The following is a 57671-nucleotide window of genomic DNA, read 5'->3' on the forward strand; positions in this document are numbered from 1 at the left end:
TTTAATTCTTGTTCTAGTTGAAGTTCACTTTTACGAATTGCAATTTTTGCTTTGTTTACGTTCGTTTTAGTATTTCTTCTGTTATATATAGGGATACTCACTTGGAAAACAGCAGTTTGACTGAAGAAGTTTTCGAATTGTCTTCTTAAACTGTTGTCACTAGGATCTTCAATGTTTACATAATTGGAAGCATAACCTGTACTTGCATTACCATTTATATTAAATATAGGGTAATAATCAGCTTTAGCGATTTTCTTTTGAAATTCAGAGACATGAATATTCATTTCTGCCGCTTTTATCTCAGGCATGATCATTCTTGATTCTTCAAAAACTCTATTTGATGCTAAAAATTGAATAGTAGTATCAGGTTCAGGAAAGTCGGGAATGATAATAGTAAAGGGAGTATTGAAATCAAGTTGCATTGATTGCTTTAAAGTTAACAATGCAATGTTATAAGCGTTTTCAGATTCCGTGAGCTGTCTTTCGGAATCGGCGGCTTGAGATAACAAATCCAATAATTCCGAAAGTGGAGCAGAACCTGCATCTACCAATCTTTTTGTTCTATTAACTTGTTCATTTAGTGTTGTTACTCTTTTTTCTGAGATTCCCACGTTTTCAAACTTGAAAATAGCATCTAAATAATTTTCTGTTACTTGAAGAATAATGTCATTCTCCATTTTCTCTTTGCTGTATTCTGTACTTTTTATAGTTGCTTTGGATTGCTTGATACTATTGTTGATTTTCATACCATTGAATACAGGAACCCCAATTTGAGCACCAAAACTACCATTATTAGTAATCTGATTCACCAATACGTTTGTGTTGGGATCGGGGTTTAAACCTCTGTTGAAGCTATGGTTATAAAATCCATTTACATTAGGAAGGCGTTGAGATTTCGCTTGTTTGAGTTCTTCGGTACGCTCAACTACGTCATAATTTTGCAATTGAACGGACAAGTTATTTTCAATAGCGTACTCAACACATTTTTGGTACGACCATTCGTTTTCTTGAGAATAGGCTATGACACTATTTAAGAGAAAAAATAAAGATAGAAGTTTACGTTTGTACATTGTAAAAAATTTGTCTTTTGAACAAATGAAGTAAGATGATTGTATATTTATCCAAAATATAAAAAGAAAAACTAACCTTTAATAGGTTAGTCGTCTACATTTGGTAAAAAAGTAACTTTATGTACCCATTTTATACTTTCAAGGTATTTTAGGGTGATATCTCTTGGCCTTTCATCCATCTCAATAAATTGTGTTGCTTTTTGGTGTTTACCACTTCTAGAAACTGTCATTTCTGCAATGTTGACTTCTTCTTGAGAGAGTAACATCGATATAAATGAAATAGCTCCTTTTCTATCATCAGCAGTTACAATTAGTGTAGGAGAGTTTGCACTGAAGTTAGATGAAAAACCATTAACTTCTCTGATAGAAATAATTCCACCGCCCTTGCTTACCCCAACTAATTCTAATTTATTTTCTCCTTTTTCAAGAATCAAACGGATGGTATTAGGATGATGTGCGGAGGCATTTCCAACAGGTTTGAAGGTAAACTCTAAGTTTTTTTCTTCTGCTAAATCAAAAGCCTGTTTGATCTCGGGGTCGTCCGTGCTCAACCCCATCAATCCTGCAATGATTGCTTTATCGGAACCGTGACCTTCATAGGTACGTGCAAAGGAGTTGTAAAAAACGATTTCTGCTCTGTCAGGTGTCCCTCCAATCATCTTATGTCCAACTCTTCCAATTCTTACTACACCTGCTGTGTGTGAGCTTGACGGACCAATCATAATCGGTCCAATCATGTCAAAAATGCTTGATTTATCTGCCATGTTTTGGCTGTAATTTAGTTATATGGTTAGGTAATAAGGGTATCAATTTATACCCATACGTTATATGTGATTCGTAAATATCATTATTTAAGAGCAAAAGTAAATACTTTTACCGTCGAAAATTTATAATTGCAAATCCATGCTTCAATATAATCTTCAGTTTCTAATAGGGTTATACCCACGGGGCCACCATTTGAATTTAAGTCATAAATACGTTTTTTTGTCTTTAAGTCAAACACTTCTAATTTATGATCGCCATAGGATGTGCAAAAAAGAAACTGTCCATTTTTTGATATTGCAATAGACCGAGGGTCATCAAATGTATGGAGTTGAAATTTCTTCTGAAATGATTTCTTATCATAAGCTGAAATAATTTCTTTACTGCTTTGTGAAATAAAAAGGAGGGAATCATTCATAACAAAATGCCTTGGAGAGATGACTCCTTGAATTGTTCTCTTGAGTTCAAGTGATTTTAAATCGAAAATTTGAAGACAATGTGATGCCATATTTCCAACCCAAAGGTTTTGATTATCTTGATCAATCAATAATCCTCTTGGAGTTACTTTGGTAGTAAGGTGTTTTGACGTCTTCCATTTTGATGGATCTTCTTCGTTGTAGTTAATCACAGTCAATGAATTGTCATGCCAATTGGTCACCATTACCTTCTGCTGAATGGAATCATTGACCAGGAACTTGGGAGTAGTTTCTGTTTCAAAAAAAGGGAGATTGACTTTTTCTTTTTTATCTATCGTGCTGATATAAGCTTGTTTGATCTCATTTGTATTAACACTATCCTTTTCTAGATCCCAAACAACAACTCCATCTGCATTATGCAGACTTATCCATAAATATCTATCGTTGTGTGTCAATAATCCCTCCACAGGCTTTTCTTGAATTGATTTGACCCATTTCCTTGTTTTATAATCAAAACCCATTCCTGCTGAAGGTTTGAATTTTAATGTGCGAATCCTCTCTCTCGTTTTTGTATCAATTTCAATAACTGATAAAGCTTCAAGGCATAATACATAAACTTTAGAGTTGTCTTTTGTGCTAACAATAGATTTTGGAGCAAGGTCTACAGGAAATCTTTTGGATGAAACAAGTACTAACGAATCATATTCTTTTTGATGGACGAGTGGGGATGGAGTACCTTCAGTATCAGTATTTAAAAAAATAAAATATCCACTCACAAGAATAATGAGAGTGGATACAATAATGATATATTTAAAATTCAATTTCATCAACTTACACAAAACACTGCACAGGGTTAGTGTTAATTTCAGTTTTAATAAATGAAATAGAAGGGAAAATTTCACTTAAATGATCAACTAGCAAATCAGAGGTAAACTGCTCGCTTTCATAATGTCCAATATCTGCAATAACGATTTTACCTTCGGCATCAAAAAACTCATGGTATTTGAAATCTCCAGACACAAAGAAGTCTGCATTTACGCCAATGGCATTTCTTAATAAGAAACTTCCAGCACCACCGCACAATGCAACTTTTGAAACCATCTTATTTCTTAGTGGTGTATGCTTGATCACTCCCGCTTTGAAAACTGTTTTCAGTTTTTGTAATAACTCAGTTTCTGAAACTGGTGAAGGAAGTGTTCCGTACATTCCTGATCCAATTTCTTTGGAAGTAGACTCTAATGTTTGTAATTGATAAACTACCTCTTCGTATGGATGAGAAGTTTGAAGGGCAGACAATACACGTCCTTTTAAATGAGAAGGGAATTGAACTTCAATCTTAATTTCTTTTACGGATTCAGTTTTCCCTTTGAAGCCAATCGTTGGGTTTGCCTCCTCATTAGGCGTAAAAGAACCTATGCCTTCTATTTGGAAATTACAGCCATCATAATTGCCAATTTTCCCTGCACCTGCTGTTGCTAATGCACTTTGTACTTTATCAATATCATCTACCGGTACATAAGTGCTTAAGAAGAGTTGATTATTTCTAATCGGGCTTAAAATCTTCACATTTTCTAAGCCAATTAAATCAGCAATTTTCTTGTTTACACCATGAATCATATTGTCAAGGTTGGTGTGAATGGCAAAAATACAGATGTCGTTTTTGATTGCATTAATGACTGTTCTCTCTACATAATCTTTCCCATTTAATCTTTTTAGACCTTTGAAAACGATAGGATGATGAGCAACAATCAAATTACAGCCTTTTTGAATGGCTTCTTCAACTATTTCCTCAGTGCAATCCAAAGTAACCAAAACATTTTTTACTTCTTCCTGACCACTTCCTGTAATTAATCCTGCATTATCATAGCTTTCTTGATATTGAGCAGGAGCTAATTCTTCTAATATTTTTATTACTTCTTTGACTTTCATATGCTTTTAGAAAAATGAAGCTCGAATCGGAATGAAACGAGCTTATATATTTTTATTTTAAAACAAATGTACTAAAAATCTATTTTGTCTTTAACTTTTTATTGAAAGTTAAAACAGGTCTTATGGCATGATTTGCTACTTCTTCGGCAATACTACCGTATAAAATATGCTGTAAACCTGTTCTACCATGTGTGATTAGAGAAATCATATCCGCTTCAATAAACTGTGCGAATCCTCTGATCCCTTCTTCTTCAGAAAAGTCATTGAATGTATGTACATGGTAGTTGGTGAACTGATGTTCTTGTGCAAACTCATCCAAGTGAGTTATAGAAAACGGAGTTGCTTCGAAATTACTAGGAGTAATTACTTTCACCAAATGAATTTCTGAATCAAACAAAGCTTGGAAATGCTTTAAAGAGGCAATTATATTATCATTCACTTTATGGAAATCAGATGCAAATACTATTTTCTTTGGTCCAAAGTTCTTTTCCTCTCGTTTTACCGTTAATACAGGCACCTTGGCATGTCTGATAATTTTCTCTGTATTTGACCCTATAAGTACTTCATCAATACCACTTACGCCTTGAGAACCAATGATGATAAGATCTGTTTCATCTTTCACAACAAAATCAGCAAGGTGTCTTTGCAATGAATCAAATTCAATATGTTTTTGAATGGTTACCCCAGGGTTTTCAGCTACTATTTTATCCACTTTCGTATTTACAATTTCAGAAAGCTTTCTGGTATAATGTGTGTAGACTTCAGGATCTTCCATTCCAATATCTCCTGCACCAAAAACGGATAAACTATCATAATGGTTAATAGTTGGAACATCAATAACGTGTAGTAATGAAATAGATGCATCACATTTTTTTGCAATCTGAATCGCTACATTCAAAGCGTTTGTTGCTTCTGGAGAAAAGTCTGTAGGGACTAATATATTTTTGATTTCCATGATCTTTGTGTTTATATCTTAATTCGTACATGAATATACAAACATTGTATAAGCTAAACGTTGATGAAAATCAGTATAAATGTAAATAGTACAATAATTATTATTCACTTAATACTGTAGAAATATCACTAAACGCTTCTATTAGCATTGAAACTGCTGCATCTGAATGACTTACTCCACCAATGAGTGTATAAGAAGCAGTGTTGTTATTTTGTTTTAATTGGTTAAATGTTTCCTCACTGGTAATAATTGGAATGATTTCATCATTTGGAGAATGGTAGAGGTAAAACGGAGCGTCTGAGGAAACATCATGTACAGAATTTTCCATTAAGTGCATATACATAGGGTGATCTGTATCTTTACTTCTCATGCTAGCAAGGAAATCTGCATGGAATAACTCACTAAGTGTTTTGGGTAATTGATTATTTAAATCTGATGTCGAAAATCGTCCATCGAGAAGTGTCTCAATGTTTTCTATATTTTCATTAAAAATAGGATAAGTAGCCAAATCCCAGCCATAATAAGTATAATAAGTTTGTGCAATCAATGCCAAAAACGAAGGAGAATCATAAACATCTTGCTTCAGAACTTCTTCCATTACTCTAAGTAAATTATAACCTCCAGCTCCTGATAAAATGGCCAATACATCTAAATTTTGATCGTTTTTTTGAATATAATCAGCAACTGCCATCGAAGAGTAACCGCCTTGAGAATACCCTGTAATAAATGCTCTTTGAGTAGTGGCGATAGTCAGTTCATTTGCTAATTCTTGTGCCGCTTTTAATAAATCATGTGTTTGCTCACCTGTCTTATCTTTAATAAAATAATATTGAGGATACTCCGACGTTGAACCAAAACCTACCAAGTCTGGTACAACTATCGCGAAGCCTAAAGCAGCGCCTATTTCATAGGATGGAAGTGTGGAAACTGATGGAGCCTCGCTGTCAGCTAAAATTGTCCCTCTACTTAAAATGACCCAATCTATCTGTTGCTGATTGCTCGGGAATGCAACTATACCAGAGGCAACAATCGTTTTTCCATCTTTATCAGTAGTATTGTACTCAACGTTGTAACTTGTAAAACCACTTTGAACCAAAGGAACAACTTCTCCTAGACCTCCTAACTGTGCTAAGATGCTAATTTCTTGTTCGCTGAAGCTGTTTTTCTGGTCATAGGCTACTAAAGTTTGATTGACTTGTTTTATTTCTTCATTATCACTTGTTGAACAAGAAAAAGAGAGAAGAAGTAGAAAAAAATAAAGAGCGTTCTTTTTTGAAAAATAAAAAAATGAGGTCATACTTTTAATTAATTGTTTTTTTTAATTTAAAAGTAAGACCTCTAAAACACAAGAAATGTTTTCATTAATTCTTAATTACTTCCTCATGTAATTTTTTCCTATTGGAAGACCTTCTATTATAATTTTGTTTTAAGAAAGGATAGGAGAGTACTGAAAGTAAAATAATGCCGGCGCCTGCATAAAACCCTGGCGTCATAGTTTCTTCTTCTCCAAAGAAAATCAAGGCTAGAATTATACCATATATAGGCTCCAAGTTAATGGTTAGGTTGACTTGGAATGCACTTAAACTTTTTTGAATTTCAACGCAAATGGCGTAGGCAATAGTGGTACAGATTACTGCCAAAATAAATAAATATATAATATCTAACGTGGATGGAACAGCTAATAACGTTTCACTTTCAGATAGAAAAGGCAAGCAGATAAAAGCTGTGATGCATCCCCCAATCATCTCATAAAGCGTAATTTTAGGAGAAGAAATTGTTTTTACATAATTCCCATTCAATACACTAAACAATGAGCCAACAAATGCGGCACATAGTGACAAGGTTAATCCCAAAGCGTGGTCAAACTCAAATTGGAAAATGATGTAAAGTCCAATAATAACAAAAAGACCCAGAACAACTTCATAAGGTTTGATACTTGATTTTGTTAAAAGCGGTTCTAACAACGAGGTGAATAAGGCCGTTGTGGCAATACCTGCCAAGCAAACACTCACTTTTGATATTTTGGCTGAAGCAAAAAACAATATCCAATGAGAAGCGACCAGTCCTCCAGTCAGTAAAAGCTTTGTGGCTTCTTTCCAGTTGACTTTGAGTTCCCAGCCTTTGAATTTCATGAAAATTCCCATAGAAATGGCGGCGATTAGTGTCCTATAAAACACCAATTGAAAGGAATCTAATTCGATTAATACTCCAAGGATTGCCGTAAATCCCCAGACAAAAACAATGATATGAAGTTTAACTTGCTCGTTGAACATTATTTATGGAAGTATAGGTGGCGTGTTTAAATAATTGTGCGGCAAAGGTATAAAAATGAACTAGAATTAACTAATTCATTTTTACAGGAAAGAATAATAAATCTTATTAGGTGATATTCGATTTATTGGATTTAAACAATAAATGTGTTGACGCTTATAAATCAGTAACTTCTGTTTTTTTATAACCTCCATTAAATGAACATTGCATTCCATGAGCATTACAATCTGTCTCCTCAATTTTTAAGGTAGTATTGGAAGGTAGGAACTCAATTTTTTCACACTTTTTCCCATTAGAATATGTGCCTTTTCCGGAGTCATTAAATGTTGCAATTCCTTTTAAATGACCTGTGCAACCCGAAGAAGTGCCCGTTGAAAGAGTGAAATAATAAAATTGATCGGCAATAAATTTTAGTTTTAAATTTCCAACATAAGTTTCAGAATTATATTCACTTTCATAATTACCTTCAATACTTTTAATTTTTTCGGACAATGTAATTTCATCTTTAGACGTGACATCTAGATGACTAGATAAAGTTTTATTCTTTTTGATGTCTATCCAATTCCCATTGAATTCATCCTCATCTAATCTCCCTTTGAAACCCATTGTAAATTCAGATCCCAAATCAGGTGATTCATTCAAGGTAATTTGCCCATCTTTGAGTTGGCCTTCGAGTAGAATTTTGGTTTTGTACTTTTCGTAGTAATAGTACCCCGCCACATTTTCATTATCTATCGATAAGGTCATTGAAATTGGATACCTTTCTGCTATGAAACCAGTAAGTTGAATTTCAGTTCTGCTACTTGTTTGTGCAGAAGTATTCATGAGAATTAAAAAATTGCTTAAAATAAAAAAAATGAATTTCATCATAAGTTTTTGATTTGAAATTATAGTCTACAGCGTTTTTGATTTTACTTCAGCTTTGAATTTGTTTTTAGGCAACTCCAAGCTTTCTTTATTAATAGTTTTTTCTAATTCTAGATTGAAAACTAAAGACTCAATTAGATCTTTTACAACTCTTTTATTTTTGAACTCGTAAAAGGGAGCAATTCTGTTTACATTTTCATCCTTATCAAGGATGAAAATTGGATAATGAACTATTCTATACTTGTTAGAATTATCATCCCTTTTAATAGGACTCCAATGGTAAACTTCTTTTTCATGATATATTTTTTTGATCTTATCTTTCGGAAATATTTCTTTATTCCTTCCATCAGAGATAATTAGAGTTTGATCTCTTACTTGGAAAATCGCCTTTTTAGAATTAAGCTTTGGTTGGAATATAAAATTACAGATGGAAATTATGATAAAAGCCCCTATAGAGAATGAAAATAGTCCTGAAATTAAAAAAAATAAGAAGGAAGCAACGGCAAAAATTCCTGATCCAATTATGATTCTATTGAAAATGCTTTCTTCGAATTCTTTGTAAAAGTAGGGGTTCCTATTTATAGGATTATTAGCGTAAATATTGGAATCAGTATGTTGCTGTAAGGGTGTTTTAACTTTATGATTTTCAATGTCATAAGCTTTTTTCTGAAATAAAGGTTGGTCTGACATGATTTTATACAATAGTTTATTTTGATGAGCTTTGTTTTGAGTGTGATTCAATGTGATTTATTGAATTAGTTTATGTTTTTGATTTGGATACTTATCTATACAAGAATAATCTTATAAAATTTAAATTTTGCATTCCATTCGTATTTTTAAAATTCATCTTTTCTTGTACGTATTTCATCCATTCTGGCGTTTTTGAAGGATAAATCCTGTCGGCTTTATAATACTTGCCAATGATCGGGTATACGGCAGCCTCTTCCAATAAGAATTTTATACTTTGCGTTTTTATAAAGTCAGTAGATTGAGATTCTCTAATTTTTCGCTTTAGATATACATCAACTTCATAATCTATAGTGGATCTAAATAGATCATTTTTTTCATATTCTTGATCAATTGTTTCAAGATTAGAAATAAAATCTTCATCTTCTAACCATTTATCCCATCGATTAATTTGATTGATAGCATATCTGTTCAATGTAGTTTTGTGAGTGTCAATCCAACTATTACCTTTTTCGTAAGCTATTTTTCTTGCTCTTTGATAATCAAGATCTTCTTTTAAATAATTATGTCTATATAAGCTATCTGCCAGATTCATTACTATTTCGGAGTAGTTTTGAGAGGCCCAATTAATAATTAACTCAAACTTTTCGTTATAATGGTTTGGGTTTGATAGACTTATTGGAATGATACATGTTTTGTTTTTAATAATTCCATTCTTTTTAATTTTAAATTCTATTCGGTCCATAAGATTCAGTTTAGCTATTTAGGTTTTGCTTTAGTTGCGACAATAGTTAAAAAGGCTTTTCAATAGAATGAAAAGCCTCAATATAATATCTTTTATATCAAAAATAAGATTGATATAGCTATTATTTTACTTCACTCTCAATCTTCTCAATTTTTATAGAGTGATACTGTTCTTTTTCTTCAACACTGAAGCCTAAGTTAATTTTATTATTGAAGTAAGGAGCGTCAAGTACATTAGTATGATATTCTCCATTTTCACCACAAGGATCAATACCTGTTTTATCTTGAAGTACTTTTAGTTCTTCTACTAATTCCGCATTCAATTTTCTTCCTGTAATGTGATGTTCGAAATCTTTTTTATAAGATAATGAAATCAGGATCTCGAAATTATGCTCAATGAACTTATCCAATAAAGCCCTTCTGTCATATTCCCACAGTGGCATGTCAATTTCTAATAAACCTTTACAACATTCTTCAATGAAGTTAGGTTGGTCATTGATAGTTGAAATATCTCCAGTGATCACAACTTCAATTCCTTCTTTTTGCAATTGAGCCATAGCGTCAATATAACCTTCCTTGAAAGGTTCTCCAATCTTAACAAACTCATGATGGATACCAATACTAGATGATTGGGCCTTCATCAATTCTACTGGGTGGGCTACAAAATCCTTGTCAATTTTAGGAACGAATGTGACGAATTTTTCGATGTTATATTTATCTTTTAGCTCGAAATAAGCTAAAGCGGAGTCTTTGCCACCAGTCCAAAGTACAACTGCTTTTTTCATAATACCATTAAGTTTAAAATACTGAATTTGATACGTTCAATTAAAAAAATCGATGAAATTGAATGATTCTTATAGGATGTAATTAGGGATTCATTTGTTACAATTCAAATGAAATAACTCACTATAATTTCAATCAAAAATCATTAAGAAGAGTTTGTGATAAATTCCAATAAAAAAAGAGTCTAACATTTAATATGCTAGACTCTCTCTTGATCTAATCTGTTCTTCTTATTTCTGAACTCTAAAGTAAAGTCCAATAGTAACGAACATAAAGACGATGTTTGGCAACCATGCCGCTAAGAAAGGACTTAAAGTATCAGCCTCTGCAATTGCTCTACTCATAATTACCATTAGGAGATAGATAAATGCTAACACAAATCCCATAGCGATCAAGTAGCCTGATCCATGTCTTGATTTCACAGATGAAACGCAAACACCCATTAGTGTAAGAAGTAAAATAGCAAATGGATAGGCATATCTTTCATAAAGTGCGTTTTCATATACACCAAGATTAGCTACACCTCTACTTCTTTCTTGTTCAATGTAATCTGACAATTCTGTATTAGTAAGTGTTTCATGAAGATTGTACTTACTTTCAAAATACTTCGGATCTAAGTTTAATTTCTTTGTAAGAGAGTTTCCTTTCGAATACTTCTGAGAACCATCAGCATTGAAAGTATACTGCTCATATTTGTCAAACTTCCACTCTTGTTTTGCGGAATCCCACTGAATTCTATTGGCAGAAATTTTCTCTAATAATTTATTGCCATCAAAAGTCTCTAGAGTAGGTCTGTAACCTCTTTTGATTCTGTTGTTATAGCTTTCTACATATAAGTAAGTAGAGTCACTTACTTTATAGTGGATATCTCTTTCGTTAAAGTAGTAAGGGCTTTTTAAGTATTTAATTTCAAAAGCAACTCTTGTCTTGGCGTTGTAAGGAACAACATAACCCACCAAAGCAAAAATAAGTAAGCCTACAGCAGATGCTCCAATAACATAAGGTAATAAGAATCTTGGATAACTTACTCCATTACTCAATACAGCAATAACTTCTGAATGTGCTGCAAGTCTTGCAGTCATAAATACAACAGCAATAAATATAGATAATGGACTCAACGTATTTACCCAGTGAATAAATAGGTTTACATAGTATTCAGTGAATACATATCCAAAATCTAAACCGTGTTTTAAAAAGTCATCCTGCTTTTCCGTGTAATCAATTACACAAACAATGATGTTTAGTAACAGTACTACAAAAATAAATGTTTTAAAAAACTTTTTAAGAATATACTTATCCAGAAGTTTCATATTGTCTGTCGTAAGTGTTTTAATTCGTCATAAAGGCAAATGCCTAACCGAATACAAAAAAAGAATTCCTTCACTAATTTTCCAACGCAAAAGGCAATAGAATACATATAAATTGTGTCTTTTAACGTTGTTTCACATCAATGAGGAAAGAATTAAAATGAATTGTATTTAAAAACAAAGGCCTTTTGAGTAAAACCACTCAAAAGGCCTTTAGTATCTATCTACAGTGAATAAAGAATTACTCTACTGTACCAATTTTTAAGCTGTTTGTTTTACCTGTTTCAGTAAGAGGTAAAGCAGCGATGTTTACAAATTTATCACCTTTTGCAAGGAAACCTTTTTGTACTAAGATTTCTTCTAACTCTTTGAAAGTTTCTTCAGAAGAACCTTTTGGTACATAATGGAAAGCTTTCACACCCCAAACAATGTTAAGCGTAGCCGCTAATTGCTTGTCAGATGAGAAAATAAAGATGTTTGTCTTAGGACGGTGTCTTGAGATTCTTGACGCTGTGAAACCAGAAGTAGTTAAACCAATGATTGCTTTAGCACCAAGGTCAGCAGAAATGCTAGACGCCGCTTGAGCGATTAAGTTACCACTAAATGCAGAGCTTTCAGGGTTGAAGTCATACGTTTTGTTGTAAATTTTCTCGTTTTGGCGCTCAATAGCAGTGATGATACGAACCATTGCTTGAACAGTTTCGATAGGGTAATCACCTGCTGCTGATTCAGCTGATAACATTACTGCGTCAGTACCGTCAGCTACTGCGTTAGCAACGTCATTTACCTCTGCACGAGTTGGACGAGGGTTGTTGATCATTGATTCCATCATTTGAGTTGCAACAACTACAGGCTTAGCTGCTCTGTTACACTTCTGGATCATTTCTTTTTGAAGCATTGGTACGTCTTCAAAGTTGATCTCAACACCTAGGTCACCACGAGCAACCATAACAGCGTCAGTTACTTTTAAGATTTCATCAAAGTTAGCAATTGCTTCAGGACGCTCGATTTTAGCGATGATCTTAGCATTTGAACCTTTAGATTTGATGATTTCTTTTACTGAAGTGATATCTTCAGGGTTTCTTACGAATGATAAAGCTACCCAGTTTACACCACACTCTAAACCGAACTCTAAGTCTCTTCTATCTTTTGCAGTTAAAGAAGCTTCAGAGATATCAGTATCAGGTAAGTTCATACCTTTACGTGATTTTAATTTACCTCCGTAAACTACTTCACAAATGATTTCGTTTGCTTTAACTTCAACAACACGTACACACAAGTTACCGTCGTCGATAAGAATGTTGTCACCAGCTTTAACGTCTTTCACAATGTTTGTGTAAGAAGTTGATACTTTATCTTTAGTACCTACAACTGGATTGTTTGTAATAGTAATTTTTTCGCCTTCAACGATCTCAACAGCACCACCTTCGATTTCACCAATACGGATTTTTGGTCCTTGTAAATCTTGAAGGATAGCAATGTTATGACCGAATTTTGAGTTGTACTCTGATACCCAATCGATAACTTGTTTGTGTGCAGAGTGTACGTCGTGTGAGAAGTTTAAACGGAATACATCTGCTCCAGCGTGAATAAGCTCAAGAATTTTTTGCTTATCTCTTGTTGCTGGTCCAATCGTAGCGACGATTTTGGTCTTGTTGATTGCGATACTCATAGTTCTTAATTAACGAATATATAATTTTAAATTGTTCGAGTTAAAATAACAAAATCAGTTTTACTGAAATTTTTATTTTTGTCCTCTATATTTGAAACACATGCGAATTTATCAAATTCATACAATAGAACAAATCCTGTTTAATCATCTTATATTAACAAATGCAATTAAAAACAGAAAAGGTCCTGTTAGACCGACAAAAATCACAGAAAAAAACATTAGCTGTTTTAATCGATCCCGATCGGTGGACAAAAGAACTATTTTTTTTCTTAAAAAATGGCAATAAAAATCATCTGCCTGATATATTTTTGGTCGGAGGGAGCCTTTTATCTTCAAATATTTTGAACAAAACTGTTAATGAATTAAAACAATTGAAAAAGCCGGTGATTTTGTTTCCAGGAAATGCAATGCAAGTCACTCCTGATGCTGATGCCATATTATTTATGTCTTTAATTTCCGGAAGAAATCCAGATTTTTTAATTGGACAGCAGGTTCACGCCGCTCATAAGGTGAAAGAGTCCAATCTAGAGGCCATACCTTTAGGTTATATTTTAGTGGAAAGCGGTGCGACAACTTCGGTGCAGTATATGAGCAATACTCAGCCGATACCTTATAATAAAGATGATATTGCTAGAAGCACAGCCATGGCTGGAGAATTAATGGGAATGAGGAGTTTTTACCTTGAAGGAGGGAGTGGTGCAAAAACACCAGTTTCTAATACCATGATTCAAGGTGTGAGGAAAGCAGTAGAAGGATTATTGTTTGTTGGAGGGGGTATCAGAGATGTGGATACCGTAATGGAAAAGTTTGATGCTGGGGCTGATGTCGTTGTAGTAGGCACTGCCTTTGAAAACAACCCCAACTTTTTGAAAGAAATACGAAATAGGATTTAATTACTATTATTTCTATTTGGACCTTTTTTAAAAGGTTTTTTATAATATTTTTTCTTTGAATTACTATTATTATTACCTCCAGAGGTATTGTTGTTGAAGTTTTTCTTTTTTCCGTGGAATTTTTTTCGATTGTTATTCCTTTTTACAACTGGATTATACGATGGTCCCGGTCCTAGGAATGGAGGATTTCTAGGTTTTTCAACTTCTAATTGAATAAGGTTCTCAATTTTGGCGAAAGATTGTTGCTCTTTTGGATTTTCGTTGATAAAAGTGATGGCTTCACCTTTACGTGATGCTCTTGCAGTTCTACCTACTCGGTGAACATAATCTTCAGGGTCTTTCGGAACGTCAAAATTGATAACTAATTCAACAGTGTCAACATCAATACCTCTAGAAATAATATCTGTTCCAACCAGAATCTTTGTTTGTTGCCCTTTGAATCTTAACAGTACATCTTCTCTTTCTTTTTGATCCAAATCAGAGCTAATGCCTTCAACACTGAGACCTCTTTTAGTTAAGGCATCAGTAATTTCTTTTACTTTTGATTTTGTCGAAGTAAAAATGATAACACTTTCATAGTTTTCCTGTTGTACTAGGAAATCGACCATCAAGTTTTTTTGATTCTCATATACTAGAAATGCCTTCTGAGTAACATTTTTTGATGTTTTAGAAATCGCAATTGTTATTTCAACAGGGTTTTGCAATAACTTTTTGGCAAGAGTTCTGATTTTTGGAGGCATTGTCGCAGAAAAGAAAACATTTTGTCTCTTTTTAGGCAAATGTGAAGCAATTTGAAGAATGTCTTCATAGAATCCCATATCTAGCATTCTATCAGCTTCATCTAAAATTAAATTCTTTACCTTACTTACGTTAGCTCCAATATTAAGATGTGATAATAATTTACCTGGGGTTGCCACAATAATATCTACACCTGTTTTCAAAGCATTTCTTTGATTTGAAAACGTACTTGAATCACCACCGTAAACCGCAATTGAGGTTACAGGAGTATAATAAGATAATCCTTGAATTTGATAATCTATTTGTAAGGCCAATTCTCTTGTAGGAACGATAATAATGGTATGTGTTTCCGTACCATCATAATCTGACATGTGAATCTGATCCATTATTGGCAGTAAGAAAGCAGCAGTTTTTCCTGTTCCTGTTTGAGCACATGCAATTAAATCTTTACCGTCTAAAATAGCAGGAATAGCTTGTGCTTGTATGGGAGTAGGCTCCCTGAAGTTCATGGAGTAAATACCATCTAAAAGATCGTCATTTAACTCAAAATCGTCGAATGTCACTATAATTATTTTTCTTGTTTAAAAAATGTCAAGTACTAATACTTATATCAAACTAGACTTAAATATAATTTCAAATTTTTGAAATGGTATTTGAGGTATTCAATCAAAAATTTTTTGGATTATTACTTCTAATTAAACCTTTGTCTATTTTTTTAAGTGCTGTCTCACCAAAAATATACAAATGATATTTTAATTTAAATAGAAGTCTTATCATTTATTTTTGTAAGCTTCAGTAGCTTGTCGCACTGAAGGATATTTACTCAATAATTCTTGAGCAACTTCTCTTTCTACATTTATTTCATCCATAACCATTCTAACGGCTCTTTCTTCAAGCTTATGATTGGTCAATTGCATGTCAACCATTTTGTTGCCAACAACCTTACCAAGTTGGATCATGACGGAAGTAGAAATCATATTTAGAATGAGTTTTTGAGCAGTACCGGCTTTCATACGCGTACTTCCGGTTACAAACTCAGGACCTACAATTGCCTCAACTGGAAACTGAGCAACTTCAGCCATTTTACTGTCAGGATTACAAACAATACATCCAGTTAAAATGTTGTGTTCATTCGCTTTTTCTAGACCACCAATAACATAAGGCGTTCTACCTGAAGCAGCAATCCCAATAAGTGAATCATTTTCTGATATATTTACATTCTCAAGATCAATCCAAGCTTGTTGGGCATCATCCTCTGCATGTTCAACTGCTTTTCTGATAGCACCGTCACCGCCAGCAATCAAACCTACAACCAAATCAAAAGATACACCAAAAGTAGGAGGGCACTCAGAGGCATCTACTACACCTAAACGTCCACTCGTTCCAGCCCCGATATAGAATAAACGTCCACCTTTTTTCATTCTAGGAACAATTTCATTCACTAGAGCTTCAATTTGTGGAATTGCTTTTTCAACTGCTAAAGGAACCGTTTTATCTTCATTGTTGATGTTATGTAAAAGCGTGTTTACATCCATCTTCTCAAGGTCATTATAATTTGAGGATGATTCTGTAATCATTATTGTAATGGTAATGTGCTCTATTTAAAATAGAATGTTTGTAGTTATAGTACGCTACAAATATACACGAAATAGTTTTGCATCATAATGCACATAACCTATTTACTGATTTAAAGACTCATCAATGACTTGGTGGATATGAGTGGATACATCTTCAAGGTCTTCAAAAGCAAAATCTAATAAAGTTTTTGTTTTATGTTCATTTGCGTTGATGACTCCAAATATATAATTGCCTGTTGTTTTGTTTGAAATCTTGATGTTCTGAATGATTTTCTGTCCCACTTTCTTGAGTCCAACAATATGTTTGGATTCTTGATATCTTGCCTCTAACTTATAAATATCATCTTGACCACCAATCAAAAGGTTATTCATTACATGAAGTAATTCTTCTAATGGAATACCTTCTTGAAACGGAATGAGAAAGAAGTTTAATTCATCGTTGATTCTTTCAATCAATAGAGAGTTATTGGCTTTTTTCAGTATCTTCTTGATGTTTTTATCAATAGATAATGCTGTGGGATTTACTTTTTTGGCGAAGTGGTAGTTGCTAGGATATTTTTCGTTAAAAATCAAACGGTCTGCAAAAGCCACATCTTGCCATTGTAACTTATCTTCTAGGTTGGCCATACTAATCAATTCAGTATGAGAGTAGGCAACCGTGTCTTTCCATATGAACTTTTCCATTACTCTTGATTCTGCTAAAACCCAATGTGCAGCTGTTTCAAGAGAAATTTCTTCGTTAGTATACAAACACACATCTGTGTTTGTTTTTAATACTTTATCTATCCATTTAAAATCTTTATCCAACTTCACCCATGTGGCTATACTGTTATTTCCAGTGGGGGCGAATGAAACAATGTTTGAGTTTTCAAAATTTGGTGCGTGATTAGTAATGGTGATAAAGTATCTGATATTCATATTTCTATTTTTATAAGTAATTCTATACTATTAACATGAATCGTACCTTAAATGATTCATTTCAAATTCACAATAAATGTCAAACACGTTTTATATTGTCGCAGATGATAGCTGTGGCAATTGCAACATTCAAAGATTCAGCTTCTCCGTATTTTGGAATTGTGATTTTTGTTGTTAGAATTTTATGAACCTCTTCACTGATGCCGTGAGATTCGCTCCCCATTACCATGATAGACTTTTGATCTGGAATAAATTGATGAATATCTTTCCCATCCATATCTGCTCCAATCACTTGAATACCATCTCTTTTATATTCTTCTAAAGCTGTCGGAAGGTCTACGATATGAGTCTGAATTCTGCTGAAGGCTCCCATAGTAGAGGCTACGACTTTTGGTGAAAAAGGATCAGTACACTGTCTGGATAAGAAAATGTGTTTAATGTCATACCAATCTGCTACTCTTAGAATAGTACCAAGATTTCCCGGATCGCGAACATCATCCAATGCTAGACAAAAGTTGGGTAACTCTTGAGAAGTTGGAGGTGAGTAGATTGGAATTTCCACTACCGCTAATCCTGTGTCATTCGTTTGAAGGTTCCCATTTTGTTTGAGTAATTCAGGTGTAGTTTCATCCACTACCGGAATAGAACCTAATAGTTGATCATCTAGTAACGGATTAAGCTTTTCTGTATAAAAAAGGGCATGTATTTTCAATGAAGAACTAAAAAGCTCTTCCAAATTTTTGTAACCCTCTACGATAAAACGGTTTGTGTCTTTTCGTTTTTTCTTTTGCAATAATGCACGAACTTCTTTACTCCAACGCTTATTCACTAGCTTATAAAATTTATCTTCTTCTAAATTCTGGAATCTCTAAAATATCAAAAACATGATTTGTATTACCAAAAGAGTGGTTGACTCTATTTGTTAGTATAATTAAAAATGCTTCTGATTCAGGGTAATGGACAAAAAGAGTGGAATAACCTCTCCACCAGCCACCATGGTAAATAACTTTTGTTCCATCAGAAGGTTTAAATAATCTCCATCCAAAACCATAGTTGTGACTTCCTTTTCTTTTGGGACTATGGAAAGTAAACGCTTTTTCTTTACTTTCTTCACTAAGCAGTGAGTCACCAAGAAGTGCTTTATGCCACTTGAAAAGGTCTTCAACATTTGAATATACACTTTTATCTCCCAAAACACCATCCAGCATGTATTCTTCAAACTTTCTGCCTCCACCTGTATGTCCATAAGGGATGTTGTCTTGTTGTACTTTTACAGGATCAAAAGTAAAAGTAGAATCCATACCCAAAGGAGTAAAAATTCTTTGCTCCAAGAAGGTAGAGAATGGAGTTTGTGCCACTTTTTCAACAATTGAAGCTAGAAGCATATATCCTGAATTGGAGTATCTGAAGCTCTTATCGGGAGATCCATACTTACCTGGTTGATGCTCATACATATAGTCAATGCATAACTGATTGTCGATAGGAGTGTGCTTGTCTTTCAATTCTCTATCCATTAGATAGATGTAATTAGGAAGCCCAGATCTATGATCAAGAAGCATTTTTATTGTAATGCCAGGATAAGGAAAGTTGGGGAAATATTGATTTATTGAATCATTGACAGATAATAAAGAATCCTGTTCCAATAGCAGGATAGCACTAGCTGTGAATTGTTTAGAAACAGATGCTAATTGAAAAATATCATCTTCTTCCAATCTAGTCCTTCTTCTGATGTTCCTGTACCCAAATGCTTTTTTATAAACAATCTGTTTGTCTTTTGCACCCAAAACTACACCGTTGAACTGTCTTAGTTTATGAAGTTTGGTAAAGGTAGAGTCAAAAACTTTATGGAAATGGTCTAATTCCTTTTTAGATAAAGAATCAATATCAATACTGATTTCTTCTGATGATTCTTCCTTTTCTTCTTGTGGTTTTTGGCACCCCAAAGCGATCCAAAAACAAAGAGAGGAAAGGAAGAATTGATTTAAATTAAGCACAAATAAGAAATACTATTTAACTTCGAAGTCTAACAATTTTTGACCTTCGATAAAACCTTCAATACGGTCACCAATTTTTACTGGAGAAACTCCTTTGGGAGTGCCCGTGAAAATAAGGTCACCTTTTCTTAGTGTAATGTATTTTGAGACGAATGAAATAATTTCATCGACATTCCAAAGCATCATTTTAGAATTGCCATTTTGTTTTTCTTCTCCGTTCAATTTGACACTGAAATTGATGTCTTGGATGGATTTGAAATTGGCAATTGTCTGGAATTCTGAAATAGGTGCACTTCCATTAAAACCTTTAGCAAGATCCCATGGTAAACCTTTCTCTTTTAATTGCGATTGAACATCTCTTGCAGTAAAGTCAATACCAAGCCCTACTTCGTCATAGTAGCGATGAGCAAACTTTTCTTGAATATATTTTCCTTCCTTGCAAATTTTCACTACAAGTTCTACTTCATGGTGAATATCTTCAGAAAATTCAGGATAATAAAAAGGAGCATTGTTTCTTAAGACTGCAGTATCAGGCTTTGAGAAAATAACAGGCTGAGTTGGTCGCTCATTATTTAGTTCCTCAATGTGATCGACATAATTACGACCGATACAAATAATTTTCATAGGAATAAAAAATTTTGAGATGATTCTAGAAGAGCATTTTGAAACTTTTTGTAGAATAGAGTTTTCAGATATGCCCTAAAACACAAAAAAGCCCGATAGTTTATTATCGGGCTATTTTTGTTAGTAATGTAATTACTTTTTCTTAGCCGTAGCTTTTCTACCTCTTGTAGAACGTCTCTTAGGAGCTGCTTCCACTTCCTCGATTACTTCTACTTCAGTAAGAACTCTACCACAGTGCTCACAAACGATTAGCTTCTTTTTCTCACGAATATCTGCTTGACGTTGTGGAGGAACAGTTGCGAAACAACCACCACAAGCACCTCTTTTTACAGATACTACAGCTAATCCATTTGAAGAATTCTCTCTAATCTTATTATATGATCTTAATAATCTCTCATCAAGATGTTTCGTTGCCTTATCACGTTGCTTCAAAAGCTTTTGCTCATCCACTTCACTTTCAGCCATGATTTCGTCAAGTTCAGTTTTCTTAGCTTGTAGATCTTGTCTACGTTCTTCTAAAGCTTCTTTCGTTTTAACGATTTTATCGCGCTTCACTTTGCCATCAGCCTCGTTATCACGAATTTTCTTTTGTGCAACTTGTATATCAAGATCAAGCATCTCCATCTCTTTATTGATAGCATCAAATTCTCTGTTATTTCTAACATTCATTTGTTGCTCCTCAAGATAAGTAATACGCTTCTTGAAATCTTGAATTTTACCTTTTAACTGTTCAATATTTGCCTCTGTGCTACCAAGATCTGCATTAAGGTTATCGATACGAGTTTCAAAACGTACGATTTCATCCTCTAAGTCTTGAACTTCTTCCGGCAAGTCGCCGCGTAATTTGCGGATTGCATCTAGTTCGCTGTCGATTTGTTGTACTTTCGAAAGCGCCTCGATTCTTTGGGCGACGGTATTCTCCATAGGGATTGGTAAAACTAAAGTGTTGACATTAAATTTTTTCCTGTATGCATTATAGATACTATGCAAGATGCAATTTTAGTAAATAAAATCGACATATTCAGTATAAATTAGAATTAAATAACTAATCTATTTTCTACAAAGCAAAAAAAAGGCTAACAATACAATTGTTAGCCCCATTAAGTGCTCCCAACAGGGCTCGAACCTGTGACCCTCTGATTATGAGTCAGATGCTCTAACCAACTGAGCTATGGGAGCTGCTTTTCCTTGAAAGCGTTGCAAATATAGCAGATTGTTTTCGAACTATGCAAAAGAAAAAATAAAGTTTTTTGTATTATTTTTTTAACCAATTGGAAAACAATAAATTATTTTTGTCAAAAAAATGACATTTTTGTGATTTAATACTCTAATTTCATCTTTTTACCCATTTCGTAGTCATGGAAGAGGGTTCTTAATTGGAATTGTAAGCGATCCTAAATCTTTTTGTATTATCATTTATTAAGCACTCTGAACCCTTTTATTGCAGTTTTTATCAAAAAAAAGAGACACATCGTCAATGTGTCTCCATGTTATATCTCTTATTCTAAAGATTATTTCACAATTAGGTCTGTAAATTTAAATTCAGCTCCATCAAATAAACCTTTATCACTAAGTTTTAATTGAGGAATGACAAGTAGTGCCATAAAAGAAAGTGTCATGTAAGGGTCATGTAATTCACTTCCGTATTCTTTGGCCTTATTAAGAAGTTGTTGGTATTGTTCTGCTACAACCTCTCCATTTTCATTCGTCATTAATCCTGCAATTGGCAATTCCAGTAAATTGGATTCATCATTGGAGACAATACAAATACCACCTTTCATATCTATAACCTTATTGACCGCTTTGTAAATTTCAAAGTCAGAAGTACCTACGGCAACAATATTATGAGAATCATGAGCAACTGTAGAGGCAATGGCTCCCTTTTTCATACCAAAACCCTTTATAAACGCAATAGAAGGATCTGCATCTTCATAGCGGTTGACTACTGTCATCTTTAAAACGTCATTCTCCTTGAAAGATTTGTATTCATGAACTTCAGTAGAAGTGATTAACTGCCCATCATGTGCTACAATGCATCTGATTTTATCATCTTCTTTAAAGTTGGTATCGAAAAAGGATGAAGGCTTTTTGCTACAATTAAATTTATTGACAACTTCAGCTTTAGGAGTAGTAAATAATTCCTTGCCGTTCTCTGCTACTTTTTCACCGTTAATATACGTAGCAAGAATGTTGAAATCTGTGATACTATCTACCACAATGAAATCAGCATAATCTCCAACTCTCAATTGCCCTACATCTAAATTATAATGATTGATCGGATTGACAGATGCTATTTTAATTACATTGAAAATATCATCACCGTTTTGGATCGAGCGGTGCACAAACTTGTCCATATGATAATCAATCAGCTCATGAGGGTGAGAATCATCAGTACAGAACATTAAAGATTCGGGGTCTGTTTTGATAAGTGGTGCTAAAGCATCGTAATTTTTTGCTGCACTTCCTTCTCGGATCTGAATTTTCATTCCCGCTTCAAGCTTATCTTTTGCCTCTTCTAGTTCTACGCATTCATGATCTGTAGAAATGCCTGCACTTGCATAATTTCTAGCTTGACTGCCTTTCAATCCAGGGGCATGTCCATCTACTGGTTTCTTGAGTTTCTTTGCTGCAAATATTTTCTGTTTAACTTCTGGGTCTCCATGAAGAACGCCCGGCCAATTCATCATTTCAGCAAGGTATTTTATATCATTACTTTTCAGTAGTTCTTCTACGTCCTTTGAATCAATGGTAGCACCAGCACTTTCAAAGTTTGTAGCAGGAACGCAGGAAGGGGCTCCAAAGTTAAATTTAAGAGGTGTTTTTTTTCCATCTTCAATCATGTATTTAACTCCTTTCACACCCAAAACATTGGCAATTTCATGTGGGTCAGAAACAGTAGCTACAGTACCATGCCTGACCGCAATTTTTGCAAATTCTGTGGGAACTAACATTGAGCTCTCAATATGGATATGAGCATCTACAAAACCTGGCATTATATATTGATTACAGCCTTTTGCTGATTCATCGTATTTGATAGAAGTGATTTTTTTCCCTTCAAACGTTAAAGTGCCAGGGAAAATGACTCTTCCATGAACATCTACAATATATGCTTGTATTTTCTTTTCCATTGCTTCCATAATTAAACAAAGCCAAAATACATCTTAAGTATGAAGTATTTTGGCTTAGTTTATATAAAGATTTAATTGTTGTTGTAATTTAATATTGAGTAGATATATGTCTTAATTTATTCATTAAAAGGCTATCTAAACTCTTGGTTACCTATTAGTAAGATCACTATTGGATCTAGAAAACGAGCGCGTAGGCTACAGTAATGTCAAACCTTGAAATAGAAAGGTCGTTTCCATCAGCTCTTGATATATCTGTAAAACCTGTTACGTATCTAAAATCAATCATGACATTTTCAATCAATGCTCCAACTCCAAAAACCATTGAAAAGTTAGAGTTATTTAAATATCTCATGCCGTCTCTTTCATTGCTGTTTTCGGCAGGGCTTAATGAACCGTCTAAAATATTTGTAGGCCCTTTTTCTCTTGCTCTCGCCAAAATACTGACCATTGGCCCCGCATTGAAGAAAAAGCGTTTCGATTTTCCAAAGGTAAGCTTCGCTAGAATTGGGAAATCGACATAATTCAAATTGACAGTAGTTCCCTCTGATTTTGAGCTTATCATAGAGTACATGCATTCTGTCTGTAATGAAAACAGGTCGCTTGTAGCGGCTTCTACTACTACACCGAAGTTGAAATTAGGCTTGTAGTTAAAATCATTGGCACGGTTGGTTTTAATAGTTGATATACTAGTACCAATCTTGCCTGCTACCATAATACCTTGTCCAAAGACAGAGTAAGAACTAATCAATAAGCTAAGGGCCAAAAATAGTTTCTTCATATAAGAATAGGTAATTTCAAAAAATTTTAGTGGATACCAATACAAAATTATTTGCTGATGCAAAGATCATTTTTATTAATGAATTTATAGAAGATACGAGTGAAATACTTTCTGTTCTCATTATTAAATGGTCTAAAAATTCTGTCTTGTCTCTAAAGTACTGAATAAAAAGTTCTGTAATGATAAGGTAAAAGAGAATGCTGACTCAATTGAATGTAACGTATTATTAGATTATTTCATCACACTACTCTCTAAGATAAACCTTACATAATACCGAATCTTTTTACTTCTATCATGTACTTAATATTTAAAGTTACTATTCTTTTTATGTAGTTATAAAGAAAAAACGAGATTTCTTGTATTGAATCGAAATCTCGTTTAAATAATTATCTAATTAGTAATATTTGTCCTGTTTTTTCTGTGACAGATCCATCTTTTTCAGAAACGTATCGGATAGTGTAAGTGTAGTTGCCTGATATCATATCAGCACCTTTGTACTTACCATTCCAGCCGTTTCCGTTGCTACTTGCTTCAAATGAAGTTTTGTATTCTTTATGGAAAATCGATTCACCCCAGTTATTGAAAATATGAAGGTCAATATCGATAGCGTATGCAGGTTCTAACAGGAATTCATCATTAATACCGTCGCCGTTTGGTGTAAAGGCATTTGGTGTGTTCATTCTTGCAGGACAGATTTGATTTACTGAAATAGTATCAATAGTAGTACATCTTGTAGCGTGGGTCTCATCTGTCACCATTACAGTATATACTCCCGAACGGTCTCTAGTGACCACTCTTGAAGTTTCTCCTGTATTCCATTGGTAGGTAAAATTATTACCTTCAACAGCACCTACTTGTAATAGGTCACCAAACTCAAAACAGAATGTAGTGTCTTCCAATACCATCTCTGGGTTTGGATGGAAAGTGGCTTTAAACTCATGTGTAAATTCACACATTGTTCCTGAAGTATGTTCTACCATTGTTGTTACAGAATAAGTGCCATTCTCTAAAACATCAATAGTAGGAGTGGTTTCTCCAGTGCTCCATGCATAAGTTTGAATTGTTCCTTCGTACTCAGGAATTCTTGCGTCAAAAGTAATGGCTTCGGTTTCACAAGACTCTTGTTCGCTATCCATATCGATATCCGGAATAACATGAACTGTGATATCATGTGTATTGATACACCCTTGTTTATTGGTTACCGTCAGTGTATAAGTCGTTTCTTTTGCTGGTGCTACTTCTATGTCTTTTGTGGTTTGACCAGTATTCCATTGGAAAGAAACAGGGACATCTACTTCTGGTGAAAGCGTAGTCGTTAAACCTTCGCAAATCCAAATATCAGAGGCTAAAGTAACTACAGGAAGAGGAGTAACTGTAATAGAGTCAATATAGGTGTTAGTACAACCTCCGTTATTAGTTACTTCAACAAGGACTTTGAAAGTACCTGCTTCAGGGTATTGGAAAGAAGCATTGGTTTCGAAAGCATCAAATAAGGCTCCGTTGGTTTCATTGTAATCAAAATCCCATTTTACAGCTTTTACACCATGATCACCGCTTTGGGTCAACTGTGCTGTAGTATTGACAAACTGTGCGACTTCACCAATACAAATATCACTGAAAGTAAATGAAGGAGTAGGGATTTCATGAATTGGAACTACTGAAGTGAATGTCTCTGAAATACATCCTGCAGGTGTAATAATTCTCATATTCACAGGGTGATCACCAACTGTATTGAAAGTATAAGTAGTGTCTCCTGATGTTTGAATTTCATAAGATCCATTGTTGTCAAAATCCCATTCAAATACACTTCCTTCATGAGGAACTTCTGCATTTCTTGTAGAGAAGTGCATCAATTCTTCTTGACAACCGAATCCTTTGTCTACTACAAAATGAGCGATTGGTGTTCTATGGAACATGATATTCATGGTATCAACAGCAATACAATTTGCATTCAACTTATTATTGACTCTTAATACTACTGTACTGTTGATTTCAAATGAATTAGAATTGAAGACCGGATCAGAAAGCGATGCTAAATACGAATTCATGTTGTTTTGTGCATTTACGCTACCTCCAGTGGAATGGATTACTTCCCATTCATAATCCATTCCGGTCAATTCTGTCTCATTAGGGCTTAACAGGAAGGTTCTTTCTTGACAATCTGCCATATCATCCGGTAAACTCACTGTAGGAGTTCTAAGGAACGTCACCACAATTTCATCTGTGCTTGTACCACAGCTGTTCAATTGGTTTTCAGTGGTCAATGAAATATAAGCGGTCACAGATGAGGCATCGTCAGGAATATTGGTTACTTCAAATGTAGGTTCATATTCTGTCGCATTATTAATAGTGATTTGGGCATTTGGATCAGATTCTCTCTTATCAGAATCAATTCGGTTGATCACCCAATTATAACTGAAGTTACCAATCAATTCTTCATTAATAGGAGTGGTTGTGATTAGGGTTGAATCACAGCTTACTTGAATATCTTCTCCTAATGCCGTCACTGGACTTCTAAAGAAGGTCACTTCTATGGAATCAGAAACCATTGTACAATAAGGGTTTGCTGGATTAGAAACCGTCAGTTTGTACCATGCTGAAACCTGAGCACTTCCCGTTGGGAAAGTAGGGTTATCTAAAGTAACTTCATAATCACTCATTGAACTGATACCGATATTGGCACCGTCAGTTGTATTGATTTCTGAAACAATGCTCATTCGCTCCCAAGTGTAAGTGAAGTTAGTAACTTCATTTTGAGTTGGTCTTAATGTAATCGCATTGCTATCACATGAACTAGGGCTTGAACTTGTAATGCTCAACTCTGGCTGTTTGTGGAAACGAAGTGTGATTGTTTCTGAATCTGTACAACCACTATTACCATTTGATACATTAAGTGTAGCTTCAATTTCAATATATGATGCACCAATTGGGAAAGTAGGGTTTGAGAAAACTAACTCATGACCTCTACTTCCGTTAGAAGTAGAATCTACCGCCCCGGTGTTATTTCCTATATCATCCGTAATATTGATTGTCCAATTATAATCAAAGTGGCTTACTAATTCTTCTCCTGTTGTGATGGTAAATTGATTGTCTTCACAAAGGTCAGAAGCTGAGGTATTCAAGCTGATTTGAGGTGTTCTGTAGAATGTCAGACTTCTAGTATCATTCGCCAAACAAGTATTGTATTGGTAGGCATTATGAGCATCCAAATTGATTGCGAAATTAATCTCACCAGAACCTTGATTAAAGGTATTGACATCTATCAATAAACTATCAAGAACAGACACAGTGTCGATTGTACCACCACTTAGATTATTGATGGTCCAATCAAATACATAATTGTTTTCTTGGCTTGAATTAATACCAAAAGTTAAGGCTTTTAATTTAGCATTGCTGTTACAATCAATCGCATTTGTCAATAAATCATTTTCAAGAATTGGTGTTTTGAAGAATGAAACGCTAATCTCTTCTGTAGTAATACATGGCTGAGAAGCATTGACATTATTATTTGTGATTTGTAATTGGTAACGTAAATCAATTCTAGTTTCACCTTGATCAAATACTGGGTTATTCAGCACTAAATCTCTCACTTGATCATTCGCCATTGAAACCGTTCCATTCGTACTGCTGAGCATTGACCACTGATAAGTATAATCACTTACCACTTCATTAAATGGACTGATTGTCATTTCATTGGCACAGCTGTCATTTCCAGCTTTCGTTACTGTGAAATCAATCATCGGAACTCTAAAGAAGACCAATGTATGTTGTTGGGTATCACTACAACCACTTTCATTTGGATTGTCAGCTGTCAACTCGAAGGTTACTTCAATCTGTGATCGTCCAGTACTGAAATCAGTATTACTAAAGTGAATATCAATATTCTGATCATTATTTTGACTACTTAATAGTGAGGCTGAATTACCATTATAACCATCGATATTAACGATTGACCAATTGTAATTAAAGCCATTGATCATTTCATCACCAAACGGTTTAATAGTCACTGAATCCAAAGCACAACCTGCGTGATTATCTGTAAATGAAATCATTGGTTGACGGGCAATCATTACTGTATAACTTGTATCTGCATCACAGTCAGCATTCAACTGATTTTCTGCATGTACATTGTATTTCGCTGTGATTAATGCACTTCCTAAAGGGAAATCAGAAGGATCTCCGTCAATTGTCATACTGCCAACAGTAGCTGTATTTACATTAGAAAGTGAAGAAATACTTGCTCCATTATCAGTGTAAATACTATCGATGCTCCATGTGTAAGTATAATTATCAGTTCTTGGTTCAACGGTCTGTAATGTAAGATCACTTTGATCACAAGTACTGAAAATATTCGCGTTTAATGATAGTAAAGCATCTCTATCAAATATCACCGTTACTTGATCTGTTGATGTACAATGATTATCAGCGTTGGTCACTGTCAATTCGTAAACTGAGGTTACTCTTACAGCGTTTTGAGGGAAACTAGGACTATGATTTAGGGTTAACGTATGAGTATTTAGATTACTTTCTAATGGTTTAATATTAGAAGCTAATAAATCAATTCCATTATCTGTCATCACACTGATAGGAGTCCATTGATACGTAAATCCTGCATTTTCACTGTCAATAGGGAAAAGTACAACATCGGAATCCATACAAGCAGGTGTTAAGTTCAAGTGACTTAGGCTGGCTTGAGGTGTTCTGAAGAAAGTGAAATTATACGTCTCATTTCCTGTACATGCTCCCGCATTATTTGTGATAATCACTCTATAAGAAACATCAATTCTATGACTTAATGAATCAAATGCAGTTACAGTAAATTGTGCATCTTGATTTTGAGCATCTAAATAAGTGACATCAATTGTACCTCCATTCACAGCTAATTCCGTCCAATTGTAAGTGTAATTAGGGATTGATTCTGTTCCGAATGGACGAATAACATTCACTAATTCACAATTTGTACTATCTAGAGATTGCGTGCTTTTCAGGATTGGGACTCTAAAGAATGTCGCTTCAATAGTGTCTTTATCCGTACATCCCGGCGATTGACTATTTTCTACACTCACCTCATATTCATAAGTGATTTCACTACTTCCTGTTGGGAAAAAACCTTCAATATCAACTGGAGAATTTAAAGTGTAAGTATTGTCATTTTGGATCACTTGAGGAGCAACTAATGTCTCTGTGTTCGGATTGTGATCTACTCTTGTGTCAATCAATGTCCATAAGTAATTGAAGTTAGGAACATAAGATTCTTGGGTTGTCAATAGGATAGAAGACGATGAACAAACTGATGATATCGGTTGAAGTGTTGCATCTGGTGTACGGTAGAATGTGAAAGTAACCGTTTCTGTATCAAAACAAGTTGTAGGGTTTTCTGAGTTACGAACAACAACATTGTAAGTGACATCAATTTTGTTTGATGTAGGGTCAAATGTTGGGCTGTCAAAAACTACATTTTGTGTTGATGAAGAAGAAATGCTGATTGTACCACCCGTTACTGTCTGAGGTGTCCACTCGTAAACAAATCCTGAAATAGTTTCATTACCGAAAGTCGTCACAGTATTTGTGCTTCCACAATCTCCGGCTATCAATGATTGTTGAATATCAATTGATGGAACTCTTAAAATCGTGAAATTGGCACTTTCAGTATCAGTACAAACTTGATTTCCTAAAGTATCATTATTTGTTACTGTCAATTGATAGCGAGCATCAATTTTATGGCTTCCAAGGTCGAATGAAGATTTTTCTAATTCTATGTCTTGTGTACTCATTGAGTAGCCGGAAGTAATTGCTACTTGACCACCTGATAATTGTGTCTGTTGCCAAGCATAATCATAACCATTTAATACTTCTGTTCCGAAAGGTCTGATCAAATTAATTGAATCACAATTAGTGATGCTCTGAGTAAATGTAATTACAGGTTCTTTGTAGAATAAGAACGTAAATGTTGTGTCCGCTTGACAAGTAGTGTTTTCGTTATTCTCTACAGTCAATGCCACGTTAATTCTAATCGTATCGCTTCCATTATCAAACACCGGATTACTAAACGTCAGATCTTGATCCGTTAGTGATGAGTTGGTGATTGAACCACCTACTTCTGTAAAGCTCCAGTTAAAAGTAAAGGCAGAAGAAACATTTTCAGAACCAAAAGGAGTGATTGTATTCGTGATTCCACAACCTGCTAAACTTTGTTGGATATCAATTACTGGCGGTCTGTAGAATACCATTGTATGATTGTGGGCATTTACGCAACTGTTTTGATCCGTATTCTCAATAGAAATTGTCACCGGAATTTCAATCTTATTACTTCCATCCGCAAAAGCTTCAAGAGGAAGTGTCAAACTTAAGTTTTGGCTATTGACTTGACTATAGAAACTGTTGATAACCGAACTAGGTAATCTATTATTATCAGCACCTGTTACATTTAAGCTATCATAAGACCACGTATAATCAAAACCGCTATTGTGAGCAATTACCTCTGTAGTACCTAATGGTGAAAGTGTCATTTCTAATCCACAAATTCCATCCGCTCTGCTTTCATTGAAATTCGTAAAATCAGCTTGACGGTAGAGTGTTGTGGCAATACTCATTGAGTCTTCACAACTCGTCGCATTTCTATTATAAGTTTCTAATAAATAACGTGTGTCAATTCTAGTCGAATTCAGATCGAAAGAATCCACCGTCAATGTGATATTTTCATCATTGGTATTGGTACTTGTAGTGATTGTACCACCTGTTCTTGATACTTCCGACCAAGTGTTATTGTAGCTTCCAATAGCTTCATTAGCAAAAGGTGAGATCGTCAAAGCGTTAGAACAACTATCAGCTGTTGCTCTTGTATAGGCAAGGTTGATATCTGGTGTACGGTAAAAAGTGAATGAGACAGTTTCTGTATCAAAACAAGTCGTAGGGTTTTCTGAGTTTCTAGCTACAACCGTATAAGTGACATCAATTTGATGTGAAGAAGCATCAAAAACAGGAGTATCAAAAGTGACGTTTTGAGTTGAATTAGAAGAGAGGTTGATTGTACCTCCAAGAACTGAAACTGGCGTCCATCCAAACGTAAATCCTGTAATTGTTTCTGTACCAAAAGTGGTTACAGTGTTTGAATTGCCACAGTCTCCTGCTACTAATGACTGCTGAATTGTCATAGATGGAACTCTAAGGATAGTGAAATTGGCACTTTCAGTATCAGTACAAACTTGATTTCCTAAAGTATCATTATTTGTTACTGTCAATTCATAACGAGCATCGATTTTATGGCTTCCAAGGTCGAATGAAGATTTTTCTAATTCTAGGTCTTGCGTACTCATTGAGTATCCTGAAGCTATTACAATCTGACCACCCGATAATTGTGTTTGTTGCCAAGCATAATCATAACCGTTCAATATTTCCGTTCCGAAAGGTCTGATAAGGTTGATTGAATCACAATTTGTAATGCTCTGAGTAAATGTAATTACAGGTTCTTTGTAGAATAAGAAAGTAAACGCTGTGTCCGCTTGACAAATAGTGTTTTCATTATTTTCTACGGTCAATGCTACATTAATTCTTATGGTGTCACTTCCATTATCAAACACTGGATTGCTAAACGTCAAATCTTGATCCGTTAGTGATGAGTTGGTAATCGAACCACCTACTTCAGTAAAGCTCCAGTTAAAAGTAAAGGCAGAAGAAACATTTTCATTACCGAAAGGTGTGATCGTATTTGTGATGCCACAACCAGCCAAACTTTGTTGTATATCAATTACCGGTGGTCTGTAGAATACCATTGTATGATTATGGGCATTTACGCAACTGTTTTGATCCGTATTCTCAATAGAAATAGTAACCGGAATTTCAATTTTATTACTTCCATCCGCAAAGGCTTCAAGAGGAAGTGTTAAGCTTAAGTTTTGGCTATTGACTTGACTATAGAAACTGTTGATTACTGCACTTGGTAATCGATCATTATCAGCACCTGTTACATTCAAACTATCATAAGACCACGTATAATCGAAACCGCTATTATGTGGAATTGCCTCCGTAGTGCCTAATGGTGAGAGCGTCATTTCTAATCCACATATTCCGTCCGCTCTGCTTTCATTGAAATTCGTAAAATCAGCTTGACGGTAGAGTGTTGTAGCAATACTCATTGAGTCCTCACAATTCGTTGCATTTCTATTGTAAGTTTCAAGTAAATAACGTGTATCAATTCTAGTCGAATTCAGATCGAAAGAATCCACCGTCAATGTGATATTTTCATCATTGGTATTGGTACTTGTAGTGATTGTACCACCTGTTCTTGATACTTCCGACCAAGTGTTATTGTAGCTTCCAATAGCTTCATTAGCAAAAGGTGAGATCGTCAAAGCGTTAGAACAACTATCAGCTGTTGCTCTTGTATAGGCAAGGTTGATATCTGGTGTACGGTAAAAAGTGAATGAGACAGTTTCTGTATCAAAACAAGTCGTAGGGTTTTCTGAGTTTCTAGCTACAACCGTATAAGTGACATCAATTTGATGTGAAGAAGCATCAAATACAGGAGTGTCAAAAGTAACGTTTTGAGTTGAAGTAGAAGAGTGGTTGATCGTACCTCCAAGGACTGTCACAGGTGTCCATTCATATACAAATCCTGTGATTGTTTCTGTTCCAAATGTAGTTACTGTATTAGTAGGTCCGCAATCACCTGCTGATAATGTTTGCTGTATATTGATGGATGGTACTCTTAAAATAGTAAATGAAGTACTATCAATATCAGAACATAAAGCATTACCCAAGGTATCCGTATTACTAGCCGTCAATTTATATTCAGCATCGATTTTATGACTTCCTGAATCAAAGGATACCATTTCTAATTCGATATCTTGAGTAGATAATGAATAACCTGATGTGATGCCTAATTGACCTCCTGAACGCTGAGTTTCTTCCCAAACGTAAGTAAAACCATTTAAGATTTCTGTTCCATGCGGTTGAATTAGATTGATGGAATCACAACCTGTCAGACTTTGTGTAAAGTTGATGACTGGCTCTTTGTAGAATAAGAAAGTGAATGCTGTATCGGCTTGACAAGTTGTATTCTCAATATTTTCTACTGTAAGTGCTACATTGATTCTAATGGTGTCGCTTCCATTATTAAATACAGGGTTTGTAAAAGTGAGGTCTTGATCGGTTAATGAAGAATTAGTCACTGTACCGCCAACTTCCGTAAAGCTCCAATTGAAATTGAAAGCTGATGAAACATTTTCAGTACCGAAAGAGGTGATGGTATTGGCAACTCCACAACTCGTTAAACTTTGCTGAATATCAATCACAGGTGGTCTGTAGAATACCATGGTATGATTGTACGCATTTACACAGCTATTTTGATCTGTATTTTCAATAGAAATCGTAACTGGGATTTCAATCTTATTACTACCGTCAGCAAAGGCTTCTAATGGGAGTGTCAAACTTAAATTTTGGTTATTGATTTGACTGTAGAAGCTATTAATCACAGCAGTAGGTAAAATATCATTATCTGCTCCTGTTACATTTACACTGTCATAAGACCACGTGTAATCAAAACCACTGTCATGCGGGATGTTTTCTACTAGACCTAATGGCGAAAGTGTCATCTCTAATCCACAAATTCCATCCGCTCTGCTTTCGTTGAAATTCGTGAAATCAGCTTGGCGGTATAATGTAGTCGCTAAACTCATAGAGTCTTCACAAGCGACAGAGTTGGTATTAAATGAAGTCAATAAATATCTTGTGTCAATACGTGTGGAATTGATAGCAAATGTATCTAAAGTGATGGTTAAATCTTCGTCTGTTAAAGAAGAAGTTGTAATTGCACCACCTGTTCTTGTAACTTCGCTCCAAGCATTTGTAAAACCATTGATTCCTTCACCTGCATAAGGAGCAATTGTTAAAGCATTGGCACATGAATCCGCTGTAGCTCTTGTGTAAGTGAGGTTGATCTCTGGATGACGGTATAATGTAAAGCTAAATGTAGTGTCGTCATCACACATAGATTCTCCTGAGTTGAGAAGTGTGATCATGTAAGTTGAGTTGATCTCACTTTCCGTAGGGTCGTAATCTACCGCAGTAAATGTGATCGTTCGATTTCCGTCATGGTTCGTAGGGTTTGTAACTACTGTTCCTCCAGATTCACTGATTAATGTCCAATCAAAATCAACATCTAATAACATTTCATTAGTAGAAGATACCATTACTGCATTTTGACAAGCTCCAGTCATACTTGTAAGCATCACTTCTGGAGTTCTGTAGAAACGGAAACTCACGGTGTCTTCTGCAAAACAAGTCGGTTGATTCGAATTGATCACTCTTAATTTATAGTGAGCGGTCATAATAGAATGAAGATCCGTAAAGCTATCTACTAGCACATTTAATTCTCTATTGGCCAAACCGCTATCATCAATGACCACGCCTGAAACTTCTCCATTAGTAGTGGACATAGAATCTAAACTCCATTGATAAACATAACCGTTGATGTGTGTGTCAAATGGCGACGCTACTCCAGTGTTATCACATTGCTGTGCTTTAGTGGATAAGAAATTAGTTTTGATTTGAGGGGTTCTGTAGAAATAGAAAGTATAAGTCTGTGTATTTCTACAGCTATTATCTAAAATAGCTTCGTTATTGACAGCTGTCAACTCGATTGTAATTGCAATGACCGATTCTGTGTCTATAAAATCATCATCAGTTACTGTGAATGAAGGGTTTTGAGTAGTGTAAGTGTCATTGACAGCATAAGTGCTACCATCATAACCTGTGATGTTTTGAATTTCCCAATTGTAAGAGAAACCATTGATTATCTCTCCTCCAAATGGTTGTAATGTTGTGGTCAAATCACATGAATCTGCTTTCTGCTCTGAGAAGCTGATATCAGGATATCTATAATATTGGAACATTACAGTTTTACTCGAATCAGCACATGTAATGTTTGAATTAGAATGTCTGATATTCAAATCCATATTGAAACGAAGGATATGAGCACCATTCTCGTAATCACCGTCAACTACACTAACATTTAAGTTTTGGCTATTTTCATTTAAACTTAATGTATTTAGAATCGTTGCTGAAAGCGTGTTTCCATCTGCACCAGCCCCTGATACTGAAGTAGGGTCGAGTGTCCATGTGTAGTCAAATCCATTGTTATGATTAATTACTTCTGTCAATCCTAAAGGTGAAACTTGAACTAAGCCTCCACAGAACCCTAAAGGTTGTTGTTCATCGTAACTGTCATAATTTGGCGTTCTATAGAAATAGAATTCAACTGTATCTTTATCTACACAGCTTGTAGAGGCAGAGTTTACCGCTGTCAATTCATACTGAACGGTAATGGTTGTTGAATTTAAATCAAAAGTATTTGCAGTGATATCTAAATCAAGATCGGAGTTGGTAGAGTTTTGAGTAATTGTACCACCACTAACAGAAAGCTGTCTCCAAATTCTTGTAAATAATGGAATATCTTCACCGTTAAAAGGTTGAATCACATCTGCTAATGCACAAGAATCCGTTTTTGTGGATGCAAATTGAATCTCTGGAGTTCTGAAGAATGTGACTTGGAAAGTAGTATCATCATCACAAGTGTGCGTGGATGGGTTACTGATAGAAAGGGTATATTCTGCATCGATTTGTACAGCATCGGTATCCCATGAAGCAACATCAATGGTGAAAACTTCTGTACCACCTGCTGTGCTATCAATTGTACCGCCAGAAATTGAATTTAAATTCCAATAGAAATCCGATCCGTAATGAATATAAGCTTCATTGGTTGATCTGAATGTCATTGAAGAATCGATAGAAGCACAATAAGACATTGGGTCATCAAATGCCATTTCTGGTGTTCTATAAAACTCAAAGTCTACTGTTTCCTCATCATAACAATCAGGATATTCTGTATTGAAAACTCTCAATCTATATTGAGCATCAACCTGAAGACTATTCGTAGCAAAAGTATCTAATGAAACTGTGATTTGACGATCTGTTAAAGAAGAATTGGTCACCGCTCCATCTGTTTCACCTACTTTGGTCCAAACGTAACTAAATCCATTGACATTGGTAGCAAAAGGTTCAGATGTAGCAGTATGATCACAAGTGTTGACTTTGTTGGATAGGAAAGGAGTAGCGATTTCTGGTGTTCTATAGAAAATCAAAGTATCCCTAACAATATCAATACATGATGAATCTGCCGGTGATAATTGATTTTGAACTTCTAATGAAACAATCATTTCGATCTTTGCTTCAGTAGGTGTAAAATCACTATCTACCAGATTTACATTAAGGTCTTGTGTCGTAAAGGTTTGCCCAACTCCGTAAGTAGTATTGGTGTAATTCGTAATGGAAACAACTTCCCAATCATAATTAAATCCTGTGATGGTTTCTGTACCAAAAGGTTGGAGAGTGGTAGAAAGAGCACAACTATCCGCTTTCACTTCCACCATGTCAATTACTGGAGGTCGTTTGAATGAAAGAAGAATAGTGGAATCAACAGCACAATTTACGCCTGATGCTGAGTGTTCAATATTTAAATCTAATTCAAAAGTGATTTCATTACTGCCCGCATCAAAAGCCGTTAAAGGCATATTCAAATTAAAGTTCTGTGTGTTGACTTGGTTTGTAATGTCTGTAATTACAGAAGCTGGTAAAGTGTTAGAAGGTGCTCCTGTAACTGTTGATGCGTCTAAAGTCCATGTATAATCAAATCCTTCAGTGTGATTGATGACTTCAACAGTATCTAAAGGATATAATTCTACCGATAAGCCACATTCACTATTAGGTTTTTGCTTTCTGAAAACATTTAAATTAGGTGTTCTGTAAAATTGGAACATTACAGTGTCAATATCACTACAACCTGTAGCATCACTATTCTCAACATACAGTTCATAAGCGACATCAATAAAAGCGGTGTCTTGATCAAAACTTGTAACATTGAAAGTAAGATCCTGATCTGTTAGAGCATTTGTAGTGATCGTACCTCCATTGACATATAGCTCTCTCCATTGGTAATTATACCCTGTGATTGCAGTAGTACCAAATGGTCTGAATGTATTGGTTAATGCACATGAATCCGATCTTGTATCTGTAAAAGCAATATCAGGTGTTCTGTAAAAAACGATATCAAAAGTGGTATCATTGTCACAAGTACTTGCAGTTGAATTGGCAATATTGACAGTGTAATTACCATCAATTCTGTGTGATGTTGGATCGAAATTATCTACCTCAATGATATATTCATTACCATTGTCAGTTGTGTTTAAAGTACCACCTGAAACCGTATTTTCAACCCAAGTGAAAGTTGCTGTGTTCAATGCTTCATTATTGGCCGTAACGGTATCCACTAATGCACAATTTAATGCTGTTGGGTTATAAGAGATTTCTGGAGTTCTATGGAATTCAATTGTATAATTTTCTACATCCATACAAGTTGTCGAAGCGGAATTGGTTACTGTTAATTCATACGTTACAGTAATGACTGTTTCTCCAGTATTCCAACTTCCCACAGAAAGATTGATGTCTTTATTGCTAGTAGCGTCGTGATTTACAGTTCCGTTTGAAACGGATGTTTGTACCCAAGTATAATCAAATCCAGGGATGACTTCACTTCCAGAAGAAAGCATCACGTTTGTAGCACAATTATTTCCGCTAGGCCAAGTTTCAGAGAAATTGATATCTGGAGTTCTAAAGAAATCTAAAGAGATATCTCTATTGATACCACATCGAGGAGAAGAGTTTTTTCGAACTCTATTGTTCATTACTATCGTAAACTGAGATTCACCTGTAGCGAAATCAGCATCCGTAAAGTTCAATGTTCTAGTTTGAGCATAAGTATCAGGAATTGAAGCTCCATTATATTCTGCACTTGCGGAAGTAGCTCTCCATCTATAATCAAAATCAAGTGTTTCTGTGTGATGATTTAACGTCACTGACAAATTACATGGATCAACTCTAGGGTCCATTAAGTTTAACTCTCTTGGTCTTCTTTCAATATTGACAATAAAAGAGGTATCTTTTAAGCAAGTGTTATCAAAGCTGTTTTCAACATGTAAATCGATTTCAAACCAAAGATTTAAAGAGTCATCTTTGAAATAATCTTCCACTACATCTAAAGAAAGGTTTTGCACTGTATCACTAGCTGTTACTTGATTAATCAAAGCACTTAAGAAAGCTGGATCAACGTTATGATCACTTGCACTTGAAGACATAGACCAAGTGTAATCATAAGCGGTGTTGTGAGGTAAAGATTCTGTTAGTCCAAAAGGATGAAAATCGACAACGTATAAACTTCTATTTGATGTGTTACAAGTTGGATAAGCATGGCTTAAAGAAGCAAAATCAGGTCTTCTGTAAAATTCAAATTCAATACTATCTCTATCTGTACAGCCAATTGCATTGGTAACATCAATATAATATTTCGATCGAATAATAGTCGATCCATCATTATAGCTGTTAGGACGAACGGTAAAATTCTGATCTGTAAGGTTTGTTTCAGTCACTGTTCCACCAGTAAGGTAAACTTGTGTCCATTGATACGTAAATCCATTGATAGTTTCAGCACCAAACGGCAAGGCTTCGTAATACGCGGAAGTATCACAGGCCATTAAAGTTGTATCTAAAGCGATATTAGGGAAACGGTGAAATTGAACATCAACAGTATCAAACGTTGTACATGCAGTAGGATGATTGTTGTCTACAATTCCCAATTGATATCTAACATCAATTACACTTTCCCCAGCATTAAAGTTACTTTCATTGACATCAACAGTAGCGGTGTGTGAATTAAGATTGTTTTCAATGACAGTTCCGTTCGTAGGTCCTGTAAGTTTAGACCAAGTGTAAGCAAAGTTAGTGCTGTCATTTGCAATAGGTCTTAAAGAAACGGTTTGGTCATCACAAACGATCAAGCTATCTGTTCCAATTTCAGGATCTGGATTTTCTCTTACATGAACAGTTATACTATTATTATGACTACAACCTCTAGCAGTCGTGACCATTAGTCGAACTGTATAAGTTCCTTCATTGGCATAAGTATGTGCGGGGTTTTGAACAGAAGACCAATTTCCATCACCAAAGTCCCATACCCAAGCATTGATATCATTTACGCCAGCAGGTAAAACTCCACTGCCAATGTAAGAAGCAATATTTGCATTACTCACTGTTGAAAGGTCATTGAATTGCATTTCTTGACCTAAACAAACTTCATTACTTAAAGCATCCGATGTTCGTTGTGCAGAAAGATTAGCCACAGGATCATCAAATGAGAAAACTAGGAGAGAATCAGTCGAAGGGACGTAATCAAAAGTACATCCTTTATTTGTTGTCACTCTCAAACGAGGCCTTAAAACGACATTGGTTCCTATAATTGCACCTGTATTGTAATTATCCCTTAAGGTATCAAATGAAACTTGAGGAGATCTATGAATCAATGTATCTGTACCGCCAATGTCAAACGTTCCGTTGTTATTAAAATCCCAATCCCATCGTACAATCTCATCATCAGTAACTGGCGTAATACTCGATTGATCATTGAATTGAATCCCAAAACTTTGACAGACATTTGAATACGTGAAATCTCCAACGGGAATAGAATTTACAACCACAGAATCTTCAGTAGTTTGATGAATACACCCGTCAGCAGAAGTCACTCTTAAGGTAACAGGATAAACACCTTGTCCTGGAAAAGTGTAAGTGGAAACGGCTGAGGCAGTATTAAAGTCATAAGTGCCGTCGTTGTCAATGTCCCATTCGTAATTAGCAATTGTACCTCTCGTATAAGTGCCAAAAGCAGTCGTAGAAGCATCTAACGTGGTAGCATCACCACCACAGACTTCAGTATTTGTAAAAGAAGCGACAGGCGTAGGATTAAAAATCACTCGAATGTTATCCGTCATCACACATTCTGAAACATTCAGAGCGTTATTTGAAGCGTCATTTTTGTCAACATAGGAAGCAATAATCGTAGCTTGAATGGTATACAATTTACCATCAGCATCATCAGGATTAATGACAAAAGGGTTAGTGTCAATTGGCCCGAAGCTAAAAGTAACTTCAGTATCGTGACCGCCATTCACTTGTGAAATTGGGTTGCCATCCACAAACCATCTATACTGTAATTCCCAAGTATAAATATAATCTACGGTTTCAATAGTATCCGTTGTGCTAAATTGACTACTCCAAGAAAGGTCTTCAATATCTAAAGTGTAAGGTCCATTGTCAGTACATAAAGTAATGTCTGGGTTTGAAATGTCTGGGCATTTTAAAATGGTCATGTCTCCGGAATAATCGGCCGGGTAACTACAGCCATTTTCATCAAGAAAAGTCAAGTTAGGAGTAATTGTACTTAGATTTACACCTCCAATGGTACTATTATACGTGAAAGTCTGAAGACTGTCAGAACCTAATAAACCATGACCTGATGACCATTGGTAAATTGTATTTGTAATATCAGTATTGGGATCCATTACAGGATAAGCGACCATAGAGGTTGTGGCTGGTTCAAACCCAATTTTCTTTAAGATTTCATAGCTACCCGAAGTACCGCCCACTTCAATTGTCACAGAATCGGAAACATCTTGACAACCTTGTGCATCAGTCACTGTTACAATGGCTTTGTATTGGCCGGGTCTGTCATAATAATGTGTTACACTTCCTGTAGTGGTTGTAGCGTCTACTGTTCCATCAGCATCAAAATCCCATTCCCATGAAGAAATATCTACATCATATAAAGTGTTGGTATTATCTAAATCTTGACGTCTTGTAGTATGTCCTGAAGTTTCAAAAAGAGAATCTCCAAAACTTATAAATCCAGGGCAGACTAAACTTGTGGTATTTGGTGTGAAATCAGCCTCCAATTCTCTCATTGTTGGGACTGTAAATGTGAGTGTATTGTCAGAAGAACAGCCAAACTCATCTTGTACATTGACATTCATCGTGTACGTACCTGCGGCAATAGATAATCTTGCCTCGTCATTGGATTGAGAGATGGGGGTAAGCGGAGATCCACCTATTGAATAAGTTATAGTTGAAGTGTTTAAGTTGTATACCTCATTATCATCTAAATCTAAATCAACCACAGTTACAATTTCATCACATAAATAATCAAATGAAATGAAGTCACTATGAGGGGCTGGGAAAGAGAAATCGGGTCGAGTGACAATGATGCTATGTGTGTAATCTGCTGTGCAACCATCGACTTCCAACTCTAAAGTGATAGTGTGTGGCGTGCTTTGAGGTGAATTGGCACTTGCAAAAGTCACTCCCGTTAAATCAGGAATATTACCGCCTGTAGCAGTCCCTGATGCTTGATCTACCCCATCTACTTTCCATGTATAGTTTGGTGAGGTAGGGCTGAACATCAAATTCACACCTTCAAAAGTGAAATTGTCACCTACACAGCCATTATTTGGTCCATTAATAGTGACAGATCCACCCGTAATTTGAATAGGGCCAACGGTGTCATTAAAAGAACATCCACCTGTTGTAGTAACGACTACAGTACCGTTATAATCACCAGGTATCGGAAATGTAGTGTTTACTGTAGAAGTATTGGATGAAAAAGTATATTGAATGGTAGGGTCAGCAATATGGGTAAAAGTCCATACATAAGTGTCTCCAAGGTTTCCATCACCAGCATCAAAACTTAAATTATTATTGACGCATGTTCCTGTTGAGGTTTGAGGAGTAGGTGCGAGTTGTGGTAATGGGCCAGGCATAAAAAAGGTCGTATCTTCTGTATCTGAACAGCCATTTCCTGGTTCCATTGCTTCAATACGAACAAATACTTGTGAGCTTTCAGGAATTTCACCTTGTGTATATCCCGCAAAAGTCGGGAAGTCTGGTTCTGCTAAGAAATTAAAGTTTTCATCTTTTGTGATTGGCGAAGTCCATGTGACAGCAGGTTGACTTGGAGGTGTAATGGTTAACGTCCATCTGTAATCGGTATCAGCTGTACCTAGTGAATTATTGACAAAACTTAAGGTTGTAGGGTTACAATCATCTGTTGTCATTTCATGTTCTGCTTCAGAAGGTTCGATTGTAATAAAGACCGTTGTAGGTTCACCCGGACAACCATTAACTAAAGCTCTCAGTTGAACTTGAAAAACTCCAGGAAGAGCAGTTCTGTTATCGTCTACAATATCTCCGTAATAGTAGGTGCCTAAACCATTAGTGCCCACATCAACCCAGTCTAAATTACTGCCATAGCGGTACTCATAAATGATAGGATATTCACCTGATAAACCTAATCCAGTTGTATCAGTTGTTGTAGTTGTTGAAAAATTAACAGCAGTTCTAATGCATATTGGGTTAGTATCTACATTTAAAGTCGGATAATCAAATACTTCACCTACTTCATATAGATAGTCAATAGAAGAGTACTGACATTGGGGGTTGGCACCAATTGAATCTAATGTCATAGAGTAAGTGATTCTATAGCTACCATGTCCTAAGTTTGAAAAATTGAGCGGATTAGTATTGTAATAGGTCGTGTCATTATTGACGGTGTTTATAACCATCCATTCTTCGCTATCTACATCAAAAGGATTGATGACTGTGGTTCCAGTTTGATCTATCCATGTGCTTGAGCCAAAGAAAGTATCATTGGCAGGCTCACAGGCTTGTGTCTGTCCGGCGGCAGTTAAGGTGAGAGGAGCAGAATAAACATCTATACTGTTTAAGGCACAATTGTCATTGATGTCTCCAGTTTGTGCATCAAAATAAAGCTCGATGGTGTGACTTCCTGTTCCTGAAACAGCAATAGTGTCAATCATGGCATTATTACCTATTGGGTTTCCTGTGTCCCCATCCAAAACCCAATAAAAAGCACTTACATTTTGAAGGTTATTAGCTTGGACAATTACATTGAAATTCTCATTACAGTATTCTAATTCATTCGAAGAAATACTAATTCCTCCTTGTGGTAAAATAGGGATCACTTGTGGATCTGTATAGCTACAACTGTTGTCTGCAACTCCATTTAATGTTGCCGTTACCGTCACGTTTAAAGGGTTGGGTGTGGCATTTGAAAAACTATGTGAGACTACATCCCCAATGGAGTGCACAGTGGGAGATGATCCATCACCAAAATCCCATGTGATATTCATTCCTACAAGCTGAGGATCTATAGCAGAAGGAGTGTAAGTTAGAATATGTTCATCACAATCACCTGAAACCGTTGGCGTTCCGTATAAAGTGCTTATACTTCTAAAATAGATGTCAATTGAATTGTTTACAGTACCAGTACAATTATTACTTTCCGTGCCAACAGTAACATTAAAATCATTACCTAATGAACTGTCAAATGAATGTGTGACAGTATTAATAGATGTAGTATCTAAGGTGCCATCACCAAAATCCCAGAAATAAGTTGGAGAAACATTTCCTCCATCTATATCAGTAGAGGTTGCTGTGAAAGTCACATTTTGAGTGGTGTTACAACTAAGGGTTTGTGATGCAGTAAAAGAAGTAGAATAAGGTTTTTCGACATGTATATAGTCATTTTGTCTATAAATAAATTGACAGCCATCTGTTGTTGTGCCGCTTAATACCACATCATAATCCCCTGGGTCGTTCAGTGTTATTGTCGTGGTATTTCCTGTTAAAGGATAAAGTTGATTGTCCACTAAAAATGATAAACTCGTAAATGTTCCGGGTGTTGTTTGTGTTAATGTAATAGTACCACCCACGCAAATACTTTGAACATCGGCGAAAAAGGAGCCTTCTGGTTGATCAAAAACTTCAATGATGTTTAGTCCTGTGGTTATGGTTTTGGTGGTTGTAGTAGCACTTAAAGAGTCATAATCATCAAAAGTGACTGTCATGCCATAGACTCCAGTAGTATTAAACTGTTCAAATGGAGTGGGTAGATTTGAAAACGGAGCTTGAGTTACACTATTGTCAATTCTGGACCACATGTAATTGGAATAGGAATGACTAGCCTGGGGAGAAATGGAGAACTCTATGGCTACACCTCCACAACCACTAATTACTACATTAGGATCAGAATAGGTAGTTCCGTTATATTCTCTGATGATCGTTTGAGCATGTAATTTATTGACTAAAAGACTTAGGGTACAAATAATCAAAAAAAGTAATGTTTTTAATACCGACTTGTTCATAATATCTATGTTCAGCACACTTAAAAGGAAGGTCAGCCCTTTTCTTTATAGTTAGTGAGTAATTGGTACAATTAATATTTAGCGTTGGATAGCTTTCAAGACACTTTTAGGTGTATTAAAAATTATCCTCTTAGAATTTAAGAAATTCTAAGGGGATAATTCAACTTATGTAAGTATATTCTGAAATGTTTTAAATTAAATTGTACTATTCTTATAACAAAGGGGATGGACAAGATAATTCCAACGGTTTTCTCTTAGGTTTCTTTCGATAATCTTTATATAAATTAAAGGTATATTGTAAACTAATTTCATGTGAGTTTGCATTTTGTTGTGGCAGGTCAGAAGTGGTAATATCATAGCTGTATCCAAAGTTGATGTTTCCCATTTTTATACCCGTCAGTAGCACCACTGCGTCATGGTTAATGGCGTTGTCTTTTTCAGCACTTTTCAGTAGTGGTAGACCTCTGTACCAAACGCCAAAAAGGAGAGGAGCGTAGTGTAAGTAAGCGCCAATACTTAATTGATCATTTTTGCCTTGAGATTGATAATGTCCAGCAATCGTTATTGATCTTCTTTTGTATTCTGGAATATGTGTTCTATGTCCCTTATATTCTAAAGGAATCATATAACCGGCTTCTACAGAAACTTTGACAGGGAGATAAGCTTGTTCTCCTAAAAATGATATATTAGGTGTAGTGATATGTTTAAGTCCAACACCAACCCAATACTTCTCGCCGTAGAGCATTGCACCTGTACTGACGTCAGCGTAATTTACTTGATCGTTAATGAATGGTTCATTAGTAGCTCCGCCTGTATAGCCAAAACTGTCTAGTTGGTCATTGAAAATCAATGCAGAGCGGTCTAGTTTGTTCTGTCCATAACCTACTTGCAATCCAAGGTTTAATCCCATGTATTGATTAATGCCAATAGTGTAAGATCCTGAAGCAATTGCCTCTAAATGAGTGAGTGGTGTTCCTTCGTTAACTCCAAATTGATCTTGTTTGATATAACCGCCAAGTGAGAAGTTTTTGTACTTGAAGTTATGGTCAAATGCGGCCATAAATGAGACAATACTTGAAGGTAATCCTGCCCATTGTTTTCTATAGTTTACAACGGCTCTCGTTTGTCCTCCAGATCCAGTTAATGCTGGGTTCAGGTACATAGGAGTGGCGTAATATTGTGAAAACTGAGTGTCTTGAGCGATGCTTTTATATGGAGTGAAATAGGATGTGATAATAGCAATTAAAAGCAGATGGTGAATAAAATTAGGTTTCATAGTAAGTTAATTGGGTGAGTATTATTATAAGAACGTTTTCTATGGAATTTGTGTTTCTAAAAAAGTGGAAAAGTACTTACATTGTAAGGGTTCGGTGACTTTCAATCTTGACAATTGAAAAAGTTAGTTTTTTATTCTTTTATCTTGAAATCTTACTTAACTTATTTGAATTGTAAATTGTACTATTCTAGTATTTAGTTTATAATATTACATATTTTATTTAAAATAATATTCAACCTTACTTTAATGCAACCAAAAAAAGGAAACCAATTTGAATTGATTTCCTTTCTTTTTTATCTCAAAATAGAGCTTAACGACAATTAGCTTACATCTGAAGCAGGTTTTGACTTCCATCTTTCATGGAACCATACCCATTGATCTGGTGCCTCGCGGATAAATTTCTCTAAAGCCAAAGACATATTTTGAGTGTTGACGTTAATATCTTTTTCTCTGTCTCCTGTTTTCACAAGTGGAACTTCAGGTCTGAACTCTAATAAATGTTTTCCGTTCTCCTGTAATTTAATAGAGGCGGGAATAATTGCAGAGTCTGCTTTTAAAGCTAGCATTGCTGCACCAATAGGAGTGGCCGCTTGTTTGCCATAAAAGTCAACGTAAGTATTCTGAACTTTATCTGTATCTTGATCAATAAGTAAGAAAGCTAAACCTCCGTCTTTTAATTTCTTGAACATTTTAATACTTCCGCGAGGGTCAGAACGTTCAACAAAATCAGCTTGATCATTTTTGTTATGACGACGAGTATTGACTACTAATTCATTGAGCTTATCATCATGCAGTTTTGCGCCAATGGCGATACATGGGTAGTTATTCATACTTAAATAAAAACCTACCATATCAAAAGCACCTCTATGACAAGTTAAAAGGATAACACCTTTCCCTTTTTTATGAGCATCAATTAAGTTTTGTTCACCCTCAACCTCAATCACGGAATTCAGTTCTTCTACAGTTTTAATAGAAGGATAGCGAAGAATGTCTGTAAAATTTCGACCTAGATTTTTAAAGACATTTTTTGCAATTTTTTCTATCTCTTTGTCTGTTAGCTCATTTTCATAAGCGTATTTTAAGTGCTTTAATGTGAGATTTTTTGTTTGAGGCATCACATAGTAGACTAATCCACCTAATTTGCCGAAAGTCCACATCAAAGCTTTTCTTGGTATCCAGTTCGCTACTTTAATTAATACTACAATAACCTGGTACAAAAGCTCATATTTCACTTTTTTCCAACCTTTATGTTGACTCATCTTTGTAGTTTATTTTTTGAAAAATGAATGATCTTTTTTGTAAACGCTATATAGAAAGAAAAGTTCTCTTATTTCATTAAAAAAGGCAACAGGATCGCTGTTGCCTTCTAATATATATTAGCAAAGTCGATTAAACATCAACATTTGCGTAACGTGCATTTCTTTCAATGAAGTCTCTACGAGGAGCCACTTCATCACCCATTAGCATAGAGAATAAGTGATCAGCTTCTGCCGCTGACTCAATATCCACTCTACTCATTGATCTGAATTCAGGATCCATAGTTGTATGCCATAATTGCTCAGGGTTCATTTCACCAAGACCCTTATAACGTTGGATACCTACTTTTCCTTCATCACCACCAAATTCTTGGATAGCTCTAACACGGTCATCTTCACTCCAGCAATATTTCTCTTGCTTTCCTTTCTTCACTAAGTAAAGAGGAGGTTGAGCGATGTATAGATAACCTTGTTCGATCAATGGTTTCATATATCTGAAGAACAATGTTAGGATCAATGTTCTAATGTGAGAACCATCGACATCGGCATCGGTCATGATAATGATTTTGTGGTAACGTAACTTTTCCAAGTTAAGTTCTTTCTCATCATTTTCAGTACCAAAACGAACACCTAAAGCTGTGATGATATTCTTGATCTCTTCGTTGTCGTAGATTTTGTGCTCTTGCGCTTTTTCTACGTTAAGGATTTTACCCTTAAGAGGAAGGATAGCTTGGAAATTTCTATCTCTACCTTGCTTAGCAGAACCACCTGCTGAGTCACCCTCCACTAGGTATAATTCACAAAGTGCAGGATCCTTTTCAGAACAGTCAGAAAGTTTACCAGGTAAACCAGTTCCTGTAAGAACGTTTTTACGCTGTACCATTTCACGAGCCTTACGAGCTGCATGACGAGCTTGAGCAGCAGTGATTACTTTCTGTACAATATTTTTCGCTTCTTTAGGATGCTCTTCTAAGAAAGTCTTCAACGTTTCAGTTACTGCAGAATCCACAGCACCAGAAACTTCAGAGTTACCTAATTTTGTCTTAGTTTGACCTTCAAATTGTGGTTCAGGAACTTTAACAGAGATAATAGCTGTTAGGCCTTCTCTAAAGTCATCACCAGCAATGTCAATCTTTACTTTATCTAAAAGTCCAGTAGAATCAGCATAAGATTTTAAAGTTCTCGTTAAAGAACGTCTAAAACCAGCAACGTGAGTACCTCCTTCATATGTATTAATGTTGTTCACATAAGAGAACACATGCTCTGAGAAGGAAGTATTGTAAGTCATTGCTACTTGCACTTGAATATTGGCTTTCTCACCTTCCATAAAAATAGGAGTAGCCAAAAGTGCTTGACGAGTATTGTCTAGGTAAGAAACATATTCACTCAAACCACCTTCTGAATAGAAAGTTTCTTTGATGTTTTCACCTTCTTCGTCTTGCTCTCTTTTATCTTCTAAGTGAATTGTGATACCCGCATTCAAGTAAGATAATTCTCTTAATCTTGAAGCGACAGTGTCATAATTGTAAACGCCTGAAGTAAAGATGCTTAAGTCAGGCCAGAACTGAACTGTAGTACCAGTGATATCTGTTTCCCCGATTGTTTTTACATCATATTGAGGAATACCTGTTTTATATTCTTGTTGGAAAACTTTTCCAGCTCTGTGAACTGTAACCTTCAAGTCTGTAGATAATGCGTTTACACATGAAACACCTACACCGTGAAGACCACCTGATACCTTATAAGTATCCTTATCAAACTTACCACCTGCGTGAAGTACAGTCATTACTACTTCAAGAGCGGATTTCTTCTCCTTAGGGTGCATATCAGTAGGAATACCTCTACCGTTATCACGAACAGTAATAGAGTTGTCCTCATTGATAGTCACAAATATATCTGTACAAAAACCAGCCATTGCCTCATCAATGGAGTTATCTACAACTTCCCAAATTAGATGGTGCAAACCTTTGATGCCAATGTCACCGATGTACATTGCTGGTCTCTTACGAACGGCTTCTAATCCTTCAAGGACTTGAATATTACCGGCTGAATAATTGTCTTTTTTTTCTTCCATATCTTTGTTCAAAATATCTGCGAATCTACCTTTTTTTAAGCTCAATTACAACCCTTTTTTTCTAATAGAATTGTAGTCAATTGCTTACAAATCTTTTAATCTTCTTTTCGCTTCCGCATCAATACTATTTTTATAGGAGTGTTTAGGATAAGAGTATGCTTTTTTATAATAAAAAGTAGCTTTTTCTGTATCATTCAAGCCTTCATACAAGATGCCTAAATGAAGTGCAGCATTGGCCGTAAAGTATCTTTTGGGCTTCGCTCCACCATAATCAATCACATTAAGATAATACTTTATTGCTAAAGTTGTATCATTTAAAGCTTCTTTTACTCTGGCATATCTATAATTGTATTCTAATTTATCTTTTCTTGAGAATTCTTCTGTCTTGATTAGATTTAATACGGAATCTGAAGCATCATATTTTTTTCCATCATAAAGTACTCTTGCTAACATTAATTCCTTGTCAGGTAGCGTGCCTGATAATGCAAAAGATTGTGCATACTTATCCAAATAAAGGTTTTCACTGCCTGATTTGGTAATATCTTTTAATTGTGCTTCAATTTGATTTTTACTTAAGTCTTGCGTCAGCCAATTCATTAAGAAGAGTCTGTATTTTGTAGTTTTTATATAATCTGAGGTTGTGATTGATAGGTATTGATGAAAGTTATCCCTGGCTTCATCATATGAATTAAGATAAAAATGTGAAGTGCCAAGCAAATAATGATAGTATTCATAATTACTTTTTTCTAAACTAGAAAATGAGTTTAAAATATTGATATTCAACTTATATTCTTTGATTCTATCATAAACCCAGCTCAATACAATCTTGCCTTCATATAAGTTGCCGTATCTTGTTTTATAGTTTTCGATTTTCTGATTATCGTATTCTTTTCTTATGTACACATCAAGAAACAGGTCAGAAGTGTAGGCTTCAAACTGAATAAAAGGATGCTGTGACTCTTTAGCCTTTTCAATCAATTTTTCTGGGTTTTGATACGCTAAGTCTGGAAATCCAACTAAGCGCATCAGCCATTGGTATTCTTGAGGAATAATGTTGATAGAAGTAGAAATAATTCCAATTAATAAACCGCTTAATGTATCATTTTTATCTGCAGTGTATTTCTGATAAGATTGATTGTATACTTTTTTCAAGTCCCAATATCCTGACCAGTATGAACCCTTTTTAAATTCACATAAGCTTTTGACAAATAGTGTGTTGTGGAAATATTTATTATCCTTAGGAATGTTGGGGATAGGATCATTCTTTTTGGCACTTGTTAGAAGTTTCTGATACGGAGAAATTGTTTTCAAGTCTTCGACAAGTAAAGGGTCAACTTCCTGGCTGTAAACAGTGATATCACAAACAAAAAGGAATAAAACAGTAAAAAAGGGTCTAAAATTCAAAAAATTGGATATTGACTGTTAAAAGATAAATTTTTTGGCAATATTAAGAGATAGACTTCAATTAAATAATAAACAACATTTAGTTAAAGCAACCTTATAAAATAGGAAACGTAATTTTTTTTAGATAATCTTGTCTTCTAGAACAAATATATAACATATGAAATTTATTGTAGAAATAAAGTTACCTGAAATTTTAGATCAGCATTTAATAGACATTCTCCCATCACAATATACTGAGATAGGAAACATGATGAATGATGGGATTATTTCCTCTTTCATGTTGTCGGACAATGCACAGAAGGCTTGGTTAACTTTAGATGCAGAATCAAAAAGTGAGGTGGATAATATCTTATGTGCGTTCAAACTTTATGATTTTGTAGAAATCACTATTTCAGAGTTAAGTATTGCTGAGGTAACTAGTCCTGCTGTTCCTTCGTTTTCACTAAACTAAAAAAATATCAAAATATTTATACGGGTTGCTGTCTATGTATGAAGTAGATAGCAACCCTTATTTTTTTGATTCATTACTGCAACTATAATATATCACCTATTTTGCACGTATTTTGTAGTAGGAAATAGTTGTAAAAATCACATGATAATTTGACAAATAATGCGTAGTACAAAGTTTACCTTAATTTCATTCCTGTTAATGTTCATTTCTACCCAGATCAACGCACAAAATGTGCTTGATAATCCCTTGATTTTACAATTAAGTGGATATGAATTGGTATATAATGAATCAAAATTTGATGAGATAGAATTTCCAATGAGTGAAGTGGATATTTTCCCACTTTCCGGAAATAAGACTTTTGCTACTTTCAGATACGATAAGAATAATGCCTATAAGCATCCTAATTCTAATCAAATCATGCAAACTTATTTTGATAAGGTAAAAAGTTTGAGAGGGAAACCACTATTCAAAGGGTCTAATTATGGTTCTTTTCAAGTAAGATCAAATACAAAAAAATTCTGGTGTGTGTTGGAAACGCATGAAAACGGTGCCACATATACTGTTACAATTATTGAACAAGAAAAAATCCAAGAGGCAGAAACTGCACAGGAAATGCTTGAGATGCTGAAATCAAAAGGAGAAGTTAATTTATATTTCCAATTCTCTACAGGTAGTGCAAATCTTTCGCAGGCATCTTTCCAGAACATAAAAGAAGTAGCAAAACTGCTGAATCGTTTTGCACCTCGTTTGAATTTGAGTATTGAAGGGCATACCGATAATGTAGGTAATGTAGACAGTAATAAAAAGCTTTCTTTACAAAGAGCAGTAGCTGTGAAAAATGAATTAATCAAAAATGGTGTGAAAAGCGAAAGGCTTGAGACAATAGGTTGGGGTTCAGAAAAGCCTATTGCACCAAATGATAGTGAGGTTGGACGACTCAAAAACAGAAGAGTTTCCATAAAAGCATTGAACTAATTACATTTGCAACCGACTCATCAAATTGGGTCGGTTTTTTTATGAAGAAATTTTTTTACATTTTATTCATCACTTTACTTTTCATGAGTTGTGATGAAAACGCTGACCGTAATCAAGCATTCATTAAAGGTAGAGATGCCCTTAAACAAAAGGATTACATTGTGGCCAAAAGACAATTAGAACTTTCAGTACAATATGATAGCAGTTTTGCAGAAGCTTGGAATAATTTAGGTATTGCGTATACTGAGTTAGAAGAATATAATCAAGCCTACACTGCATATAACAAAGCAATTGAACTTGATTCATGTTTACAAGATGCTTATCAGAATAAAGCAAATCTTCTTTATCTTCAAGATTATAAGGACAAGGCAATTTTAACGCTAACCAAAGGACTGAATTGTGATATTGAGAATACATCACTTTTACTTAATAGAGCTACTTTGTTTCAAGACTTACAGCAGTTTGATATGGCTTTGGAAGATCTGAGGAAATTGAAGAAGCTTGTTTCTGACGATGATGTATTATACACAAATCTGGGCTATTGTTTTTATGAATTAGGTACTTTAGATTCTGCATTTCATTATTCAGTTATTGCATTGGAAATCAACCCTAAAAGAGATGAAGCTGCTAATAACTTGGGAATGATTTCTATGAAGAAAGAAGAGCTCGAGGATGCTTTCAAATACTTTAAAAAGGCTGTGGATTTAAAACCTCAAAATAGTTTATATAGGGCTAATGTATCAAAAGCAGCTTTAGAGTTAGGTAATCTTGAAGAAGCGTGTCAGCATGTGAAAATGGCTAAATATTATGACTCAAATGGCGATTATGATGCATTGATTTCATTAAGCTGTAAAGAATAGAAGCACTTTTTCCTTGTTTTTGCTGAAAAATATTTGGTACATTTATACCGAATGGTTTAGTTTTAGTTAACTATTTCAATATTTTTAGAGAATCAAAATCAATGATTCAATATTTTCAAGAAAAGTGAATACGGTTTTTACATTGGTGATTTAAAATTTTCTTTTTTAATAAAGTTGATTCACAAGCTATAAAATTTATTTGCTAACAGAACAGAAAAGAAATTGTCAAAATGGATTATAAAAATCTACTTTTAGAAAAAAATGAAAACTTACTTGTCATTACTATCAATAGAGAAAGTAAGTTGAATGCTCTAAATTCTAAAACTTTAGAAGAAATTAAAGATGCCTTCCAGAATGCTTATGATGATGAGTCTATTCGTGCAATTATTATTACAGGTAAAGGAGAGAAAGCTTTTGTTGCTGGTGCAGATATCTCAGAAATAAAGGATCTTAATGAGTTAAATGCTAGAAAGTTTTCAGAAGAGGGGCAAGAGATTTTCCAAAGTATTGAAACTTGTCCAAAACCAGTAATTGCTGCAGTCAATGGTTTTGCTTTAGGTGGTGGATGTGAATTAGCTTTGGCGTGCCACATTAGAATTGCTTCTGATAATGCAAAATTTGGTTTGCCAGAGGTTTCTTTAGGAATCATACCAGGTTATGGTGGAACACAAAGATTACCACAATTAGTAGGTAAGGGTATTGCCAATGAATTAATTCTAACAGGCGACATGATTTCTGCTCAAAGAGGTTATGAAATTGGTTTAGTAAACCACGTTGTACCTCAAGAACAGCTAATGGAGAAAGCAAAAGGATTAGTAAATAAGATTCTTAAAAAAGCACCTCTTGCGGTTTCACATGCAATTGATTGTATTAATGCTTCTTTCTCTCATAATACAGGGTATCAAACGGAAGCAAATGCTTTTTCAAGTGCCATAAAAACAGACGACTTTGTAGAAGGTACAAGTGCGTTTTTGGAAAAAAGAAAAGCAATATTCCAAGGGAAATAAGATTTTAAAATATATCACATAAGTACTATGTAGTTGATAAATAGTTAATTGAAAATGTAGTACTTCAACCTCTTTAATCAAATTAATTGTTTAAAGAGGTTTTTCATTTATCAAACAAATGCTTAAAAAATTACTTTCAGATACTGTTATTTATGGATTGACAACTGTGTTGATGAAGTTGATCAATTATGCTTTAACACCTTTGCATACTGCAGTATTTGGGCCAACTAGTTTTGGTATAGTTTCACTGTTTTATACCTATGCGGTATTATTCAATGTGATCTATACTTATGGAATGGAAACGGCTTTCTTTAGATATGCATCAAAAGGAGATAAAAAGATGGTTTATTCTAATATACAATCATCACTATTTATCACTTCATTTATATTGTCATCAGCTTTATGGTTTTTATCACCATTCATAGAAACTCTCTTTGGGTATGAGGACAGTGAAATGTATGTGAAACTATTTTCTATATTATTTGCCGTAGATACAATAATAGCCATTCCTTTTGCTAGCCTGAGAATAGATGGAAAAGCCAAAAGATTTGCCTTTCTAAAATTGAGTGAAGTGGTCTTGACATTTGGGTTGAACTATTTTTTCTTGGTGACATGTATGGAAGTGGTAGAAGGAAAATCAACTTCAATATTTTCAGGACTAATTCTAGAATATTTTGATCCCTCTTTTGGAAGAGGATATGTGTTTCTAGCCAACTTAATTTCAAAAGCAATCATCATGATATTGTTAGTAGATAAGTTTTTGGAAATTAAGTTTTCTTGGTCTTGGGAGAAAATGAAGCCCTATTACAAATATGGTTTTCCTTTAATATTCTCTGGTATAGCATTTTTTATAAATGAGGCTTCTGACCGAACACTTTTAACCATTTTAGTCCCAGATGATTTCTATGATTTTGGAGATGCTGAAGCCGCTATGGGAATATATTCAGCAAATTACAGATTGTCTATATTCATTACTCTAGCAGTAACAGCATATAAATATGCAGCTGAACCTTTCTTCTTTTCTACTGCGGAATCAAAAAATTCTCCACAAATTTTTGCCAAGGTCATGCATTACTTTGTCATAACTTTAATGATCATGGTAGTTGGGGTGGTGAGTAACCTGTCATGGATTGCTCCATTTGTGTTAAGACAAGAAATTTATCTCATAGGCTTGCCTGTAGTTCCCATCTTACTTATGGCCAATGTTTTTTTAGGAATGTATTATAATTTATCGGTGTGGTTTAAAGTAACAGATAGAACATCTTATGGAGCAAAAATAAGTGCAATAGGTGCAATTGTGACCTTGAGTTTAAACTTTTTATTAGTGCCTTATATTGGATTTTATGGTAGTGCAATAGCTACATTCTGCTGTTATTTTACAATGATGGCTTATTCTTATTATTTAGGTCAAAAGTACTATCCTATTCCTTACAATGTTAAAACGATATTTGTCTATTTTTTTATTGGAGGAGTTTTTATAGTTATTAACACATTTCTAAAAATTAATAGTTTTTGGTTAAATATTTTCATCCAAAATACTATGTTTGTAACCTTCTTCTTATTCATTGTCTATAAAGAGAAGGAATTAGTGAAACCGCTTTTACATAAACTTTCAAAAAGAATTTAATTTCGATGCAAATTAAAGTAATAAATAAGAGTCATCATCCTTTGCCTCAATATCAAACGCCATTATCTGCGGGGTTAGATTTAAGAGCTGTTTTAGAGGAGCCTGTAGAGCTTAAACCATTGGAAAGAAAATTAATCCCCACAGGATTATATATTGAATTACCTGAAGGCTATGAAGCTCAAGTGAGACCAAGAAGCGGTCTTGCTTTTAAGCATGGTTTGACTGTTTTAAATTCACCAGGTACCGTCGATGCCGACTACAGGGGTGAAGTAAAAGTTTTATTAGTAAACCTGTCCAATGATGTTTTCAAAATTGAAGACGGAGAAAGAGTTGCTCAGCTGATTGTTGCAAAACATGAAACAGTTGAGTGGGAGCCTGTAGAAGAACTTTCATCGACAGAAAGAGGAGCAGGAGGATATGGAAGTACTGGAAAAAAATAGAATTAAATTAATCATATGAAAATTATTGTACCAATGGCTGGTCGTGGTTCTCGTTTGAGACCACATACTCTTACAACTCCAAAGCCACTAGTTAAAATTGCTGGAAAGCCAATCGTTCATCGTTTAGTAGAAGATTTAGCGGCAATGTCTGATGAAACATTAGAAGAAATTGCTTTTGTTATTGGAGATTTTGGCGAAGTTGTAGAAAAAGAGCTTGTTCAGATTGCAGAGTCATTAGGCGCAAAGGGAACAATTTATTATCAAGATGAACCACTTGGAACTGCCCATGCAATAAACTGTGCTGCAGATTCAATGGATGGTAATATTATTGTCGCTTTTGCAGATACTTTATTCAAAGCTGATTTTACAATTGATAAATTTGAAGATGGTATTATTTACACTCAAAAAGTAGAAGATCCATCAGCGTTTGGTGTTGTAAAATTAAATTCAGAAGGTGTAATTACAGATTTTGTAGAGAAACCAACTGAGTTTATTTCAGATCAAGCAATCATTGGTATTTACTACTTCAAAGAAGGAGAAAAACTAAGAGCTGAATTACAGTACTTAATTGATAACAACATCATGAATGATGGTGAATATCAATTGACTGGAGCACTTGAAAATATGAAAGCAAAGGGTGCTAGATTAAAACCAGGTACTGTAATTGAATGGTTGGATTGTGGTAACAAAGATGCCATTGTAAATACAAACCAAAGATACTTAACTTACATTCAGGAGCAAGAGTTAGTACACGACTCAGCACAACTTGATAATGTTGTTTTAGTAAGTCCTGTTTATGTTGGAGAAAATGCTAAAATCTCTAACGCAGTTGTAGGTCCTTACGTTTCTATCGGTGAAAACACTATCATTGAAAATTCTGTAGTTCAAAATTCTATTGTACAGGAAGATAGTGATATTCGAAGAGTAAATATTGAGAATTCTGTAGTAGGTAACCACGTTGTATATAGAGGTCGTTCAAAAGACTTAAGTATTGGTGATTTTACTTCAGTAAAAGAATAAAAAAACATTATTTATTTTCAATAAATATCAAAAACAGCGAAATAATTATATTTCGCTGTTTTTTTCATTTAGTATTTTCGTAGATTTATATAAATATAAACAGGTGTATATTTTAAGTGAAATGTCCACTTGCTTCAAAATAGATTTAGAGGGGTTTATCATATACAATGAATAGAAACTTATTGAACATTCGTACTTTTTTAATCCTACTTATTTTAAGTGTTTTCGCTTTTGATAATGTAGCACTCGCTCAAAAGAAAAAGAAAAAAAGGAAGTCAAAAAAAGAAAAAGACACACCTGTTGTAAGTATTGAAGAACCTTCTAAAAAGGATTTAAGAAAGTCCGAAGAGCTCTTTATCTATGCCGTCAATGAATATTTATTAGAAGAGTATGAGCAGTCTATTGAACTGTTACTTAAGTGTAATGAGTTAAATGGTAAAAATGATGGTATAAAATATCAGACAGCTCTCTGCTACCAAAAGCTAGAAAACTACCAAAGATCTCAACAGTTTGCAAAACGTGCTTTAGAACTAGATCCAAAAAACAAATATTATTATAAACTTGTAGCACAGAATTTTGAAATTCTAGGTCTTTATAAAGATGCTTTACAGGTTTTAGAAGAACAGATTACAAAAACAGGTGATGATGAAGAGGCTTACTTTCAAATTGCAATGTTATACTTGCAAATGGGAGCACCTCGAAAAGCCATTGAGTATTTTGATATCGGTGAAGAAAAATATGGAATTAATGACATTATTGTCCGACAAAAGCAAAGAATTTATATCCGTTTAGGTGACCTTGATTCAGCTTTATCAGAAGGTGAGAAATTGATAAAAGCTTACCCTGAAGATTTAAGCTTCAAGTATTCTCAAGTAAGACTTCTTTTAGGGAATAATAAAACTGATGCGGCAAGAGAAATGCTAGAGCCTATCTTGAAAGATTATCCAAATGAGGGAGAGGGCCATTTTCTTTTAGCAAGTATTTATAGAAATCAGGGCGAATCAGAGAAGTATTATGAAGAATTGAAAATTGCATTTGGTAGTGATGATCCACTTTCTGATGAGTCATT

The 57671-nt window shown here is 34.8% G+C and carries 36 protein-coding genes and 1 tRNA gene (1 of these 37 running past the window's edge); 9 read left to right on the forward strand and 28 right to left on the reverse strand.

The genetic code is table 11. The annotated features are described in order from the left end of the window. The 13 genes from AVL50_RS20010 to pyk form a co-directional block, all read right to left on the reverse strand. On the reverse strand, nt 1-1070 hold a 1070-nt coding region (locus tag AVL50_RS20010; RefSeq protein ID WP_062618260.1), incomplete at its 3' end, for a TolC family protein. Nucleotides 1071-1156: 86 nt separating this feature from the next. Then, nucleotides 1157-1834: an L-serine ammonia-lyase, iron-sulfur-dependent subunit beta gene (sdaAB, locus tag AVL50_RS20015; RefSeq protein WP_062618261.1), complete on the reverse strand. Its 678-nt coding sequence runs from the start codon at nt 1832-1834 to the stop codon at nt 1157-1159. An 83-nt stretch (nt 1835-1917) separates the two neighbouring features. Beyond that, nucleotides 1918-3075, reverse strand: coding sequence for a YncE family protein (locus AVL50_RS20020; RefSeq protein WP_062618262.1), 1158 nt, complete (start codon nt 3073-3075; stop codon nt 1918-1920). A gap of 4 nt (nt 3076-3079) precedes the next feature. Next, nucleotides 3080-4177, reverse strand: a complete 1098-nt coding sequence (locus AVL50_RS20025) for a Nif3-like dinuclear metal center hexameric protein (RefSeq protein ID WP_062618263.1) — start codon at nt 4175-4177, stop codon at nt 3080-3082. A gap of 79 nt (nt 4178-4256) precedes the next feature. Then, nucleotides 4257-5132 (reverse strand): universal stress protein, encoded by an 876-nt coding sequence (locus tag AVL50_RS20030; protein ID WP_062618264.1) that lies wholly within the window; start codon nt 5130-5132, stop codon nt 4257-4259. A 100-nt stretch (nt 5133-5232) separates the two neighbouring features. Next, nucleotides 5233-6429 (reverse strand): S9 family peptidase, encoded by a 1197-nt coding sequence (locus AVL50_RS20035; RefSeq protein ID WP_062618265.1) that lies wholly within the window; start codon nt 6427-6429, stop codon nt 5233-5235. Nucleotides 6430-6493: 64 nt separating this feature from the next. Continuing rightward, nucleotides 6494-7405, reverse strand: coding sequence for a DMT family transporter (locus AVL50_RS20040; RefSeq protein ID WP_062618266.1), 912 nt, complete (start codon nt 7403-7405; stop codon nt 6494-6496). Nucleotides 7406-7559: 154 nt separating this feature from the next. Continuing rightward, complete coding sequence (locus AVL50_RS20045; RefSeq protein ID WP_062618267.1) at nt 7560-8228, reverse strand: hypothetical protein; 669 nt, start codon at nt 8226-8228, stop codon at nt 7560-7562. A gap of 69 nt (nt 8229-8297) precedes the next feature. Then, on the reverse strand, nt 8298-8960 hold the full coding sequence (locus AVL50_RS20050) for a hypothetical protein (protein WP_062618268.1): 663 nt from the start codon (nt 8958-8960) through the stop codon (nt 8298-8300). A 91-nt stretch (nt 8961-9051) separates the two neighbouring features. Next, nucleotides 9052-9702 carry a hypothetical protein gene (locus AVL50_RS20055; RefSeq protein WP_062618269.1) on the reverse strand — a complete coding sequence of 217 codons (651 nt, stop codon included), beginning with the start codon at nt 9700-9702 and terminating at the stop codon, nt 9052-9054. A gap of 121 nt (nt 9703-9823) precedes the next feature. Next, entirely contained in the window at nt 9824-10486 is a 663-nt protein-coding gene (locus tag AVL50_RS20060; RefSeq protein WP_062618270.1) for a diphthine--ammonia ligase, read from the reverse strand. 228 nt (nt 10487-10714) lie between these two features. Continuing rightward, on the reverse strand, nt 10715-11794 hold the full coding sequence (locus AVL50_RS20065) for an LptF/LptG family permease (protein ID WP_062618271.1): 1080 nt from the start codon (nt 11792-11794) through the stop codon (nt 10715-10717). Between the two features lie 238 nt (nt 11795-12032). After that, complete coding sequence (gene pyk / locus AVL50_RS20070; RefSeq protein WP_062618272.1) at nt 12033-13463, reverse strand: pyruvate kinase; 1431 nt, start codon at nt 13461-13463, stop codon at nt 12033-12035. A 161-nt stretch (nt 13464-13624) separates the two neighbouring features. Here pyk and AVL50_RS20075 point away from each other — a divergent pair, with 161 nt between their 5' ends. After that, nucleotides 13625-14356, forward strand: a complete 732-nt coding sequence (locus AVL50_RS20075; RefSeq protein ID WP_062618273.1) for a geranylgeranylglyceryl/heptaprenylglyceryl phosphate synthase — start codon at nt 13625-13627, stop codon at nt 14354-14356. Here the strand turns inward: AVL50_RS20075 and AVL50_RS20080 are convergent. The 15 genes from AVL50_RS20080 to AVL50_RS20150 form a co-directional block, all read right to left on the reverse strand. Continuing rightward, on the reverse strand, nt 14353-15657 hold the full coding sequence (locus AVL50_RS20080; RefSeq protein ID WP_062618274.1) for a DEAD/DEAH box helicase: 1305 nt from the start codon (nt 15655-15657) through the stop codon (nt 14353-14355). The genes AVL50_RS20075 and AVL50_RS20080 overlap by 4 nt on opposite strands. Before the next feature lie 210 nt (nt 15658-15867). After that, nucleotides 15868-16671 carry an N-acetylmuramic acid 6-phosphate etherase gene (murQ, locus tag AVL50_RS20085; protein WP_062618275.1) on the reverse strand — a complete coding sequence of 268 codons (804 nt, stop codon included), beginning with the start codon at nt 16669-16671 and terminating at the stop codon, nt 15868-15870. 102 nt (nt 16672-16773) lie between these two features. Further along, nucleotides 16774-17589 (reverse strand): hypothetical protein, encoded by an 816-nt coding sequence (locus tag AVL50_RS20090; RefSeq protein WP_062618276.1) that lies wholly within the window; start codon nt 17587-17589, stop codon nt 16774-16776. A 79-nt stretch (nt 17590-17668) separates the two neighbouring features. Further along, the gene (locus tag AVL50_RS20095; protein WP_062618277.1) at nt 17669-18418 is read right to left on the reverse strand and encodes an RNA methyltransferase; all 750 of its coding nucleotides are present in this window, start codon (nt 18416-18418) and stop codon (nt 17669-17671) included. A 13-nt stretch (nt 18419-18431) separates the two neighbouring features. Then, complete coding sequence (locus AVL50_RS20100) at nt 18432-19583, reverse strand: serine hydrolase (protein WP_082795934.1); 1152 nt, start codon at nt 19581-19583, stop codon at nt 18432-18434. Between the two features lie 12 nt (nt 19584-19595). Continuing rightward, entirely contained in the window at nt 19596-20207 is a 612-nt protein-coding gene (locus tag AVL50_RS20105; protein WP_062618279.1) for a fumarylacetoacetate hydrolase family protein, read from the reverse strand. Between the two features lie 132 nt (nt 20208-20339). Next, on the reverse strand, nt 20340-21131 hold the full coding sequence (locus tag AVL50_RS20110) for a zinc ribbon domain-containing protein (protein ID WP_062618280.1): 792 nt from the start codon (nt 21129-21131) through the stop codon (nt 20340-20342). Between the two features lie 181 nt (nt 21132-21312). Further along, nucleotides 21313-21386: transfer RNA gene (locus tag AVL50_RS20115), tRNA-Ile, on the reverse strand. A gap of 332 nt (nt 21387-21718) precedes the next feature. Beyond that, nucleotides 21719-23335 carry an adenine deaminase gene (ade, locus tag AVL50_RS20120; RefSeq protein ID WP_062618361.1) on the reverse strand — a complete coding sequence of 539 codons (1617 nt, stop codon included), beginning with the start codon at nt 23333-23335 and terminating at the stop codon, nt 21719-21721. Between the two features lie 175 nt (nt 23336-23510). Beyond that, entirely contained in the window at nt 23511-24113 is a 603-nt protein-coding gene (locus AVL50_RS20125) for a porin family protein (RefSeq protein WP_062618281.1), read from the reverse strand. A gap of 386 nt (nt 24114-24499) precedes the next feature. Next, nucleotides 24500-44212, reverse strand: a complete 19713-nt coding sequence (locus AVL50_RS20130; protein ID WP_062618282.1) for a PKD domain-containing protein — start codon at nt 44210-44212, stop codon at nt 24500-24502. A 211-nt stretch (nt 44213-44423) separates the two neighbouring features. After that, the gene (locus AVL50_RS20135) at nt 44424-45488 is read right to left on the reverse strand and encodes a type IX secretion system membrane protein PorP/SprF (protein WP_062618283.1); all 1065 of its coding nucleotides are present in this window, start codon (nt 45486-45488) and stop codon (nt 44424-44426) included. 320 nt (nt 45489-45808) lie between these two features. Then, nucleotides 45809-46747, reverse strand: a complete 939-nt coding sequence (locus AVL50_RS20140; protein ID WP_062618284.1) for a lysophospholipid acyltransferase family protein — start codon at nt 46745-46747, stop codon at nt 45809-45811. A 130-nt stretch (nt 46748-46877) separates the two neighbouring features. Then, a complete protein-coding gene (gyrB, locus tag AVL50_RS20145; protein ID WP_172826890.1) occupies nt 46878-48818 on the reverse strand; it encodes a DNA topoisomerase (ATP-hydrolyzing) subunit B in 1941 nt (646 codons plus the stop codon). A gap of 84 nt (nt 48819-48902) precedes the next feature. Next, nucleotides 48903-50222: a tetratricopeptide repeat protein gene (locus AVL50_RS20150; RefSeq protein ID WP_062618285.1), complete on the reverse strand. Its 1320-nt coding sequence runs from the start codon at nt 50220-50222 to the stop codon at nt 48903-48905. A 157-nt stretch (nt 50223-50379) separates the two neighbouring features. On the opposite strand from AVL50_RS20150, the gene AVL50_RS20155 reads away from it, so the two are divergent. From AVL50_RS20155 to AVL50_RS20190, 8 genes are all read left to right on the forward strand, one after another. Further along, entirely contained in the window at nt 50380-50673 is a 294-nt protein-coding gene (locus AVL50_RS20155) for a hypothetical protein (protein ID WP_044203726.1), read from the forward strand. Nucleotides 50674-50871: 198 nt separating this feature from the next. Then, nucleotides 50872-51648 carry an OmpA family protein gene (locus tag AVL50_RS20160; protein ID WP_062618286.1) on the forward strand — a complete coding sequence of 259 codons (777 nt, stop codon included), beginning with the start codon at nt 50872-50874 and terminating at the stop codon, nt 51646-51648. A 41-nt stretch (nt 51649-51689) separates the two neighbouring features. Continuing rightward, nucleotides 51690-52508, forward strand: a complete 819-nt coding sequence (locus AVL50_RS20165; RefSeq protein WP_062618287.1) for a tetratricopeptide repeat protein — start codon at nt 51690-51692, stop codon at nt 52506-52508. A 230-nt stretch (nt 52509-52738) separates the two neighbouring features. After that, complete coding sequence (locus AVL50_RS20170; protein ID WP_062618288.1) at nt 52739-53515, forward strand: enoyl-CoA hydratase/isomerase family protein; 777 nt, start codon at nt 52739-52741, stop codon at nt 53513-53515. A 118-nt stretch (nt 53516-53633) separates the two neighbouring features. Then, the gene (locus AVL50_RS20175; protein ID WP_062618289.1) at nt 53634-55142 is read left to right on the forward strand and encodes a lipopolysaccharide biosynthesis protein; all 1509 of its coding nucleotides are present in this window, start codon (nt 53634-53636) and stop codon (nt 55140-55142) included. A 5-nt stretch (nt 55143-55147) separates the two neighbouring features. Further along, a complete protein-coding gene (gene dut / locus AVL50_RS20180; RefSeq protein WP_062618290.1) occupies nt 55148-55582 on the forward strand; it encodes a dUTP diphosphatase in 435 nt (144 codons plus the stop codon). 15 nt (nt 55583-55597) lie between these two features. Beyond that, nucleotides 55598-56602: a sugar nucleotidyltransferase gene (locus AVL50_RS20185; RefSeq protein ID WP_062618291.1), complete on the forward strand. Its 1005-nt coding sequence runs from the start codon at nt 55598-55600 to the stop codon at nt 56600-56602. 167 nt (nt 56603-56769) lie between these two features. Next, on the forward strand, nt 56770-57671 hold the 5' portion of the coding sequence (locus tag AVL50_RS20190) for a tetratricopeptide repeat protein (protein WP_062618292.1). The gene runs 874 nt beyond the window's last position; the window shows 902 of its 1776 coding nt (coding positions 1-902); the start codon lies at nt 56770-56772; its stop codon lies beyond the right edge, outside the window.

Source organism: Flammeovirga sp. SJP92 (genome assembly GCF_001583495.1).
Lineage (GTDB): Bacteria > Bacteroidota > Bacteroidia > Cytophagales > Flammeovirgaceae > Flammeovirga.

Excerpts from the sequence above, each read along its gene's own strand:
- sdaAB (WP_062618261.1), bottom strand. The coding sequence starts at position 1,834 with ATGGCAGATAAATCAAGCATTTTTGACATGATTGGACCGATTATGATT.
- AVL50_RS20020 (WP_062618262.1), bottom strand. The coding sequence starts at position 3,075 with ATGAAATTGAATTTTAAATATATCATTATTGTATCCACTCTCATTATT.
- AVL50_RS20025 (WP_062618263.1), bottom strand. The coding sequence starts at position 4,177 with ATGAAAGTCAAAGAAGTAATAAAAATATTAGAAGAATTAGCTCCTGCT.
- AVL50_RS20030 (WP_062618264.1), bottom strand. The coding sequence starts at position 5,132 with ATGGAAATCAAAAATATATTAGTCCCTACAGACTTTTCTCCAGAAGCA.
- AVL50_RS20035 (WP_062618265.1), bottom strand. The coding sequence starts at position 6,429 with ATGACCTCATTTTTTTATTTTTCAAAAAAGAACGCTCTTTATTTTTTT.
- AVL50_RS20040 (WP_062618266.1), bottom strand. The coding sequence starts at position 7,405 with ATGTTCAACGAGCAAGTTAAACTTCATATCATTGTTTTTGTCTGGGGA.
- AVL50_RS20045 (WP_062618267.1), bottom strand. The coding sequence starts at position 8,228 with ATGAATACTTCTGCACAAACAAGTAGCAGAACTGAAATTCAACTTACT.
- AVL50_RS20050 (WP_062618268.1), bottom strand. The coding sequence starts at position 8,960 with ATGTCAGACCAACCTTTATTTCAGAAAAAAGCTTATGACATTGAAAAT.
- AVL50_RS20055 (WP_062618269.1), bottom strand. The coding sequence starts at position 9,702 with ATGGACCGAATAGAATTTAAAATTAAAAAGAATGGAATTATTAAAAAC.
- AVL50_RS20060 (WP_062618270.1), bottom strand. The coding sequence starts at position 10,486 with ATGAAAAAAGCAGTTGTACTTTGGACTGGTGGCAAAGACTCCGCTTTA.
- AVL50_RS20065 (WP_062618271.1), bottom strand. The coding sequence starts at position 11,794 with ATGAAACTTCTGGATAAGTATATTCTTAAAAAGTTTTTTAAAACATTT.
- pyk (WP_062618272.1), bottom strand. The coding sequence starts at position 13,463 with ATGAGTATCGCAATCAACAAGACCAAAATCGTCGCTACGATTGGACCA.
- AVL50_RS20075 (WP_062618273.1), top strand. The coding sequence starts at position 13,625 with ATGCAATTAAAAACAGAAAAGGTCCTGTTAGACCGACAAAAATCACAG.
- murQ (WP_062618275.1), bottom strand. The coding sequence starts at position 16,671 with ATGATTACAGAATCATCCTCAAATTATAATGACCTTGAGAAGATGGAT.
- AVL50_RS20090 (WP_062618276.1), bottom strand. The coding sequence starts at position 17,589 with ATGAATATCAGATACTTTATCACCATTACTAATCACGCACCAAATTTT.
- AVL50_RS20105 (WP_062618279.1), bottom strand. The coding sequence starts at position 20,207 with ATGAAAATTATTTGTATCGGTCGTAATTATGTCGATCACATTGAGGAA.
- AVL50_RS20110 (WP_062618280.1), bottom strand. The coding sequence starts at position 21,131 with ATGGAGAATACCGTCGCCCAAAGAATCGAGGCGCTTTCGAAAGTACAA.
- ade (WP_062618361.1), bottom strand. The coding sequence starts at position 23,335 with ATGGAAAAGAAAATACAAGCATATATTGTAGATGTTCATGGAAGAGTC.
- AVL50_RS20125 (WP_062618281.1), bottom strand. The coding sequence starts at position 24,113 with ATGAAGAAACTATTTTTGGCCCTTAGCTTATTGATTAGTTCTTACTCT.
- AVL50_RS20130 (WP_062618282.1), bottom strand. The coding sequence starts at position 44,212 with ATGAACAAGTCGGTATTAAAAACATTACTTTTTTTGATTATTTGTACC.
- AVL50_RS20135 (WP_062618283.1), bottom strand. The coding sequence starts at position 45,488 with ATGAAACCTAATTTTATTCACCATCTGCTTTTAATTGCTATTATCACA.
- AVL50_RS20140 (WP_062618284.1), bottom strand. The coding sequence starts at position 46,747 with ATGAGTCAACATAAAGGTTGGAAAAAAGTGAAATATGAGCTTTTGTAC.
- gyrB (WP_172826890.1), bottom strand. The coding sequence starts at position 48,818 with ATGGAAGAAAAAAAAGACAATTATTCAGCCGGTAATATTCAAGTCCTT.
- AVL50_RS20155 (WP_044203726.1), top strand. The coding sequence starts at position 50,380 with ATGAAATTTATTGTAGAAATAAAGTTACCTGAAATTTTAGATCAGCAT.
- AVL50_RS20160 (WP_062618286.1), top strand. The coding sequence starts at position 50,872 with ATGTTCATTTCTACCCAGATCAACGCACAAAATGTGCTTGATAATCCC.
- AVL50_RS20165 (WP_062618287.1), top strand. The coding sequence starts at position 51,690 with ATGAAGAAATTTTTTTACATTTTATTCATCACTTTACTTTTCATGAGT.
- AVL50_RS20170 (WP_062618288.1), top strand. The coding sequence starts at position 52,739 with ATGGATTATAAAAATCTACTTTTAGAAAAAAATGAAAACTTACTTGTC.
- AVL50_RS20175 (WP_062618289.1), top strand. The coding sequence starts at position 53,634 with ATGCTTAAAAAATTACTTTCAGATACTGTTATTTATGGATTGACAACT.
- dut (WP_062618290.1), top strand. The coding sequence starts at position 55,148 with ATGCAAATTAAAGTAATAAATAAGAGTCATCATCCTTTGCCTCAATAT.
- AVL50_RS20185 (WP_062618291.1), top strand. The coding sequence starts at position 55,598 with ATGAAAATTATTGTACCAATGGCTGGTCGTGGTTCTCGTTTGAGACCA.